The following is a 56,181-nucleotide window of genomic DNA, read 5'->3' as shown; positions in this document are numbered from 1 at the left end:
CTCGTCGTACCGGTCGCCGGAATCGGCTGCGCCGAGTCGTGCGCCAGCGCGGTGGCGATCACGCCGAGCACGAACAGGATTCCGACCACGGCGATCACCACGACGGACCAGCCCGCGTAGGCCTGGCTCTTCGTCGGGGCGCCCGGCTTCGGCTCGACTCGCGGCTTCGGTGTACGCGCAATGGTGGTGACCGGCTCCGGCGCGTGATCCTCGAAGCCCGCCTCGAGGAGTTCGTCGCGGGCCGGGGCGATCTCCGCCAGCCCGAGCGCGCCGCACGCGCCGACCACCCGGTCCGCGGTCCAGTCGCGCGGCCCCGCGGAGAATCCCTCCAGGTAGATGCGCAACTCGGTCGCGTCGGTGACGTTCCCGACCACCACGTCCAAGCCCGGGCGCAGATTCGTGCGCGCCGGACGCACCACGGCGCCGCGGAACGGGACGAGCACCACGGCGCCGCTGATGTGCCCCGGGTCCTGCAGCGCCCGCTGGAGCATGTGCTTGACCGCGTAGATACCGTGTTCCACGCGCTCGGCGGGGCTCCCGGATTCCGGGTCGTCCAATTCCACCGGCGCGTCGCTGATCTTCCACGGCCCTTCGGCCGGTGTGCTCAGAATGCCGCTCTGCCTGCGCTGGAACCCGTGTACCTCCAGCACGGTCAGCCCCCGCGGTGTCCACACCACCGCGTCGACGCGCCGGTTGTCCGCTTCGAGATCGATCACGGCGAGACCGGTGGTCGGATACGACCGCAGGCACGCGACGAATTCCCGCTCGGCGCCGGAAAGCTCCGCTCCGGGCCTGATCCTCACCAGCATCTGTTCCCCTGCCGACCTATTGTCCACACCTGACGCCGCGCATACCCACTGCGGCCGCGGTGACCCGCACCGGTACTGATGATGACGGGGTACCCGGCCGAAAACCACTCCGAAAGCGAAAGAATGGTGCCCGCTGCGCGGGATACTGCCGAGTAGGCTCTTTCTCGGTCGGCACCGACGCCGGCCGCACAGACCACGCGGAGGTGGCAACCAGCATGGTTTCGGCGCTGCAACCACGCATCTCACCCGGACGGCTGCGGGAACTCGGCCCACTCAACTGGGTTGTCTGGCAGGTGCTTTCCCGCGCCGCGGGCACCGGCGACGCCCACTTGTTCAGCACACTCGGCCGCACCCGCGGACTGTTCCGCGGCTGGCTGCACTACTCGGGCAAACTCATGCCGGGCGGGCGGCTGCCGCGCCATGAGTCGGAGCTGGTGATCATCCGGGTCGCGCATCTGCGCGGCTGCGACTACGAGATGGATCATCACATCCGGCTCGGTCGCCGCGCGGGGGTGACGGCCGACATTCTCGAACGGCTGCGCACGGGTCCCGAAGCAGCGGGCTGGTCGGACAAGCACCGCGCATTGCTGGCCGCTGTGGATCAGCTGGTCGAGACGCGCGACCTCGACGAGAACACCTGGGCGGAGCTGGCGAAGCACTACGACGAGCGCAGCCTCATCGAAATCGTCTTGCTGATCAACCAATACGACGGGCTGGCCACGACCATCACCGCCTTGCGCATCCAGCGCGACGGCGTCTAGGCCTCCGGCCCCTCGATCCGGCCCGCCAATCCGGCCAATACCAGCGTCATCCCGAACTCGTAGGCATGGTCGGCGCTGTAGGCGGCGTCGTACGCCCGGCCCGCGGCCGTGCCGACGCGGGCGGCGAGCGGGTAGCGCTCCGCGTCGAACACCCGCGCCAGCACGGGCGCGGCCCGTTCCCACCACTGCCCGTCGGACATGGCGCTGTCCGCCGCCGCCCGCGCACTGTCGATGGCGATGCGGGCGACGGAGGTGACGAAGCCGAGCAGGTATGTCAGGGCGGCGTCCATGGCGATGTCGTCGAGTCCGAGGTCGGCGAAAGCACCCAGCTCGTGGTCGTACTTGGCGGCGAGGCCCGGCCCGAGTGGCGGCCGGGTGGTCGGCAGATACGCCACCCACGGATGACGGGCCAGCATGGCGCGGTTCTCGGCCGCGATCCGGACGACCCGCTCCCGCCAGGGCAGACCGGTGAGGTCCGCGCGCTCCATCCGCGCGTACACCGTGTCCAGCATCAGGTCGATCAACTCGGCCTTGCCCGGTACATAGGTGTAGGTGGCCATGGGGGTCAGGCCGAGCCGGTTGGCGACCGCACGCATCGTGAGCGCCCCGATCCCCTCGACGTCGGCGATCTCGATCGCGGCGGCGACGACCGCCTCGACGCTGCTGCGCTGCTTCGGGCCCCGGCCGGTGCCTGATTCCGGCGGAATCCGCCAGAGCAGTTCCAGCGTGCGCACCGGGTCACCCGCGCTGCTGCGTTCCTTCGGCTGTCCCACCGACACCTCCTCGACCAACTCGAACCACCGATGGTATCGGTGTGACTCAGCTCATGATGCGAGTCGCTCAAAAATAGTCTACAAAGTACAGTGTACTTAGTACAGATTTAGAACGCCGAGGAGGGCTTATGAAAATCACCGCTTCCGTCATCTCACTCAACGTCCCCGACCCGGCCGCCTCGGCGAAGTTCCTCATCGACCACCTCGGCTTCGAGGAGAAGATGTCGGCCGACGGGTTCGTCTCACTGGACCGTGGCGACGCCGGCCTGAACGTCGTCTACCTGCGCACCGGACTGGCGAGTTTCAAGCCGAAGAGCAAGGCGGGCAGTGCGGGCGAGGGATTGCTCGTCGCCTTCGTCGTCGACGACATCGACGCCGAGTACGCCCGGCTGCAAGACGAGGGGGTGCCGATCGTGACGCCCATCGAAACCGAGGAGTGGGGTGAGCGGTACTTCCAGATGAGCGATCCGAACGGGATCATCATCCAGCTGGTGCAGTGGGTGTAGGACTCGGGCTTCGCTCGAACCGATAACCGGGCCGGATGTGGCGGTATGGAAACAGGCCGCCACATCCGGCCCGTCGACTTGCCCGACGCGCGGCCGATCAGTATCAGCGCAGCGCCGCCCGGAAGACTTCGACCGCCGGGGTCGCCGGTCGGCCGAGCAGTTTCTCCAGGTCGCCGGAGCGCACGTCGAGGATGCCGGTGGCGATGCCCGCGTCGGCGTCGGCGAGCGCCTCGGCATAGACCTCCGGCAATCCGGCCCGGCTCAGCGCGGCGGCGTAATCCGCCTCCGGCAGGTTCTCGTAGCGCACCGGCTTGCCCGCCGCTTCCGAAATCGCCTGCGCCAGTTCGGCGTAGGTGAGGCTCGCACCGCCGCCGAGTTCGTACACCCGGCCCGCGTGACCGTCGGTGGTGAGCACCAGGGCGGCTGCGGCGGCGTAGTCGGCGCGAGCCGCGCCCGCCACACGCCCCTCGCCCGCGGCGCCGTGCAGCACGCCCGATTCCACCGCGTGCGCCAGACCGCCCACGTAGTTCTCCCAGTACCAGCCGTTGCGCAGCAGGACGTGCGGCACGGCCGATTCGGCGAGCACCGCCTCGGTGCCCTTGTGCTCCTGCGCGAGGATCAACGGGTTGTCGGTCGCGCCCGGAATGCTGGTGTAGGCGAGCAGTTCCACGCCCGCGCGTTCGGCCGCGCGAATGACATTGGCGTGCTGCGCCACGCGCGCGCCGAACTCGTTGCCCGAGATGAGCAGCACGCGGTCGACGCCGTCGAGGGCACGCTCCAGCGCGGCCGGGTCGTCGTAGGCCGCCTGCCGGACCTGCACGCCGCGTTCGGCCAGGTCGGCCACCTTCCGCGGGTCACGCACGATCGCGACGGGCCTCGATCCCGCGCGCAACAACTCCTCCACCACGAGTCGGCCCAGTTGCCCGCCTGCTCCGGTTACGGCGATGGTCATGACTACCTCCCACATTCAGTACGGATCAACATGCACTAACTATTCGTAAGTACTATGCATTCCGCACCCGCTGCGGTCAAGTTGGGTACGATGGCGGTTATGACGACCCAGCACACCGGCTCGGCCGACGCCGACGACCCGACGCTGGAAGCCGACGTCTTCGCAAGGAACTGCACCTCACGGCCGGTCCTGCAAACCGTGGCCAGTCGCTGGGGCACCCTGGCGCTGGTCGCGTTGCGCGAAGGCCCGTACCGGTTCAGCGCCCTGCGGCGACGGGTCGACGGCGTGAGCGAACGCATGCTGTCGCAGACCCTGCAAGCGCTGGAGCGCGACGGCATGGTGCATCGCGAGGTCCAGGAGACGATTCCGCCGCGCGTCGAATACACCCTCACCGAACTGGGGGCCGAGGTGGCCGCACACCTGGAATCGCTGATCCAGGTGCTGGAGATCAACATGCCCCGCGTGCGCGAGGCACAGGCGGCCTACCACCGCGACTGACCCGGCGCGGCAGGGGAAGAGACCCGGCGCGCCGCGGGTTACACGGACATGGAACTCGCCGCCGCAGTCGATTTCGCACGCGACCACCGCAGGTCCGTGCTCACCACGATCCGCCGCAACGGGCGCCCGCAACTGTCCAATGTGCTGCACGTCGTCGGCGCCGACGGCCGCATTCGCATCTCCATCACCGCCGACCGCGCGAAATATCACAATCTCGTGCGTGATCCATGGGCGGCACTGCACGTCACCCGCGAGGACTTCTTCGCCTACGCCGTGCTCGAAGGGACGGTGCAGCTCACTCCGGTCGCCGCCGCGCCCGGCGATTCCACCGTCGACGCGCTCGTCGACTACTACCGCACCGCCAACGGCGAACACCCCGACTGGGACGAGTACCGCACCGCGATGGTCACCGACCGCCGCGCCTTGGTCCTGTTCAGCCCCACCCACGCCTACGGCATGCTCCCGGCCGCCGGTTAGCCGGTCGGCCGCGGTCCGCAGCGATCGTGCCCGAAACCACTATGTTTGCCGCGCAGCGGGCGCTTAGGCCGTCCGGACGTGGCCCCATTGCGTCTCGCGGTCGGCCGCTCCCCCGCCCGGTACGCTCTTGCCGCCGCGATGCCGTGGAGCAGAACTCGGAATCGGTCGCACAGCGACACCGGCGGCGAATCCGGTTGCGGGCTCGCCGGACGGCGGATGCACCGACGGTAGACCGCGTTGCGGTCGGGCACGTCGGCGCAGGTCGAGGGGACTGCATCGAATCGAGCCCGCGGCGTGGCCGACCCGATCACCTCGCCCGGAACCATCCTGTACCGCGATCCCACCGGCATCGTGCTTCGCCGATTCCGGTGGCGGCCGCTGCTACGCGACTCCGATCGACCGGTCGACCGGCTCGGCGCACCGGTCGAATCAGCGGGACATCAGGTCGGAGACGGTGACGAATTGATACCCAGCGGCGCGTAATTCGGCGACGATGCGGGGGATGGCGGCGATCGACGCCTCGGCGTTCCCGTACATGACGTGCAACAGGACGATCGAACCGGGACGGACCTTGCCGAGCGTCTCGGCGACGATGTCGTCCGCGGTGACGCCCGCCCGGCCCGAATCGGGCTCGACGTCCCACGTCACGGTGACCCGGTCGTGCTCGGCGAGATAGTGCGGCAGCGCCCACAACTTCTTGCCGTAGGGCGGCCGGAAGGTGATCGGGCCCGCGTAACCGGTTTTCGTGATCTCGGTGTCCGTGCGCTCCACTTCGTCCCGGACCGTACCGGGCGTGACGAAGACCATCCGCCGGTGCGAATAGGTGTGGTTGCCGATCTCGTGGCCCGCTGCGGCGATCGCCCTTCCGTGCTCCGGGTGCGCGGCGAGATCACGCCCGTTCAGGTAGAACGTGGCCGGAATTTGCGCGTCGGCAAGAACTCGCAGCACTTCGGGGGCACGATCGGACGGCCCGTCGTCCAAGGTCAGCGCGACCACCCGCGCGTCGGTGTCCACCCTGCTGACCACGTGACCGGCCAACTGGAAGGTGCGCGCGTTCATCAGATAGAAGGTGCCCGTCCCCAGCAGCACCACCACGACGAGCACCGGCACAATTCCGATCAGCCACCTGCGAAGCATGCTCGCTGTATAGCAGACCGCCGGCGCCGGCGCCGACTTCCGAAGTCCTTACCGGCGCGGAAACCCTTGCCCGAGAAGCGAAGATGCTCGCCGCTCGGGAGACGGCGCGGGCGATCCCGCTCAACGTCCGCCGAGGAATGCCTTCGCGGGGACGAACAACTCGTGGCCCGATTCGAATCGGATGTGCACGCCTTCCGGCCGCCAATCCGCCTCCCGCAGGACCGGACGCTCGACGTCGGTGATGGCGATCTCGACGAAATGCCCGTAGGTCAGATCGGGGAACCGGCCCGTGTACACCTCGTAGGTCTGGTGACGGCCGAGCAGCCAGCTGCGTGTCCGCACGATGCCCACGTAATGGGTGGCGGTGTCCTCGGGATACTCGACGTGCTCGGGCTGCGCTATGCGCTGCACCGCCTCGAACCGGTGGAGGCCGGTGTCCGCGAAGACGAACGCCAGCGTGGCACAGCCGAGCACGGCGCCGAGCAGCAAACGCGCGAATGGCCCGGTCCGGGGCATGACCGCCCGGGCCGGGCCGTTCGAGGACGACAACGCGGATCAGAAGTTGATCATGTGCCCGGCCAGGCCGTGGAAGGCTTCCTGGAGGGCCTCGCTGAGCGTCGGGTGGGTGTGCACGTTCCGGGTCAGCTCGTTGACCGTCAGATCCCACTTCTGCGCGAGGGTGAGCTCGGGCAGCAGCTCGGAGACGTCGGGGCCGATGAGGTGCCCGCCGAGCAGCTCGCCGTACTCGGCGTCGGCGACGAGCTTGACGAAACCGGTCGGGTCGCCGAGGCCGTGCGCCTTGCCGTTGGCGGTGAACGGGAAGGTCGCGACCTTCACGTCGTAGCCCTCGTCGCGGGCCTGCTGCTCGGTCAGTCCGAAGCTGGCGACCTGCGGCTGGCAGAAGGTGGCGCGCGGCATCATCCGGTAGTCCCCGAGGGTGACGGTCTCCGCACCCGCGATGGTCTCGGCCGCGACCACGCCCTGGGCCTCCGCGACGTGCGCGAGCTGCAGCTTGCCGGTGACGTCACCGATCGCGTAGATGTGCGGCACGTTGGTGCGCATGTAGTCGTCGATCCCGATCGCGCCGCGGTCGGTGACCACCACACCGGTGGTCTCCAGGCCATAGCCGTCGACGCGCGGCGCGAAGCCGACGGCTTGCAGCACCTTGTCGACGGTGACGGTCTCGACCGAGCCGGACTTGTTGTCCTTGATCGAGACGGTGACCTTGGCGCCGTCGTCCTCGATGGACTGCACGGCCGCACCGGTGGTGATGGTGATGCCGAGCTTCTTGTACTGCTTGGTGATCTCCTTGGAGACGTCCGCGTCCTCGTTCGGCAGCGCGCGGTCGAGGAACTCGACGATGCGCACGTCGACGCCGTAGTTCTTCAGGACGTAACCGAACTCCATGCCGATCGCGCCCGCGCCGACGATGAGGATCGAGCCGGGCAGGTCACGGGTGAGGATCTGCTCCTCGTAGGTGACCACGTTCGCGCTGAGCTGGGTGCCGGGCAGCAGCTTGGTGACGGTGCCCGCCGCGATGATCGCGTTGTCGAACGTGATCGCCTCGGTGCCGCCCTTGGACAGCTCGACCGAGAGCGAGTTCGGGCCGGTGAAGGTGCCCTTGCCGTCGAACTCGTCGATCTTGTTCTTCTTCATCAGGAAGTGGACGCCCTTGACCCGGCCGTCGGCGACCTTGCGGCTGCGGTCGAAGGCGACCCCGAAGTCGAAGTTCACCTCACCGGAGATGCCGAAGGTCTTCGCCTCCTTGGTGAAGATGTGGGCGAGTTCGGCGTTTCGCAGGAGCGCCTTGGACGGGATGCAGCCGACGTTCAGGCACACACCGCCCCAGTATTTCTGCTCGACGATCGCTGTTCGCAGGCCGAGTTGAGCGGCGCGGATCGCGGCGACGTATCCGCCGGGACCAGCACCGAGAACGACGACATCGTAGTGGGAAGTCACGAACCGAGCCTAACTCCGCCGCGGGATGTTCACCCACCCATCCCCCACCCTGGTGAGACGCGGGCCACACCCACTCGCAAACTTTCCGTCATCGGGAAGAACGCGGTCCTTCCGCGGGGCTAGCATGCCGCGTGAACAGCCCTGTCAACCCGATCCCGGCACCCGTTTCCGCCCGTGAGTGGCACATGGCTGCGGCAAAGCGCGAGTAGACCCCTCGGTGGTGTGCCACTCACGCGGGCTGTGCGGCGTGGTCGGGTCAGGTTCGCCAGACCTGGCCGGCGACGCGGCGGAAGTTCTCGCCGAATATCGACGCCCGGTCGGTGGCGGTGAAACCGCGATCGGCCAGCGCCTCGTCGAGGCCGGGCAGATGGGTTGCGCCGAGCAGGTCCTCTGGCGGAACCCAGTGCAGCGGGCCCCATTTGGTGTACGCATCGGAGAAAGCGTCCGGATTGCTCGCCATTTCGGCGTTGAAGTCCTCGGCGTCGAAGGAGTAGTCCGAGCCGATTCCGATGTGCTCGATGCCGACCAGTTCGGCGCCGTATTCGATGTGCCGCGCCATCGCCGCGATCCGTTCGGCACCTTCGTCGGCAGCGTTGCGGCCCAGAAAGATTCCGACGCCGTTGATTCCGATCACGCCGCCGGTCGCGGCGCAGGCCCGCGCCTGCTCGTCGGTGATGTTGCGCGGGTGGTCCCAGAGGGCGGCGAAATTGGAGTGGCTGTAGATCATCGGGACGACGCTCAACTCGGCCATTTCCAGCCCCGTGCGCCGGGAACAATGCGAGCCGTCGGCGAACATGCCGACTTCGTTGAGTGCATGCACGAGATCGCGGCCGTACCCGGTCAGTCCGATGTCCTCGGTGTCCAGGCATCCGCAGCCGGCGGCGTTGGCGTGGTTGTAGGTGGGTAGCAGCGACCGCACGCCGAGGTCGTAGAACCGCGCGACGTTGTCCAGGTCGCCACCCAGCGGGCCGGAGTCCTCCAGATCGAACGCGAGCGCGATGGCGCCGGGCTCCCCGATGTCATCGATGCCGCGCACCAGACGAAACCGGTCGTCCGCCGACGCATCCCGGCGGAATCGATCCAGCAACGCCATGGAGTCCGCGGTCGACTGCCGGGAGTAACCGACGTTCACCGACAAGTACGATCCGGCCGGGTAGCGCGCGAGGTCGCCGATGCGCGCGGCGGGTGAGAGCGGCAGACAGCAGTGCTGCTCCCAGAGAAACGGTGGCAACCTCGAACCTCCTGGTCGGATCGGACTCGCCGGCAGCGATCCTACTGTCCGCGCCGAGCGCGCAGCGGCGCCCAGCGAACAGCGGGCCGCCGGCACTCGGCCGCGGTGGTCGAGTTGCCCCGTAAGCCAACAAATTTCGCGGTGATCGGCGGTAACAGGGCGCCCACCTCGACCGATGCACGTAATACATCAATCCTCCCGTGCCCCGAAGGCGGTGCGACCATGCGTCGCTTGCTTCCCTTGTTCGTCTCCTTCCTGACAGTCGCCGGTCTCTGGATCGCGCCCGCCCCGGCCTCCGCCGCCCCGGCGTGCGCCTCCGGATGGGGTTCGATCCCCAAGGCGAGCCGAGCCCACACGCTCGCACCCCTGACCGGGGTCCGCGCCGGGCGCCACGACTGCTTCGACCGCCTGGTGTTCGACGTCGCGGGGTCCGTGCCGGGATACCACGTCGGCTACGTCGAACGGGTGACCATGGACGGCTCCGGCGCACCCGTCCCGCTGCGCGGCGACGCGTTCCTGAGCATCACCGTCAACGCCCCCGCCTACGACGACTCGTTCAGCCCCACCTACAACCCCGCCAACCGTGCCGAACTCACCGACGTGCGGGACTACCGGACCTTCCGTCAAGTGGCCTGGGCCGGCTCTTTCGAAGGCCAGACCACAGTGGGTCTCGGCACGCGCGCCCGGCTGCCGTTCAAGGCGTACACCCTCGACGGACCGGGCAGCGGATCACGCATCGTGGTCGACGTAGCGCACTCCTGGTAACCCCACGCCGGGCGGTCGGCCACAATGTGGGGATGAGCGGTGTTGAGAACGTGACCGACCCCTACCTCTGGCTGGAAGAAGTGACCGGCGAACGGCCCCTGGACTGGGCACGCGCGCACAACGCCGTCGTGCGCGCCCGGTTCGCCGACTCCGATCGCTTCCGTGCGCTGGAGCGGCGCATCCTCGACATGCTCGACACCGATACGAAGATCGCCTACCCGGCTCGCCGCGGCCCCTGGCTCTACAACTTCTGGCGGGACGCCGAGCACCCGCGCGGGCTCTGGCGGCGCACCACGTTCGCCGAGTACGCCGAGGAAGCCCCGGACTGGGACGTGTTGATCGACCTGGACGCGCTGGCCGGCGCCGAGGACGAGAACTGGGTGTGGGGCGGTGCCGCGGTGCTGCGCCCGGAACAGTCCCGGGCGCTGATCAGCCTGTCGCGCGGCGGTGCGGACGCGAAGGTGGTCCGCGAATTCGACATCGAGCGCCGGCGGTTCCTCGACCCGGCCGACGGCGGCTTCTTCCTGCCCGAGGCGAAATCGGAGATTCGCTGGATCGACATCGACTCGGTGTACGTGGGCACCGACTTCGGCCCCGGCTCGCTGACCGATTCGGGGTATCCGCGGATCGCGAAACGCTGGCGGCGCGGCACCGCGCTGGACGAGGCGACCACCGTTTTCGAGGGCGAGACCGGTGATGTCGCGGTCTCGGCGGGCTACGACCGCACACCGGGCTACGAACGCCACTACGTCGGCCGCGCCACCGACTTCTTCAACGAAGAGGTCTACCTGCTGACGGACGACGGCACGCTGCGGCACCTCGACATCCCGAGCGACGCCACCGAATCCTGGTACAAGGACTGGCTGCTGGTGCGGCTCAAGTCGCCGTGGGAGGTGGGCGGTGCGAGCTACCCCGCGGGTGCGCTGCTGGCCACCGACTTCGAGAAGTTCCTGGCCGGCGGTCGGGACTTCGAAGTGATCTTCACCCCGGACGCGCACACCTCGCTGCACGGCTACGGCTGGACCGAGAACCACCTGCTGCTGGTCACGCTCGAGGACGTGCAGACCAAGCTCTACGTGTTGACCCCCGGGACGGATGGCTGGCGCCGCGAGCCACTCGCCGACACCCCGCCGATGGCCACCACCAGCGTGCTGAATCTCGACCCGCTGGAGGGCGGCGACGAGTTCATGTTGAGCACCAGCGGATTCACCAGTCCGGCCATGCTGCTGGCCAGTGCGGTCGGCGGGCGCACCGAGCGGCTCAAGCAGGAGCCCGGATTCTTCGACGCCGACGAGGTGGAGACCGAGCAGTTCTTCGCCACGTCCGACGACGGCACGCAGGTGCCGTACTTCGTGATCCGCCATCGCGACCGCAAGGATGTGCCGGGTCCGACGGTGATGTCCGGTTACGGCGGTTTCGAGGTCTCGCGCACCCCGGGCTACAGCGGCGCGTCGGGCATGGGCTGGTTGGAGCGCGGCGGAACCTGGGTGATGACCAACATCCGCGGCGGCGGCGAGTACGGGCCGCAGTGGCACACTTCGGTGCAGAAAGCCAACCGGCACAAGGTGTACGAGGACTTCTCCTCGATCGCGAAAGATCTCGTCGGACGCGGTATCACCACCGCAGGCCAGCTCGGCGCGGTCGGCGGCAGCAACGGCGGACTGCTCATGGGCGTGATGCTGACCCGCTACCCCGAATTGTTCGGCGCGATCGTCTGCCAGGTGCCGCTGCTGGACATGAAGCGCTACCACCTGTTACTCGCGGGCGCCTCGTGGATGGCCGAGTACGGCGACCCCGACAAGCCGGAGGAGTGGGAGTACATCAGCAAGTACTCGCCATACCAGAACGTTCGCGCCGATCGCGCGTACCCGCCGATCCTGCTCACCACCTCGACCAGGGACGACCGGGTACATCCCGGCCACGCCCGCAAGATGGCCGCGGTGCTCGAGGAGCAGGGCCACGAGTTCTGGTACCACGAGAACATCGAAGGCGGTCACGGCGGGGCAGCCGACAACAAGCAGTCGGCTTTCCAGGCGGCGCTGATCTACGAGTTCTTCACCCGGATGCTGATCGAGCGACACGCCTGATCAGCGGTCGCGCAACCACTTCTCGATCTGGTCGACGGTACTGGCGCACTGCCGGATCCAGCCGTTGTGGCCCAGCGGCTCCGGCTGGCGCCAGCGCGTCACCTCGGCGTTGGGCAGCTTCTCCAGCAGGTGCTCGGCGGAGCTGGGTGGGGTGAGGTCGTCGCCGGTCATCGTGATGGACAGCACCGGAAGCCGTAGCCGCGCGATGCGCTCCTCGTAGTCGATGTCCGCGCCGACCGGGACGAACCGGCCGGTGCGCGCCAGCCGGGCCCAGTCGGAGATCAGCACTTTGGACTGGCGGCCGAAACCCATCGAGACCCGGTCGCCGGGCCAGAAACCCGCCAAGTTGGCCGTCAGCGAGATCGCCGCGGTGCCGACCAGCATCCCCGGGCCCGAAAGCCCACGGTAGCCACGGTAATACGGGGTGCCGGACGCGACCAGGATGAGGCCGCCGAGCCTGCCGCGAATACGCGCGGCATACATGACGCCGAGCTGGCCGCCCATGCTGTGCCCGAGCAGGTACGGCGTGCTGTCCGGGAACTGCTCGCGCACCACTTCGAAGATCGCCGGGAAGTCCACCGAGACCAGCTCGTGGTAGCCGAAGGTGCTGGCGGAGTTCGGCTTCGGCCTGCTGTCGCCGTTGCCGCGCAGCTCGCCGATGGCCACGTCGAACCCGCGCGCCGCCAGTCCCGAGGCGAACAGTTCGTAATAACCCCCCGGGACACCGAGTCCGGGCACGATCACCAGCACCGGACGCGGCGCGTCCGGAGTGACCTGGTGCCGGTGCGCGCCCCCGGCGGGGATCAACCGCACCGGAACCGTGGTGCCGTCCGGCATCTGGATCGGAACTGTCTGCATCCCCGCACGCTACCGCGCTCGTCGCCCCCGATCCCGCAGGCCGGGACGCTATGCGCGCACCGCGCCGATGATCACCCTGCTCAGCACGCGGATCACGGCATCGAGCGGCGGACGCGGATCCGCACCGCTCCACGAGTCCACCACGTAGTTGACGGCGCCGATGATGGCGAGCATCCGCATCTCGTAGTCACCCGGGGGTATCTCGCCGTGCAGCGCGGCGTCTTCGGCGGCACCGGCCAGCAGCGAACCCCATTCCCGGCGCACCGCGAGACGGAACTTCTCCACCTTCGGGCCCGCGCCGACCACTTCGACCAAGGCGACGCGCGCCTTACGCGGATCGGATCCGATGGATTCGACGTAGGCGCGAACGGCGGCGTCGATGACCTCCAGCGACTTGGCGCCGGACTGAGCGTCCAACGCCTTTTTCACGGCGTCGCGCGACTCGCGGTCGATCTGCTCGTACAGCTCTAGGAGCAGTGACTCGCGACCGGTGAACTCCTCGTAGAACTGACGCGAGGAGAGTCCGGCGTCCTTACAGATGGCGCCGACCGAACTGTTGGCGTAGCCGTCTCGCGCGAAGACCGTCAGGCCTGACTCCAGAAAACGCGCACGCCGCTGACGCTGCCGGTCCTCCACGGGTTGCCCGGCATACATTCGACCCGTATTCGCATCCTGTGACATTGGGGCAGACAATACAGAAGGGCCCGAACTCATCGTCATCGATCGGGCCCTTCGTTACAACCGTCGGCAGACCGCGCGTTAGCCGAAAGTTGGCTGAACAGTTGCTACCTCATTGATCGGTCGCCGAGCCGAAGCCCGGCGACCATAGTAGTTTGCGCACAAGCACGCTCATCAGCGAATCGAGCATCCGGCAACTCCGATCTGTCCGTGAGACATTCCTTGTCACTGGCTATTTGCCGGAACTGACGATACCTAGCAACGTTGCGTTTGCGGGCAATTTTAGAGGGAAACTGTAGAATTTTTTGTTTCATTCCGATTCGTCGGTTACGGCGGGTTCGCCCGAATTTGTCGGCACGGCCAGCAATTGCGGCAGCGCGGCTACGGAATCGATGACGTGATCGGGCGCGCGGCCGGCCGTCGCACGCACGCCGGGACGGAATTTACCGGTGCGTACCAGAACTCCGGTCAACCCGGCGTCCTGCGCCGCGAGCACATCCGAATACAGATCGTCACCGATCATCAAAACCTCCGCGGGGTCGAGCCGCATGAGCGCCGCGGCGGTACGGAAACCAGGCGCGGCGGGCTTGCCGACCACCTCGATGCGCGCGTTCCCCGCCGCCTCCAGACCGGGCAGGTAGGCGCCCGCGTCGATGCGAACCCCTTCCGCCGTCGCCCAGGTCAGGCCGCTGTGCATGGCGACGACGGGCACACCGTCCAGCATCAGTTCCACCACTCGGCTCAACGCCGCGTGATCGAATTCCGGTCCCGCCCCGCCGATCACGACCACATCCGGATCATCGTCATCGAGGGTCAGACCGGCGAGGTCCGCCGCGATGTCGCCGTGGTTGAGCACCCAGACGGCGGCATCGGGGTAGCGTCCGCGCACGAATTCGGCGGTCAGCCGTGCGGCGGTGACGATCTCGGCCTGCTCGACCTCGATACCGGTATCGCACAGACGTTCCGCGATCTGGGCGCAGGTGCGCGAAGTGGTGTTGGTCAGGAAGGCGCGGCGCAGCCCGCTCTCGCGGATCCGGCGCACCGCGGCGGCGGCGCCCTCGATCTCCTGCCAGGAGGTCACCAGGACGCCGTCGATGTCGTAGAGCACGCCTCGGATCCGACCGCGGTCAGGCATGGCTTCAGCGTACGACCGGCCCGCCGGGCACGCCGACTCAGGATGATCCCATGCCGTAGGCGCCCGCTCTGCGAACTCGGGACGGCCGTCGCCACTGATCGAATAATCTTCATCGGTCGCTCCTACCGCTCGCCGTGGGCACTTTCGTGCTCGGCACCGACGGCTTCGTGCTCGGCGGCCTGCTCCCGCTGATCGCCGCCCAACGATTCACGACTGCGGACGGTTGCCATTTCGACACCGAGCAGACCGCCCGCTCAGCGGCGGCAAGCAGTTCCGGCCGACGTCGCGGCGCCCTTACCCACCGGAGCGGGTCCGCGCTTGCACAGCCGCGTGGGGCCTGCGCGCGGATACGCCAGCGGCGCGCTGAGCCGAGATCTGATGCCGATGGCCGACCTCATGCCCCGGTCGGCACGGGGTTGTCCAGCCCCGTCGCCCGCCGGTGACGCGGCGATGCCGATCTAAACCGGGAGCACCGGCAAGCATCCACCGAACCGGTCGAACAGGCGACCGACAGCAGGTTCGAGCAGACCCATCGCCGACCCGGGCTGCGCCGGTGGTGAGCTAAGCGGCCGGATCAGGGCGGATCGAGTCCAGCCGGTCCGCGCATCGAGTCAGCAACTCCTGCAGGGTGGCCCGTTCGTCGTCGGTGAACTCCTCGGCCAAGGCGCGTTCGACGCGGACCGCGCGGGCGTCCGCGTCACCCATCACCGCCGCGCCCTTCTCGGTCAGCGTGGTCTCCAGGACGTTCTTGTGCCACGGGTGCGGCGTGCGCTCGATGAGCCCGCGTTCCTGCAGATTGCCCAGCACAGTGTTCATCGAGGGCGGGGTGACGCCGCACAGCCGGGCCAGGGCGGCGGCGGAGATACCCGGGTTCTCCGCGAGGAACAGCAGCGCGGCGTACTGCGGCACGGTGACGCCCGCCGGCTTCAACGCGGCGTTCTTCGCCGTGTTGAGGGACTGCTCGGCCCGTTTGACATACGAGCCGATCCGTTCGGCGGCGGGCAAGGACGTCATAAGCGCATGGTATCCGCACGTTCCGTAGTTTGAACCTTGACTACTATTAGAGTTCTAATCTAGATTCATCTTCACTCTTAAATGTGAACCTGTTCAATAGAGCGAACTCTACGAGGTATATCCATGTCCTATGCCCTGTCGCGCCGCTTGCTGTCGAGCCTGGCCGCCGCAAGCGCCTGCATCACGCTCGTGGCCTGCGGCGCAGGCGATACGCCCAGCAGCCCTGTCCACACCGCCTACGAACTGCCGGGCGACCGGGTCTACCCGGAGGGCATCGCGGTCGACGCACGCACCGGCGACAGTTACGTCGGCTCGTACACCACCGGTGCCGTGTATCGCGCGACACCGAACGCCCGCCTCGCCGAGGTGTTCCTGCCCGCGGGCGCCAACAACCACAAAACCGCCAACGGCTTGAAAGTCGACGCGGCGGGGCGGCTATGGGTGACCGACTCCACCACCGGCGTCGCGGTGTACGACGTCGCGAGCCGCGCCCTGCTCGCCGACTTCGCCGTGCCCGGAGGCGATCCCCGCTTCGTGAACGATCTCGCCATCACCCCGGACGGCACGGCATACCTGACCGACAGCATGCGGGCAGTGGTCTATCGCGTCACTCCCGACCAACTGGCCGCCGCCAGAGCACAGGGCGGGCGCGGGGAACTGACGCCGCAGTTCGACCTGCGTTCCGTACTGCCGCCGATCGAGCCGGGCGGCTTCAGCCTCAACGGCATCGTCGCCGATCCGGCGGGCCGTTATCTGCTCACGGTCGACATGCCGCGCGGCGGCCTGTATCGCATCGCGTTGACGCCGGAAGCGAATCCGATCAGCAAGGTCACTTTGCGTGGCGGCGATCTTCGGCAGGGCGACGGACTCGAACTGCGCGAGGGCACCCTGTGGGCCGTCCACAACACGACCAACACGATCAGCCGCTGGACCGTCTCCGACGACGGCGCCACCGTGACGCTGGCACAGCAGCGCACCGACGAGGCACTGTCCATCCCGACGACCCTGGCCCGCGCCGGTGACCGGACCCTGATCGTCTCCTCCCAGTTCGACAAAGGCGGCCCGATGGGGCCCGGCCGCCCGAAGACGCCGTTCGCCGTCGTCACCCTCGACGGCATCTGACTCGCGAAAACGCCGGAAGCCGGCCCACCTCGCGGTGGACCGGCTTCCGGTTCGAACTGTGTTGCCGAGTGGCCGGACTCAGAAGTCCATGCCGCCCATGCCACCGGTCGGGTCGCCGGCGGGAGCGGCGCTCTTCTCCGGCTTGTCGGCGACAACGGCCTCCGTGGTCAGGAACAGGGCCGCGATCGACGCCGCGTTCTGCAGCGCCGAACGAGTGACCTTGACCGGGTCGGCGACGCCGGCGGCCAGCAGGTCCTCGTACTCGCCCGAGTCGGCGTTCAGGCCGTGACCCGCGGGCAGGTTCGACACCTTCTCGGCGACCACGCCGGGCTCGAGGCCCGCGTTGAACGCGATCTGCTTCAGCGGAGCCGACAGCGCGACCCGCACGATGTTCGCGCCGGTGGCCTCGTCACCGGACAGCTTCAGCTCCTCAAGCGCCGGAGCCGACTGCAGCAGAGCCACGCCACCACCGGCGACGATGCCCTCCTCGACGGCCGCCTTCGCGTTGCGAACGGCGTCCTCGATGCGGTGCTTGCGCTCCTTGAGCTCCACCTCGGTGGCCGCGCCCGCCTTGATCACCGCGACACCGCCGGCCAGCTTGGCCAGACGCTCCTGCAGCTTCTCCCGGTCGTAGTCCGAGTCGGAGTTCTCGATCTCGCTGCGGATCTGCTGGACCCGGCCCTTGATGGCCTCCGGGTCGCCCGCGCCCTCGACGATGGTGGTCTCGTCCTTGGTGACGACGACCTTGCGCGCCTGGCCGAGCAGCTCGAGGCCCGCGTTCTCCAGCGAGAGGCCGACCTCTTCGGTGATGACCTCGCCACCGGTCAGGATGCCGATGTCGGCCAGCTGCGCCTTGCGGCGATCGCCGAAGCCAGGAGCCTTGACGGCGACGGACTTGAAGGTGCCGCGGATCTTGTTCACGACCAGGGTCGACAGGGCCTCGCCCTCGACGTCCTCGGCGATGATCAGCAGCGGCTTACCGGCCTGGATGACCTTCTCCAGCAGCGGCAGCAGGTCCTTGACGGTGGACACCTTCGAGCCGACCAGCAGGATGTACGGGTCCTCCAGGACCGCTTCCTGACGCTCCGGGTCGGTGACGAAGTAGCCGGAGATGTAGCCCTTGTCGAAGCGCATACCCTCGGTGAGCTCCAGCTGGAGGCCGAAGGTGTTGCTCTCCTCGACGGTGATGACGCCTTCCTTGCCGACCTTGTCCATGGCCTCGGCGATCAGCTCACCGATGGACGCGTCGCCGGCCGAGATACCGGCGGTGGCGGCGATCTGCTCCTTGGTCTCGACCTCCTTGGCGGTGTCGAGCAGCTTGGCGGTGACGGCCTCGACGGCCTTCTCGATGCCGCGCTTCAGGCCCAGCGGGTTCGCGCCGGCCGCGACGTTGCGCAGACCCTCGCGCACCAGCGCCTGGGCGAGCACGGTCGCGGTGGTGGTGCCGTCGCCCGCGACGTCGTCGGTCTTCTTGGCGACTTCCTTGACCAGCTCGGCGCCGATCTTCTCGTACGGGTCCTCCAGCTCGATCTCCTTGGCGATGGACACACCATCGTTGGTGATCGTGGGGGCGCCCCACTTCTTCTCCAGGACAACGTTGCGACCCTTGGGGCCCAGCGTCACCTTGACCGCGTCGGCGAGGCTGTTCAAACCCCGCTCGAGGCCGCGGCGGGCCTCTTCGTCATACGCAATTGTCTTGGCCATGGCGTTGTTGAGATCCTCCATGTGGATGGCTGACACACAGGACGACCGCTGGTCGGATCGTCCCAGTTACGCTGGCCAGGTTCGGTGCCCGCGACGGACGACCGAGGGTGTCTACGGAACCCGGTCTCACCGTCCCGACCTGGCACTCACCGATAGAGAGTGCCAAAAGCATTTTTAGCACTCGAGGGTGGCGAGTGCAAGGTCCGCGCGGGTTCTAGTGGCGGTCGTCGACGCGGAACAGCAGCGCGATGATGGCGTCATTGCGGCGTTCCTCCGGCGTGCGGGGCTCGCCGTCCTCGTTGACGAGTTCGGCGTCGCGCAGCAGCAGCTCCGCCTCGACCCGCATGATGGCGCGAATGAACGGAGGGGCGACGTCGGGCGGCAGGTCGCCGTTCACCACAGTGCCGCCGTCCGGCTGGGACTCGGTGGACACATACGGAAGAGCGCGCAGTAGATCTGCGCGCCGTTCCCCCGCTACCAGGTCGGAATCCATTTCATCCGCCATTGCTATAGCTTAGCCGCCAGCGGTTCACATCTCCGGACGGACGATTCGCGCCGCCCCGGACGGTCACCGGAAGCGCAGGTCAAGGGATCACTGTGAAGTCATCCCGGAACTCACCGCCGCGCCCGCCCGCCCGCGGCGGCGTAGATTCCGAGAGGATCATGATCGACCTCAGCCCGGAAGGGGACGCGGGTGCCCGACCTGCCGTTCGATTCGCTGTACCGGCACGGCTTCGCGCGGGTGGCGGTCGCGGTCCCCCGGGTACGGGTGGCCGACCCCGCCTACAACGTGGAGCAGACCGTGGAGCTGGCCGCGCGGGCCGCGGCGGCCGGTGCCGTGCTGACGGTGTTCCCCGAGCTGGGGCTGTCCTCGTACACCGCCGACGACCTGTTCCACCAGGACGCGCTGGACGCCGCGGTCGAGGCGGCGCTGGCCCGGCTCGTCGCGGCGAGCACGGACATCGACACGGTGCTCGTGGTCGGCGCGCCGGTGCGCGCCCACCACCGGCTGTTCAACTGCGCGATCGCGATCTGCCGTGGCATCGTGCTCGGCGTCGCGCCGAAGAGCTACCTGCCGAACTATCGGGAGTTCTACGAGAAGCGTCAGTTCGCGGCGGCGCGGGAGGTCCTGGAGGATCACGTCACCGTCGCCGGGCACCGGGCGCCGTTCGGATCCGATCTGCTGTTTCGCGCGAGCAATCTGGACGACTTCGTCTTCCACCTGGAGATCTGCGAGGACGGGTGGGTTCCGTTGCCGCCCAGCGGCTTCGCCGCACTGGCCGGGGCGACCGTGCTGATCAACCTGTCCGCGAGCAATATCGTGATCGGCAAGGCCGACTACCGGCGATCGCTGTGCACTTCGCATTCGGCGCGCTATCTCGCGGCGTATCTGTACTCCGCGGCCGGGACCGGTGAGTCGACCACCGACCTCGCCTGGGATGGGCAGGCGCTGATCTGCGAGAACGGCGACCTCCTCGCGGAGGGCGAACGGTTCTGCGATCATCCCCAGCTGGTCACCGCCGACCTGGACCTGCGCCGCCTCGCCGCGGATCGTCTGCGCACCACCAGCTTCGCCGACAACGTGCACGACCACCGCGACCGGCTGGCCGCGCTGCGACGCATCGACGTGCGGCTGCCGATCCCCGAGGACCCGGTTGCTCTGGAGCGCGAGATCGAGCGCTTCCCTTACGTTCCCGCCGACCCGGCCCGGCGCAACGAGCGCTGCGCCGAGGTGTACCACATCCAGGTCGAGGGCCTGAGCACGCGATTGCGCGCCACCGGCACACAGCGCGTGGTGATCGGGGTGTCCGGCGGCTTGGACTCCACCCAGGCGCTGATCGTCGCCGCCAAGACGATGGACCGGCTCGGCCTGCCGCGGGCGAACGTGCTGGCCTACACCATGCCCGGTTTCGCGACCAGCACCAAGACCAAGACCGACGCGCACCGGCTGATGGCTGCCCTCGGCGTCACGGCGCGCGAGATCGATATCCGCCCCTCGGCCACCCAGATGCTGCGCGACCTCGGCCATCCGGCTGCCGACGGCGCGCCGCAGTACGACATCACCTACGAGAACGTGCAGGCGGGTGAGCGGACCTCACACCTGTTCCGCCTGGCCAATATGCACGGCGCGCTCGTGGTCGGCACCGGTGATCTCAGCGAACTGGCGCTGGGCTGGTGCACCTTCGGCGTCGGGGACCATATGGCGCACTACAGCGTCAACGCGTCGGTGCCCAAGACACTGATCAAGTATCTGATCGCCTGGGAGGTGGACACCGAGCAGCTCGGCCGCGAAGCGGGCGAGGTGCTGTCGTCGATTCTGCGCACCGAGATCTCCCCCGAGCTGATCCCGAACGCCGACTCCTCCGCGCCGGGCCAGAGTTCGCAGGCCACGGTCGGCCCGTACGAACTGCAGGACTTCCACCTCTACTATCTGTTGCGTTTCGGCTACCGGCCCAGCCGCGTCGCCTACCTGGCCAGGCATGCCTGGTCCGACGCCGCCACCGGCCGCTGGCCCGACCTGGTCCCCGACGACCAGCGCAACGCCTACGACCTCGCCACGATCAAGCACTGGCTGGGCGAGTTCCTGCTCCGCTTCGTGCAGACCAGCCAGTTCAAGCGCTCGACGCTGCCGAACGCGCCGAAGGTCGGCTCCGGCGGTTCGCTCTCGCCGCGTGGGGACTGGCGCGCGCCGAGCGACGCGTCCGCGGCGGCCTGGATGGAGGAGCTCGCCCGCAACGTGCCGGACGCCTGAGGCGTCGCAACGCTGCCTATGGTGGCTGCGTGAGTGAACAACCCGGCTGGGATGCGATCGACGACGCGTTGCGGCCGCTGTACGGCGATATCGAGCCCTTCCACTGGGCGTCCGACCACCCATGGTCTGTCGGCGGGTCCGACCCGCTCGACGGGATCAGCGCGTACCCCCGCACGGACCCGGTGCCGCACTGGCATTACATCAGCTACGGGATGACCGAGCTGCACGAGAAGGAGTGGGACGACCCGGCGGAGTCCGGCTGGGGCTTCGAATTCACCTTACGGTTGGCGCGCGGGCCCGAGGACACCGAACCACCCGCGTGGCCGACGAATTTCATGCAGAACCTGGCCCGTTACGTCTTCCAGTCCGGCAAGTGGTTCGAACCGGGACACACCATCAAGACGAACGGCCCGATCGCGGCCGACCACGCCGACTGCACCAATCACGCCGTCTGCTTCGCGACCGATCCCGAACTGGGCGCCGTGGACAGCCCGAACGGCCGCGTGCGGTTCCTGCAGATCGTCGGGCTGACCATGCCCGAATACCGTGCGGCGCAAGGCGGACGCGCACTGCCCCTGCTCGCCGAGCTGGCACCGCGACTACCCCTGTACGTCACCGACATCCACCGCGAACCGCTGGTCACCGAGCCGGAGCCGCAGGCCCGCTGGCCCCGGTGGGGTGGCGGCCTGGCCGGGCGCGGGTGATCAGGCCGTTGAGGACGTCACGGATGCGGTGACCGGCAGCCGACCGCCGGACCACGCCGGACATCGATAAGGCCACCGCGAGGGCGAGTGCGAACCGCGCACGGAACTTCCCGCCACTCATAAGGATCAGGATTTCTCGGACGTGATGGACGCCAGCAATTCGCCCAGATGCGTTTCCGCCGCGGCCTTGTCGACGCCGAGATCGCTGAGCAGACCGGCGCCGTTCTCCTGCTCGAGCAGGGCGAGCAGGATGTGCTCGGTGCCGATGTAGTTGTGCCCCAGCCGGAGTGCCTCACGGAAGGTGAGCTCGAGGACTTTCTTGGCCTCCGCGCCGAACGGCACTAGGGCGGGGACATCGCCCTCCCCCGGCGGCAGGGACGCGGAGGCGGCGGCGGAGATCACGTCGACGGCGACGCCTTGGTGCACGAGTTCGTGCACCGCGAGGCCCTGCGGTTCGGTGAGCAGCCCCAGCACCACGTGCCCGACCGAGATCTCGCGGTTGCCCGCGGCGCGAGCCGCCTCCTGCGCCGCCATCACGACCGCGCGCGCCCGTGGAGTGAAGCGCGCGAAGCCCGCGTTCGGATCCATGGCCGCCGCCGCGCCCGGCTCGGGCACTTTGGGCACGAACCGCTTCTGCGCGGCCTGTTTGGTGACGCCCATGCTGGCGCCGATGTCGGTCCACGAGGCACCGGAGCGCCTGGCTTGATCCACGAAATGGCCGATCAGGTGATCGGCCACTTCGTCGAGGTGATTCGCCACGACCACGGCATCGGACAGTTGCTCGAGCACATTGTCGGGACGGGCTTTCTTGATGCCGTCGATCAGGTCGTCGAGGCGGATGTGTGAAGTCATGCGTCAACCATAAGTTGACGATGCCTCGTCGTCAACCGTTAGTTGACGATGCCCATCAGGGTCGCGCCGACCAAGCCGCGCCGCGCACGATGCGCTCCTTGACCCACGCCGCCGTCCGCCCGGTCAGCACCATCCGGGCCGGTGCGTCGTCGGCGTGCACGGCCTGCACCACTCCGTCCCGGCGGCCCAGGCTGAGGCAATGGAGCACGTAGCGGAACCGGAGTTCGTCCGGCTCGCGACCACGCATCCGCGCGACGACGGCATCGGCCGCGTGTTTGCCTGCGGGCAGCGCCGTGGCGCACGCCATGCGCAGATCTCGCCCGCCCGGCCCCGCGATGACGGCGGCGTCGCCCGCGGCGACGATGTCCGGGTGCGACACCGAACGCAGGGTGGCGTCGGTGCGCACCCTGCCGTCGGAATCGACCGCCAGACCGGAGCGGGCGGCCAGGCCGGGCACCAGGAAACCCGTGGTCCACACTGTCGCGGCGGCCTCGACCAGCGAACCGTCGGCCAGGCGGGGCCCCTCGGACGTCACTTCGATCACCTTGGCGCCGGAGATGATCTCGACGCCGAGGCGTTCCAGCGTCCGCCTGATGTGCGCCTGCGCCCGCGCCGAAAGCCAGGCGCCGGGCTCCTCCGACCCGAGCAGCAGCACCCTGGCCCCCGGCTGCGATTCGGCGAGTTCCGCTGCCAGTTCGATGCCGGTCGCCCCGGCCCCGACGATAGCCACCGGCCCGCTGAGGGCGGACAGGTCGTGCACATCCTCCTGCGTCGCCACGGAGTACGCGTGTTCGGCGACGCCGGGGACGCTCTCGACGTCGGCGATGCTGCCGAGGGCGTAGACCAAGTCGTCGTACTCGAGGGCCGGCCCCTCATCGAGCAGCACGCGCTTGGCGACCGTGTCGATCTCCGTCGCGAGGGCGTGCACGAAATGGATTCCCTTGCTTTCCAGCGATTCCCGCAGATCCCACGCGGCGATCCGCTGTCCGGCCGCCCGCTGGTGCAGTCGCACTCGCTCGACGAACGACGCGTGGGCGTCCACCACGGTGATCCGGGCGTCGCGCGCCGTGCGAGCGAGCCTGCGGGCCGCCGCCAGCCCCGCGTACCCGGCGCCGAGGACGACGATTCGATGCTGTCCGGTCATGATGTGGCTCCTTTCGATCGGCCATCACCCTTCAGACCGGAAAGGCTCCCGATTGATGACAGACCGGCGCCGTGAAGCGCGTCACAGCGGGCGGTGACGCCGGTCCGACAGCGTGCCCACCGCATCATCCGACCCACCCGAGCCGGCGAAATAAGCCAGCTTGTCCGGGTTGATGATCAGCCGCAGCGCGGTGACCACGCCGTCGGCCGCATCGATCCCCAGCACGACCAGCGGCGCGCCGTCCACCCTCGCGACCGCGGCGGGCGCGCCGTTGACCTCTTCCACCAGCAGCTGCATCCCCGGCACCTCCCAGCGCACCAGGCCCGCGAGGTACCGAGCCACCTGGTTCGCGCCGTGGATCGGCCGCCGGGCCGCGTTGATCTTGCCGCCACCGTCGGCCGTGGCGATCACGTCGGCGGCGAGCATCTTCTCCAGCGCGGCGATGTCACCGCCGCGCGCCGCCTTCAGGAAGCGTTCGATCAGCTCGCGAGCATGGTCGGACGGAATGCCGAAGCGTGCCCGGTCTTCTCGCACGCGCTGGCCCGCCCGGCGGAAGATCTGCTGCGAGTTCGACTCGGTGACGTCGAGCATGTCGGCGATCTCGCGGTGCGCGTAGCCGAATGCCTCGCGCAGCACGAAGACGGCGCGCTCGACCGGGGTCAGCCGCTCCAGTGCGGTCAGCAGCGCGAGCGAGACCTGCTCGCGCTCTTCGACGGTCTCCAGCGGGCCGAGTTCGCCGCGCGCGGTCGGCACCGGCTCGGGCAGCCACGGCCCGACATAACTCTCCCGCCGGGCCCGTGCCGAAACCAGCCAGGTGCGGCAGAGATTCACCAGCGCGGTGGTCAACCACGCCTCAGCGGAGCGGATACCGGCTCGGTCGGCGCCGTCCCAGCGCAGATAGGTCTCCTGCACCGCGTCCTCGGCCTCACTCGCTGAGCCGAGCATCCGGTAGGCGAGCGCGAACAGGCGCGGTCGATGCCCCTCGAATTCCCGCAATCCGTCGGACTCCATCGCTGTCCCGCCTCCCCGCGTATTCAGGCCGTACCAGTCGGTGCCGCGAATTTCGCGCGCAGGTCCTGCGTTCGATGCCGCTCGGGTTTCGGGCGGACCCGACGAGTTACCCATGTGCTCACGAAATCGATTGTCACCCCGACTAGTCGGCGCCCAGCGGCGGATCCCCATTCTGACGTTGCTTCGCCCCCGGTCGGCGCAGGCGCAGACGTGCCGAGCCGCGGATCGCGGGCCGCGGGATGGCCGGACGCCGGATCGCGGGCAGCCGCCGGTTCGCCCGTCGTTGCGCACGCCGCTCGGCGGGTTTGTGCGTCCAGGTCTCCGGACGCGCTGCCACCCAGCGCTGGGAATGCCAGGCGAACGGGATATGTCCCAGGTACAGCACGACCAGCACCAGCAGCAGCACGATCGGATAGGTGACCAGCGCGGCCGCGGCCAGCGCGACCAGCACCAGGAGCCCGGCCGCGGCCTGCGGCGCCACCGACACCGACTTCATGGCCAGCGTCGGAATGGTGCTGACGCACAGCGCGGCGGCGAACACCGTCCACGCCGCGACCTCGTAGAAGCCGACCCACCAGCCGTCGCCGAACTGCACGTACAGCGCCACCGGGACCATCGCGATCAGCGCGCCCGCGGGGGCTGGCACACCGACGAAGTACTCCCGCGCCCAGTCCGGCCGGTTGTCGTCGTCCATCAGGGTGTTGAACCGGGCCAGGCGCAGCACGATGCTGACCGCGAACAGCAGCGCGACGATCCATCCCACGCTGTTGTCGCTGAGCAGGGTCACATACAGGACGAGCGCGGGAGCGACGCCGAAGGAGATGGCATCCGACAGCGAGTCCAGTTCGGCGCCCATCCTCGTGGTGGCGTCGAGCATCCTGGCCAGCCTGCCGTCGAGGGTGTCCAGCACCGCCGCCGCGCCGATCATGGCCAGCGCGATAGCGAGCTTGCCGTCGAGGCCGAACTTCACCGCGGACAGCCCGGAGCACAGCGCCAGAATGGTGACGATGCTGGGCAGCAGCCGGATGGACCGCCGCCTGCGCCGCTGGGTGGGTACCGCCGCTTCCATCACGCGTCGGCGGGTGAGCCGAGCACGGCGAGCACGGTCTCGCCGCCGATAGTGCGCTGGCCGGGCTGCACGAGTAGTTCGGTGCCCGCCGGGAAATAGGTGTCGACCCGCGAGCCGAAGCGGATCAGGCCATAGGTGTCCGCGATGGTCAGCACGTCGCCGACCTGGGCGTCGCAGACGATCCGGCGCGCGAGCAGCCCGGCGATCTGCACCACCACGACCTGGCTGCCCTCCGGCGTCTCCAGCACCATGCTGTTGCGCTCGTTCACCGAACTCGCCTCGGGTAGGTCCGCGGACCGGAACTGGCCGGGCTGGTGCAGCACCGTGCGCACGACGCCGGAGACGGGCGTGCGCTGCACGTGGACGTCCAGCACGGACAAGAAGATGCTCACCCGCGGCAGCGGCGCGTCACCGAGACCCAGCTCGGCCGGGGGAGCGGCGGTATCGACCAACGCGATCTCGCCGTCGGCGGGGGCGACCACGACACCCGGCCGGTTCGGCGGCACCCGATGCGGGTGACGGAAGAAGGTCGCGCAGGCCGCTGCGGCGAACAAGCCCGTGCGCCGCACCCACTTGCGCTTGCCGCCTACGACGGCAACCGCGAGAGGTGCGGCGACGAACGGGAGCCCGGCGGGATGCAACGGCGGGATCGCGTTGCGGACCAGGTCGACGACGTGGCCGACTCCGGTTTGTTCAGGCGTGCCGGGCGGGGTGGGACGGCGGGCCACAGGCTCCTCTTTCGTGCTCGATGCAAACGGTTTGCGCCTACTCGACGATAGGACGGGCGCAAGCGTCACACCTTACGGGAAAGGAGCCTGTGGCACGCGGGTCACGACCTGACCCGGGACCCCATGACCAGCCGAACCAGGAACAGCAGGATGACCGCGCCACCGAGGCAGGTGAAGAAGCTGAACCAGAGGCCGCCGCCCTCGACGTCGACTCCGAGCAACTTCAGCAGGAAGCCACCGAGCAGACCGCCGATTATGCCGACGACGATATTGAGCAGAATGCCCTGCTGGGCGTCCGTCTTCATGAACTTGCTGGCGATCCATCCGGCAAGACCGCCGATGATGATCCAGCCGATAATCCCGAGACCGAGCATGGTGTCCTCGCATCCTAGTAGGGCCACGCCTCGTACAGCAGTGGCGTGCGAGGACGAGATACCCACCGATTGTCGGAATACGCGCGGCAAATGAGCGACTTTCAAGCTAATATGAGGAAGCCTCATGTCTATCCCGCTGATGGGCAGTGGCTGATGAGGGACCGATTTCGATGCTTCGGGGAACCCCCGGCGGCGCCGCCGCAGGTACATAGGAGACGCAGATGGCTGCTCGAATCGCCCAGACCACCGGGGCAGAGCACACGGCGATCCTCGGGCTCGGCGTTTACCGCCCTGCTCGAGTGGTCACCAACGACGAGGTGGCGGGTCCGATCAACTCGAGCGACGAGTGGATCCGGACCAGGTCGGGCATCAAGACCCGGCGGTTCGCCGACGAATCGGAGACGATTCAGAGCATGAGCGTCGCGGCCGCGCGCGGCGCGCTGGAATCGTCGGGCATCGCGGTGGACCAAGTCGATTGCGTGATAGTTGCTACATCCACCCATCTCTTGCTGACACCGGCCGCTGCCCCGCGCATCGCCACCGAACTCGGCATGAACGGCGCCGCCGCCTTCGACGTCTCGGCAGGCTGCGCGGGCTTCTGCCACTCGATCGCGCTGGCATCGGACCTGGTACGGGCAGGTACCTCCGCCCATGTCCTGGTGATCGGCGTGGAGAAACTGACGAACACGGTCGATCCGACCGATCGCTCCACCGCCTTCCTCTTCGCCGACGGCGCGGGCGCGGTGATCGTCGGCCCCTCCGACGAGCCGGGCATCGGCCCCACCGTCTGGGGCTCGGACGGCACCCAGCACCACGCCATCCGGCAGGACAAGGACTGGATGGAGTACTTCCACGAGATCGACGAGAAGGGCCTGGACGCGGTGCGGCCCTACCTGGCCATGGAGGGCACCGCGGTGTTCCGCTGGGCCGCGCACTCGCTGGAGAAGGTGTGCCGCGACGCCATCGACCGCGCCGGCCTGTCCCCCGAGGACCTGGACGCGATGATCCCGCACCAGGCCAACGGCCGGATCATCGAGATCATGGCCCGGGTGCTGAAGCTGCCGGAGCACTGCGCGCTGGCCAACGACATCGAGGATGCGGGCAACACCTCGGCCGCCTCGATCCCGCTGGCCATGGAGGCACTGCTGCGCCAGGGCGAGTCGAAGCCGGGTGACACGGCGCTGCTCATCGCGTTCGGCGCGGGCCTGTCCTACGCGGCTCAGGTCGTGAACTTGCCCCAGTGGAAGTGAGCCGCTGCTCGCGAGCACTCGCCGCGGTGCTGATCACGACTGCCCGTGACACCGCCGCGGCGAGCGCCGCGTAACGCGTGGCCTGCCCTCAGGCGCCGGCCTCGACCGCCGACTTGATCTTGCCCAGCGTCTCGTTCATGCCGCGCACCAGCACTTCCTCGAAGGAAGCCTCGCCACCGAGCGCGGCCTCGATCGCCTTGCGCGAGAACCACGTGGTGCCGTTGGGCACGTCCCGCCGCTCGATCAGGCGAGTGCCGGACTCGGTCGGTTCCAGGGTGTAGCTCCACACCGTCCGGTTCTCGGTGACCCGGAAGGCGAAGGCACGGTGAGGCTCGAATCGCACGATCCGCGAGGTGGTCGGCCAGAACTTCTTGCCGTCGCGATTGAAGTTGAGCGTCCAGGCGCCCGCCTTCGGCGAGCCGAGCGTCATCATGCGCACGCACTGCGGGCTGAACTCCGGCATCCGCTTCAGATCGGACACCACCGCCCACACCCGCTCCGGGGGTGCGGAGATGTCGATGCTGGCTTCGAGGTTTTCGGGCAACGCTGCCTCCGGGATACGAGCGACGGACCGACGGCCATCCGTCCGACCGCGGTGGGACTGGTCGCGCACATTTTAAACGGGCGGACAGTTGCGTCACATTTCCGCTACTCATGCCCCGTCCGCTGTAATGAACAGCGCACAATCGCAGATACACGAAGCACAGACACTGCCTCCAACATTTCGGCGTACCAACGTGAGGTGATCGGCCGTGAGACTGCGCTCCCTGCTGCATCGGCAACCGGCGGAACAGGTTCCGCTGCTTCCCGCTGTCGAACCCGAAGACGGGCGAAGAGCACGCGGCACCTCGGCCTCCCCGCGTAGCGTTCGCGCGGCCGCCGGAGAGGAACGCTTGGAGCGTCTGCTCACGCCGAGTGAACTCGATCTCGTCTTGCGTCATCGGCTCTGAGCCCTGCGCGAACGCCCACGACAGACCGGGCCGAGAGGCTCCATACTCGTCAGGTGACTTCACCCGCTGCTACGAAACCGGCCATCCTGAGCGTCGACGACGACCCGGGGGTTTCCCGGGCGGTCGTCCGCGACCTGCGCCGCCGCTACGGCGCCGATTACCGGATTCTGCGCGCGGAATCGGGGGCCCAGGCGCTCGACGCGCTGCGCGAGATGAAGCTGCGCGGGCAACCCGTCGCGGTGCTGATCGCCGACTACCGGATGCCGGGCATGGACGGCATCGAATTCTTGGAGCGGGCGATGGACCTGCACCCGTACGCGCGCCGCGTGCTGCTGACCGCCTATGCCGACACCAACGCCGCGATCGACGCGATCAACGTCGTCGACCTCGATCATTACCTGCTCAAGCCGTGGGATCCGCCGGAGGAGAAGCTCTACCCGGTGCTGGACGGCCTGCTGGACGCCTGGCGCAGCAGCGAGCACCGGCCCGTCACCGAGACCAAGGTGGTCGGCAATCGCTGGTCGCCGCGGTCGTCGCAGGTCCGGGAATTCCTCGCTCGCAACCAACTGCCCTACCGGTGGTACCTGGCCGACGAGCCCGAGGGCGCGCGACTGCTGGAAGCGGCGGGGGCCGACCCCGAGCGCTGTCCGGTGGTGATCACCTCGGCGGGCGAGGCGCTCGTGCAACCCTCCGACAGCGAACTGGCCCAGAACGTGGGTCTGACCGTCGATCCGGCGGGCGAGTTCTACGACCTGATCGTGGTCGGCGGCGGTCCCGCCGGTCTCGGCGCGGCGGTCTACGGCGCGTCCGAGGGTCTGCGCACCGTGCTCGTGGAGCGGACCGCCACCGGCGGGCAGGCGGGGCAGAGTTCGCGCATCGAGAACTATCTGGGTTTCCCCGACGGCCTGTCCGGCGCGCAACTGGCCGACCGGGCCCGGCGGCAGGCGGCGAAGTTCGGCGCCGAGGTGATCACCACGCGCGAGGTGGTCGGGCTGGAGGTGAACGGGTCCGCGCGCACCGTGCGGTTCGCCGACGGCGGGCGCCTGTGCGCGCACACCGTGATCATCGCGACCGGTGTCGACTACCGCCGCCACCCGGCGTCGGGCGTCGACGATTTCACCGGGCGCGGCGTCTACTACGGATCGGCGATGACCGAGGCGTCCGAGTGCGCCGATCACGAGGTCTACATCGTGGGCGGCGCGAACTCCGCGGGCCAGGCCGCGGTGTTCCTGTCCCGCAACGCGCGCACCGTGCACCTGGTGGTCCGGGCGGATTCACTGGAACAGTCCATGTCGCACTATCTCGTCCAGCAGATCGCGCAGATCGCGAACATCGAGGTGCACACCGACACCGAAGTGATCGCCGCCGACGGTACCGAACATCTGCAGCAGATCGTGCTGCGCAACAACAAGACCGGCGCCGAGGAGAAAGCCGACGCGGAACGGCTGTTCCTGTTCATCGGCGCCGCGCCGCAGACCGATTGGCTCGACGGCGTGATCCTCCGCGACAGCGCCGGGTACGTGCTGGCCGGGCCGGACCTGATGGTGGACGGCGCACGCCCCGCGGGCTGGGAACTATCCCGGCCACCGCATCATCTCGAGACGAGCGTGCCCGGCGTCTTCGTGGCGGGCGACGTGCACGCCGAATCGGCCAAGCGCGTCGCCTCCGCCGTCGGCGAAGGCGCCATGGCCGTCATGCTCGTGCACCGCTATCTCGCGTAACCAGGAGGCCGCAGATGACTTCGAACCAGACCGCCGACCGCAGCAGCCGGTCGGTGTGCGACCCCGCCGAGCTGCGCGGCTTGTTCCTGTTCGAGAAGCTGACCGACGAGCAGCTGGAATGGCTGTGCGCCGATGGGCGGATCGAGACCATCGAACCGGGCCTCGTTTTCCGCGAAGGCGAGCCGGCCACCTGCCTGTACGTGCTGATGGACGGCGAGCTGGTGCTCACCAAGCAGTCCGGCGGCGCGGAGATCGAGCTGGTCCGCACCGAGCACCGCGGTTCCTACGCGGGTGCCTGGACGTCCTACATCGGCGAAAAGGTGGAACAGACCTACAGCGGGACCATGCAGGTGACGCGACCGTCGCGGTTCTACGTGCTGGACGCCGAGGTTTTCTCCCGGATGATGCACGAGTGGTTCCCGATGGCCGTGCACCTGCTCGAGGGCGTGTTCTTCGGCAACCGCAACACCAACGCGCGCATCGGCGAGCGGGAACGGCTGCTGGCGCTCGGTTCGCTGTCGGCGGGCCTGACCCACGAGCTGAACAACCCGGCCGCCGCCGCGGTGCGCGCGACCTCGGGCCTGCGCGAGCGGGTCGCGGGCATGCGGCACAAGCTGGCGATGATGGCCGACGGCAAGTTCGATCCATCCTCCCTGGGCGCCTTGGTGCGCCTGCAGGAGGAGGCGGCGGCCCAAGTCGCGAAGGCGCCGGAACTCACGCCGATGGAGGCCGCCGACCGCGAGGACCTGCTCGGCGAATGGCTCGAGGAGCACGGGATCGCCGACGGCTGGAACCTCGCGCCGAACTTCGTGCAGGCCGGATTCGACACCGACTGGCTGGAGCGGGTGGCCGCCACCCTGGAGGGCTCTCCGGAGCAGGTGTTCCAAGGGGCGATCCGCTGGCTGAACTACACCATCGAGACCGAGCTGCTGATGAACGAGATCGCCGACTCGACGACGCGCATCTCCTCGCTGGTCGGCGCCGCGAAACAGTATTCGCAAATGGACCGGGCGCCGTTCCAGGTGGTCGACATCCACGACTTGCTGGACAGCACGCTGGTGATGCTCAGCCGCAAGCTCGGCGACGGCGTGCGCGTGGTCAAGGAGTATGACCGGGCACTGCCGCAGGTGCCGTGCTACGCCGCCGAACTCAACCAGGTGTGGACCAACCTGATCGACAACGCCGTGTACGCGATGAACGGCGACGGTACGCTGACCATCCGCACCAGGCACGAGAACGACTGCGCGGTCGTGGAGATCGGCGACACCGGATCGGGCATCGCGCCGGAGGCCCGCAACCGGATCTTCGAACCGTTCTTCACCACCAAGCCCATGGGCGAGGGCACCGGCCTCGGGCTGGACATCTCGTTTCGCATCGTGGTCAACAAGCACAACGGCGACATCCGGGTGGACTCCGAGCCGGGCGACACCAGATTCACCGTCTGGCTGCCGCTGAGCCGTCCCGAACAAGAGCCTGTCCCCGCAACCGACACGGAAGGGCAGTCATGACCGAGCAATTCGCGGGCATCGACCCCGCGGCACCCCCCAGCGGCCCTGGTTGCCAGGAGTGCGAGCAGACCTCCGGCTGGTGGGTGCATCTGCGCCGCTGCGCCCAGTGCGGGCACATCGGGTGCTGTGACACCTCGCCCGCACAGCACGCCTCCGCGCACGCCGAGAGCACCGGCCACCCGTTCATCCAGAGTTTCGAGCCGGGCGAGGACTGGTTCTACAACTTCGCGACCGAACAGATGTACAGCGGCGGACCGGAATTGGCGCCACCGCGCAGTCACCCGGCGGATCAGGGCGTGCCGGGCCCGCGCGGACGGGTTCCCGCGGATTGGCAGGCACACCTCCACTGACCTCGCCGCAACCGGTACGCTGCTGCGAACGCCGGGGCCTCCGGCGCCACGATCCACCCGGGAAAGCACGGTATGAAACGAACTTCCGCCATCGTCCTGATCGCCGGGACGGTGGGTTTCCTGCTGGCAGGCTGCGGCGGAGGGGACGAATCCACCGACGCGAACGGATTGCGCAAGGGCGCCGCGAGCACGTCCACGTCCGCCTCGGCCACGCGCACCACGACCGCTCCCGGCACCACGACACCGAGCGCCCCGCCGGATACCGACGCACCGGTCACGACGAAGCAGCGCGACTCCTCGCTCGGTCCCGCGTCCAGCACCACCTGCGGTGAGTTCCGCCGACTCGACACCGACCAGGAGAAAGCGCTGATCGAGCAGATCCTGGCGGAAAACCCCGGCGGCCCGTTCGACGGCAGCCCGAACGTCGCGCTCGGCACCGCCAAGTTGGTCTGCCTGGCACCCAGCGTCGCCGACTCCTCGGTCGCGGTCGCGGCCGGGATCGTGAAGAAGTAACCGGCAGACGAACCGTGACCGATCGCGGGCCACGCGGCAGAATGGCACAGTGGCAGAACTGGCACTCACCGCCCGCCTGAATCCCTCGGCCGCCGACGCCCGGCGGGGGGTGGTCCGGCTACATCCGGAGGCGCTGGCCGCGCTGGGGTTGCGCGAGTGGGACGGAATCTTGCTGGTCGGCTCCCGGCGCACGGCCGCGGTGGTCGGCGTCGCCCGCCAGGGAACACCCGCCGGAGTCGCCCTGCTCGACGACGTCACGCTGTCCAACGCAGGGCTGCGCGAGGATGCGACCGTGGTGGTCTCCCCCGCGACCGTCTACGGCGCGAAACAGATCACGGTGAGCGGCTCGGTGCACGCCACCCGCACGATTCCGGCCGCGACACTGCGGCAGGCGCTGCTCGGGAAGGTCGTCACGGTCGGTGACGCGGTCTCCCTGTTGCCGCGCGACCTCGGCCCCGACATCAGCTCCGTGGCGGCCACCCAAGCGCTGTCGCGTACCTTCGGCATCGCCTGGACCACGGAGTTGCTCACCGTCACCGCCACCGATCCGCGCGGTCCGGTCAGCGTTCAGCCGAATACCGCGGTGACCTGGGGTGCCGGTGCGATCGCCGGATGGGACGCCCCGGCTTCGGCCGGAACCCCGCTCCCGGTGGACGAGGCATCCCGCGGCGTGGGTGAAGTGGTCGCTCCCGGTGCGGTGGCGGCAGGCGACGGCACACCGAGCATCTCGGTCGAAGACCTGGCGGGCGCGCGCACCCAAGCCGCGAAGCTCGACGAGTGGCTCAGCCTCGCCTTGGACGAGCCCGAGCTGTTGCGCACGCTGGGCGCACGACCGCACCTCGGCGTGCTGATCACCGGCCCGGCCGGCGTCGGCAAGACCACACTGGCCCGTGCGGTCGCGGCGCCGCGGCGCATCGTCGAACTGGACGGCCCCACCATCGGCGCGGCCGAGAGCGGCGCGCGGCTGCGCGAGGTCGCCGAGGCGGTGGCCGACATCGGCTGCGGCAAGGGCGGCGTCCTGCTGATCACCGACATCGACGCGCTGCTGCCCGCCGACGCCGAGCCGGTCGCCACGCTCATCCTGGACCAGTTGCGCGCCGCGATCGCCGAACCCTGCGTCGCGTTCCTCGCGACCACGGCCCACCCCGCCGGAATCGACCCGCGACTGCGAGCACCGGACCTGTGCGACCGCGAACTCGCGCTGCCGCTGCCCAACGCCGCCGTACGCAAGGCGCTGCTGGAGCATCTGCTGCGCCGGGTGCCGACCGCGGAACTGAAGCTCGACGAGATCGCGGCGCGTACACCCGGATTCGTGGTCTCGGATCTGGCGGCGCTGTGCCGGGAGGCGGCGCTGCGCGCGGCGTCGCGGGCCAGGGAGCACGGCAATCCACAGCTCACCCAACCCGACCTGCTCGGCGCGCTGGAGGTCATCCGGCCGCTGTCGCGCTCGGGTATGGAGGAACTCGCCATCGGCAGCCTGCACCTCGACGATGTCGGCGACATGGTGGAAACCAAGCAGGCGCTCACCGAGGCGGTGCTGTGGCCGCTGCGGCACCCCGACTCCTTCGCCCGCCTCGGCATCGAGCCACCGCGCGGGGTGCTGCTCTACGGTCCGCCCGGCTGCGGCAAGACCTTCCTGGTGCGCGCACTGGCCGGCACCGGTCAGCTCAGCGTGCACGCGGTCAAGGGTGCCGAACTGCTGGACCGGTGGGTCGGCTCGTCGGAGCGCGCGGTGCGCGAATTGTTCCAACGCGCGCGCGATTCCGCGCCGTCGCTGATCTTCCTGGACGAAGTGGACGCGCTGGCCCCGCGCCGCGGGCAGAGTACCGATTCGGGCGTCGGCGACCGGGTGGTCGCGGCGCTGCTGACCGAACTCGACGGCGTGGAACCGCTGCGCGACGTGGTGGTGGTGGGCGCGACCAACCGGCCGGAGCTGATCGATCCGGCGCTGCTGCGCCCCGGCAGGCTCGAACGGCTGGTCTTCGTACCGCCGCCGGACGCCGACGCCCGGCGGGAGATCCTGCGCACCGCGGGCCGCGCGGTGCCGCTGGCCGCCGACGTCGACCTCGACGCGCTCGCGCGGGAACTGGAAGGTTACTCCGCCGCCGACTGCGCGGCGCTGCTGCGCGAGTCCGCGCTCACGGCGATGCGCCGGGACGTGCACGCCGCCGATGTCACCGGCGCCGACGTGCTGGCCGCCCAGACGGTGGTGCGGCCCTCACTGGACCCGTCGCAGATCGACACGTTGCGCCGGTACGCGGACAGCCGAGGGTAGGCAGCGAGCAGATAGCGCCCACAGACAATCTCCGGTAATCGGCCTGAGCCGCAGTTTTCATATCCGAGACATTTTCGAGCGAATATCCGGCAATCACAAGATCGTGCGAGCACCACGGGTATGTTCGACAACCGTGCGCAGGGTCGGGGACATTGTCGACGCGACCACGGCCTTCACGGGAGCCGCGGTCGCGGGTGTCACGCTGTTCCTGCCGGTCACCGTCAGCACCCGGGGCCAGTCCACGTCGTACCGGATCGCCGGTCTGCTCAACAGCGTGCCGCGCAGCGCGGCGCTGGGGGTGATCGTCGCCGTGGCGGTCGCCGTGCTGGTCGCCACCACCAAGCGCCCGTTGACCGGGTGGGCCACGGCGACCGCCGCCGCGCTGGCACAACTGATCAATCACTTCGCCGGAAGCCACGTCGCCACGGCCGAGATGCTGACCACGCAGAACTACATCGACTCGATCTGCGCCGCGGTGCTGCTCGGCGGGCTGGGCGCCGTGGCGCTGCGCAGACCGCTGCCCGGCGCCGCGTTCGCGGTGGGCGGCGTCGGGTTCTTCGGCTTCGGCGATCTCGCGGACCTGCTCGACGTCAACGCGGATCCCTACTCGGTGCTGGAGACTCCGACGCGCTGGATGATCGGCGTGGCGCTGGCTGCGCTGGTGATCAGCACCTTGCACAACTGGAAGCGCACCGAGGAGCCGAAGACGCCGCGGATGGCGGTCGCCCTGCCGGTGACGCCGATCCTCGCCGCCATGGTGCTCGCGCTGGTGGTGCTGGCCGGCACCGAATGGCTGGGCCGCCAGTACAGCAAACTGCCCGCCGAGAGTCACGCGATCGAAATCGGGATCGTCGTCGCCGCGACGATCGTCAGCGCCACCGCCGCGGCCATGCTGCTGCCCGGCCGCGACGGCACCGGCGTGTACCTGGCCGTGAGCCTCACCGCGGCGGTCGACGCCGTGGGCTACGCGGTCCGGCCCGGCTGGACCTCCGCGGTGCTCATCGCGTTGACCGCGGCCGGGCTCTTCGTCGGTGCGAGGATGCCCTCCGCCGCTCTCGCCATCCTGCTGCTCAGCGGCATCACCGTATTCGCCCTCGCCACCTCGACGGCCGCAGGCACCGTCGCCTTCGCCGCGATCAGTGGGTTCATCGCGTTGACCGCGGGTTACTGCTGCGGGACGGCGCGACCGCACTACGCGCCCAGCGGGGTGCTCGCGATCGCCGCGCTGTACCTTCCCTCGGCGGTATCGGTGATGCCGGACCGTGCCAAGGACTGGCGCGAGGACGTCGCCGTACACGATGCGACGCCGGGGCGCACCGCGCTCGCCATTGTCATCGGCAGCGCGATCGGGCTGGTCATGCTGCGGAAACTGCGGCCGCGCAGCAAGCCGCAACCGAAAGGGCAACCGGAAAGCGAATCGTTAGCGGATATATAGCCTCGCTTCCGCCGGATGGCGGACGCCATACTCACCCCTGCCACCGAAGACGCAGGCTTTACGTAGGCTTGTCCCGAACACCCCGCCGCCCCGACTCGACGGAGTGAAGTTTGCTCGCGATCCTGCTCGTGCACGCCGCAGCCGCCCTGGCGGCTCCGCTGGCGGTGCGGGCACTGGGGCGCAATGCTTTCTATCTGCTGGCATCGGTCCCGCTCGGCGGCTTGGGCTGGGTGATCGCCAATTGGTCCGCACCGCAGCGAGTCCGGCTCACCTGGGCGCCGAGCATCGGCCTGAACATCGATCTGCGTTTCGACACGCTCGCGGCCGTCCTGTGCGCGCTCGTGCTGGGCATCGGAGCGCTGGTGCTGGTGTACTGCGCCAGATACTTCGAGAACGACGAAGCACGGCTCGGGGTGTTCGCCGCCGAGCTGGTCGCGTTCGCCGGTGCCATGTTCGGGCTGGTCACCAGCGACAACATGGTGCTGCTCTACGTGTTCTGGGAAGCGACCACGGTGCTGTCGTTCCTGCTGATCGGCCACAACGCCGAGCAGGCGGCCAGCAGACGGGCCGCGATCCAGGCGCTGCTGGTGACCGGGGCGGGCGGCTTGGCGATGCTGGTCGGCATCGTCGTGCTCGGCACCGCGAACGGCAGCTACCTGCTGTCGGATCTGCTGTCCGGCGCACATCCCCCGAGCGGGATAGCGGTCGACGTGGCGGTGGCGCTGCTACTGGTGGGCGCGCTCACCAAATCCGCGGTGGTGCCCCTGCATTTCTGGCTACCCGGCGCGATGGCGGCGCCGACGCCGGTCAGCGCGTACCTGCACGCCGCGGCGATGGTGAAGGCCGGTGTGTACTTGGTCGCCCGGCTCGCACCGGCGTTCGCGCAGAACCCGGTATGGCATCCACTGGTGCTCACCCTCGGTCTGGCGTCGATGTTGCTGGCCGGGCTGCGCGCACTCCAGGTCTCGGATCTGAAACTGGTGCTCGCCTTCGGCACGGTGAGCCAGCTGGGCTTCCTGATCGTGCTGGTCGGCCTCGGCACGCCCGGCGCAGCGCTGGCCGGAGTGACACTGATCGTCGCGCACGCGCTGTTCAAGGCATGCCTGTTCCTGGTGGTCGGAATCATCGATCACGGTGCGGGGACGCGCGATCTACGCCGGTTGTCCGGTCTCGGCCGCCGAGCCCCGGTGCTGTGCGCCACCGCGGTCCTCGCGGCGCTCAGCATGGCGGGCATCCCACCGCTGCTCGGCTTCGTCGGTAAGGAGAGCGCGCTGAGCGCCGTGTTCGACGCGGACGTGCTCGCCGCGCCTGCCCGCGGTGTGGTGTTCGCCGGTGTGGTGCTGGGCTCGATGCTGACCGTCGGCTACAGCATCAGGTTCGTTTGGGGCGCTTTCGCAGAAAAGGGTGTCGAGCCGGAACCCGCTCCCGGCACCGAACCTTCGGCCCACCATCCGAGCGGAATGGTTATTGCCGGGCCGGTATCCGAGGATCGTCTCCGCTGGCACCCGCCGGGCGCCCTCTTCCTGGCCGCACCGGTGATCCTCGCCGCCGCGAGCCTCGTCGCGGGCCTCGCGCCGTCCTGGCTGGACGCACGGCTGCGCCCCTACGCCGAAACGCTTGCCGGACCCCCGCTTTCCCATCTTGCACTGTGGCACGGCTTCACTCCCGCGCTGGCGTCGACGCTGCTGATCGTCGCGGTCGGTGTCGTGCTGTACCGGCTGCGCGACCGCATCCCCGAATCGGCGCACCCGCGCCTCGGCAACGCCGACCGCGCCTACGACGCCACGCTGCGCGCGATGGACACCCTCTCGCTGCGGATGACCGGCGCCGTGCAGCGCGGGTCGCTGCCGCTGAGCCAGGCGACGATCCTGGTCACCTTGATCGTCCTGCCGACCGTCCTGCTCGCCCTCGGCACCCGCACCGGCGTCACGCTGCGCCTGTGGGATTCGCCGCTGCAAGCGGCCATCTGCCTGGTCATGGCGGTGACCGCGCTCGCCGCGACAGTGCTGCGCAACCGATTGGCGAGCGTGCTGGTGGTGGGCGTGACCGGATACGGCAGTGGCGTGATCTTCGCGCTGCACGGGGCGCCCGACCTCGCGCTGACCCAATTCCTGGTGGAGACGCTGACGCTGGTGATCTTCGTCCTCGTCCTGCGCGCCTTCCCCGCGCGGATCGAGGCCCGCCGCAGGACCGCGTTCAAGATCCGCAGGGCGATTCTGGCCGCGGGAACTGGGACGGTGGTCGCGGTCCTGGCCGGCTTCGCCGTCGCGGCCCGCACCGCCGAACCCATCTGGACCGGGATCCCCGAGGCCGCCTACGCGTTCGGCGGCGGAAAGAACGCCGTGAACGTTCTGCTCGTCGACCTGCGGGCGTGGGACACCCTCGGCGAGATCTCGGTGCTCGTCGTCGCCGCCACCGGCGTCGCCTCCTTGGTGTTCCGCAGCAGGCGTTTCGGCAGCGCCCCGCGCGCGGCGGACTCCCCCGACTACGACCCGGAGCTGGTGAGCTGGCTACCCGCGGGCCGGTTGGTCGATCGGGCGGAACGGTCGATGGTCCTGCAGATCACCACGCGGCTGGTGTTCCCCACCATCATGGTGCTGTCGGTCTATTTCTTCTTCTCCGGCCACAACGCCCCCGGCGGCGGGTTCGCGGGCGGGCTCACCGCCGGGCTCGCGCTGACCCTGCGGTACCTCGCGGGCGGCCGCTACGAATTGGGCGAGGCGCTCCCGGTCGACGCGGGCCATGTTCTCGGCGCGGGCCTCACCTTGGCCGCGGGCACCGCGGTCTCGTCGCTGTTGCTCGGCGCGCCGCCGCTGTCCTCGGCGATCATCGAGGTTTCGCTGCCGGTGCTCGGCCACGTCAAGGTGGTCACCGCGCTGCTGTTCGACCTCGGCGTCTATCTCATCGTGGTCGGCCTGGTGCTGGACGTGCTGCGCAGCCTCGGCGCGCGGCTCGACAGCGAATTGGCCGACGCCGAGACCCCGGCGGCGAAGGGCGGCGCATGACGGCGAATCTGACCCTGCTGATCGTGATCGGCATCCTGGTCGCGTGCGGGGTGTATCTGATCCTGGAACGCGCCGTGTCGAAGATGCTGCTCGGGCTGATCCTGTTCGGCAACGCGGTGAATCTGCTGATCCTCACCGCGGGCGGCGGCGACGGCGAACCGCCCATCCACGGCGCGGCCGACACCGAGGAGATGGCCGACCCGCTCGCCCAGGCGATGGTGCTCACCTCCATCGTGATCACCATGGGCATCGCGGCATTCGTGCTCGCCCTCGCCTACCGCGCCTACATGCTCACCACCAGCGACGACGTCGCCAACGACCAGGAAGACGAGGATGTCGCCCGGCGGCGTGCCCGAGAGGACCCGGAGACATGAGCCTCTCGCCCGGCCTGCTGCCGATCCTCACGCCACTGCCGGTGCTCGTTCCGCTGCTCGGCGCCGCCGCCACGCTCGTGTTCGGCCGCAGGCCCCGCATCCAGAGCGTGGTCATCGTCGGCGCGCTCACCGCCGTCGTGGTGATCTGCGGGCTGCTGCTGTATCTGGCCGACCGGGACGGCACCACCGCGTTGCAGGTCGGCAACTGGGCGGCGCCGATCGGCATCACGCTGGTGGTGGACCGGCTCTCCGCGGCGATGCTGGTCGTCTCGTCCATCGTGCTGCTGTCGGTCGCCCTCTACGGCGCGGGCCAGAACATCCGCGACGGCGACGCACGGCAGCCCACCTCCATCTACCGGCCCACCTATCTGGTGCTGACCGCCGGTGTCTCGGCCGCCTTCCTGGCCGGTGACCTGTTCAACCTCTTCGTGGGCTTCGAGATCCTGCTCGCGGCATCGTTCGTGTTGCTGACGGTGGGCGCGACCACCGAGCGCATCCGCGCGGGCGTGGCCTACGTGATGGTGTCGATGGTCTCGTCGCTGATCTTCCTCACCGGTATCGGGCTGACCTACGCGGCCACCGGAACACTGAATCTCGCCCAGCTCGCGGTCCGGTTCGGCGCCGTGCCGGACGGCACCCGCACGGCGATCTTCGCGGTGCTACTGGTGGCGTTCGGCATCAAGGCGGCGGTCTTCCCGCTGTCGAACTGGCTACCCGACTCCTACCCGACCGCCCCCGCGCCGGTCACCGCCGTGTTCGCCGGCCTGCTCACCAAAGTCGGTGTGTACGCGATCATCCGAACCCACTCGCTGTTGTTCCCCGACGGCGGCTTCGACTCGGTGCTGCTGGTGTGCGGCCTGCTCACCATGCTCGTGGGCATCCTCGGCGCCATCGCGCAGAGCGACATCCGCCGTCTGCTGTCGTTCACCCTGGTCAGCCACATCGGATACATGGTGTTCGGGGTCGGCCTTGCCACCGCGTCCGGGCTGGCGGGCTCGGTGTTCTACGTGGCGCACCACATTCTGGTGCAGACGGCGCTGTTCCTGGTGGCCGGCCTGATCGAGCGGCAAGCCGGATCGACCTCGCTGCGCAGGTTGGGCGGGCTCGCCGCGGCCAGCCCGCTGCTGGCGGTGCTGTTCCTGATCCCGGCGCTGAATCTCGGCGGGATTCCGCCGTTTTCCGGGTTCATCGGCAAGGTCGCGCTCTTGCAGGCGGGCGCCGAGCGCGGCAGCGTGCTGGCCTGGGTGCTGGTCGGGGGCGCCGTACTCACCAGCCTGCTCACGCTCTATACCGTGGCCCGCGTGTGGAGCAAGGCGTTCTGGCGACCCCGCGCGGACGCGCCGGAGGGCCATCTCACCGCGGCGAAGCCGCCGACGCTGATCGAGGATGCGACCGACGTGCACTACGACGAGCGCACCGATCCCGGCCGGATGCCGCCGCTGATGGTGTTGTCCACCGCGGCGCTCGTGGCGGTCGGGTTGTGCCTGACCGTGCTGGCCGGTCCGATCCTCACGATCGCCGACCGGGCCGCGGTCGACCTGCGCGATCCCGGCGTGTACATCGGTGCGGTGCTGGGTGATCCGCGAGGCCCGCGATGAGCGTCGAGCAGACCGGGCGCGGCCGGCGGCGCGAGACGATCGTCCGGATCGGCGTACTCGTGTGGCTCACCATGGTCTGGCTCGCCCTGTGGGGCGATCTCAGCGTCGCGAACCTGCTGGGCGGGCTGGTGGTCGCCGCGCTGATCATGGTGGCGCTGCCGCTGCCGCGCGTGCCCGTGTCCGGTCGGCTGAACCCGCTTCCGATGATTGCCTTGGTCGTGGTGAGCGCGTATTACGCGCTGGAATCGAGTCTCCAAGTCGCCTGGTTCGCGATCCGCCCGGCTCCCATGCCGGTGTCCGGCGTGCTGCGCGTGTACGCCCGCACGAGATCGGATCTGGTGCTGGTGCTGTGGACCGATGTGCTCAACCTGATCCCGGGCACGATGGTGCTGGAGATCGACCGCAGGCGCTGCGTCGTCTACGTCCACGTCCTCGACGTCGGCAGCGACGCCGCCGTGGACAAGTTCCACCGGACCACCCGGCGGCTGGAACGGCTGCTGATCGAAGCGTTCGAACGTCCGACCGGCTGGCCGCGCTTCCGGCCCGCCGCGCTCCCGGAGGTGCCATCGTGACCGTCGTCGCCGTACTCGCCGCCGTCATCCTGACCGCGGCCGCGCTGCTCACCACCTACCGTGTCGTCCTGGGGCCGAGCACGCTGGACCGGGTCGTCGGCATCGACTCGCTGATGGCCATCGCCGCCTCCGGTCTCGCCGTGTGGGCGGCCTACAGCGCCGACACCACCGTGGTACCCGCCATCGTCGCGCTAGCGCTGGTCGGATTCCTCGGCTCGGCCGCGGTGTCCCGATTCCGGGTGCGGGACGACAAATGAACCTCTGGCACGCGCTGGCCGGCACCCTGATCTTGTTCGGCTCGACACTGGCGCTGACCGCGGCGATCGGGATCGTGCGCTTCCCCGACACGCTGACCCGGATGCACGCCGCCACCAAACCCCAGGTCATCGGGCTGATCCTCGTGCTCGCGGGTGCCGCGATCCAGCTGCGCGGGCACGGCAACGTCTGGACACTGGTGCTGGTCGGGCTGTTCACCCTGCTCACGGCCCCGGTGATCGCCCACCTCATCGGCCGCACCGCATACCGCGAGCAGCGCCACCGTGACGGGCTGTTGCGCGTCAACGCCTTGCGCGAGGACGACGTGGAATAGCCCCGCTCAGCGCCTGGCGTTTCACCCCGCGCCGGCCAGGTCGGGCAGCTCGGCCGGACTCCCGCTCAGCGCGTGGCGGGTTCGACCTCTCGTTCCGCCCGCAGCGGCTGACGCACCGTCGCGAACCACGTCGCGTGGAACGCCGCCGCCAGTCCGGCCAGCAGCCCGAGCACCACCGTGCCCGCGAGCACCGGGTACTCGGCCATCGGCACCGCGAGGTAGCGGTAGGACAGCAGCAGCGCGGCCAGCACGACCACACCGGAGCCGACCAGCCGGACCCGGAACCATCCCCAGCCGCGCTCCGGCTCGCGCAGCGCCGATTCGACGGTGAGGCACAGCACCGCGCCCGCGACCAGGTCGACGCCGTAGTGGTAGCCGAAACCGAGGGTCGCGGTGAGCGTGGCCAGCAGCCAGAACGCGCCGCCCCAGCGCAGCCAGCCCGGGGCGAACTCGCCGTCGCTGTCGCGGCGGGTGTGCAGGAACACCGACAGTGCCCAAGCCGTGTGCATCGAGGGCATGCAGTTGCGCGGAATCGCCGCGTCGAACGGCAGCGGCAGCGGATTCCGGTCGATCGGCGGCACCACACCCGGCCAGTAGTTGCCCAGTTGCAGTCCGTTGCCGTCCGGTCCGAACGCGAACATCGGCCCGACCACCGGGAAGAGCACATATACCAAGGGGCCGATCAAGCCGAGCACCAGGAAGGTCCGCACCAGATAGTGCGACGGCCAGCGGCCCGACGACACCACCCCGCGCAGCTGCCACACCGCCACGACGATGGCTGCCACGGGCAACTCGATGTAGACCCAGTGCAGCACCGCGTAGACCACCGGCCCGAGTGCGTCGACCGCCCGGCCGAGCACCCAGGACGGATCGCCCAGCGCGTGGTCGGCCAGGATCACGTATTCGTCGAGCACCGTCGGCCTGCCGATCACGGTGACGTGCAGCCAGACGTCGCCGACCTTGGTGGCCAGGATGAGCAGCGCGCCGAGTGCGGCCGCATGCAGCGCGTCCCGCCGTTCGGCGCCCGACCAGCGCAGCCAGGCCAACAGCGCGAGGCCGGTCAGCACGATGACCGGTCCGTTGCCGATCGCGAACGGCTCCCCCGCCAGCAATCGGGCGCCCGCCCACACCACGTCGACGGCGACGGCGACGCCCAGCGCGACCAGCCTGCGGCGGGCCGAAACGCCCACCAGCGCAAGGACCAGCCCGGCCCAGGGCACCGACATGGACTTAGGGGTGCCGATGTAGTCCCGCGCCACGCTCTCCAGCGGGCCGTCGAACCCTTGCCAGACAGCGATGACCTGCAACACGATCAGTAGGACGGGCACCGCGGCCACCCCCGCGGCGACCCGGACCCGGGTCCGCGGTACGGGACGGCGCGATACCGCGCTTCCTACTTCGGCACCCGGGTCTTCGACTAGCATCCGACCATAGTAAACGGGGCGTGAACGCCATCCCCCTGGCCAGCTGAACGGCAGCCGACCTATCCGCGCTAGGAGGTTACTGTTTCAGTTCCTCGACCAGCGCGTCCACCACCGCGATCAGATCGCCCTGCGACGCCGCGGCGACGCGGCGCTGCCGCTGATAGGAGGCGCCGCGCTTGGGGATCTCGGCGACCATCGCCAGCTCGTCCGCACAGCCGAGTCGCGCCGCCGTCGGCTCCAGCCGGTTCAGCAGATCGTCCAGGTCGTCGGTCACCAAGCGTTCGTTGCTGTCGGAATCGGTGATGATGATCGCGTCCAGCCCGTAACGGGCGGCCCGCCACTTGTTCTCCTGCACATGCCACGGCGGCAGAGTGGGCAGGTCCTCGCCGTTCTCGACGCGGCGATCCAGGTCGACGATCAGGCAATGGATGAGCGCGGCCAGCGCCGCGAGCTCGGCGCGCGTGGAGATGCCGTCACAGACCCGCACCTCGATGGTGCCCCATTTGGGGGCCGGGCGGATGTCCCAGTGCATGCCGCCCAGCTGGGTGAACACACCGGTCTTGACCTCGTCGTGCACGAAATGCTCGAACTGGGTCCAGTTCTCGAACTGGAACGGCAGGCCCGCGGTCGGCAGCTGCTGGAACATCAGCGTCCGGTTACTGGCGTAGCCGGTGTCCGATCCGGACCACATCGGCGAGCCCGCCGACAGCGCGAGCAGATGCGGATACGACAGCAGTAACGAGTTGAGGATCGGAAAGACCTTGTCGCGGTGCGAGACTCCGACGTGCACGTGCACGCCCCAGATCATCATCTGGCGGCCCCACCACTGCGTGCGCTCGATCAGCTCGTCGTAGTGCTCCGACCGGGTCAGCTGCTGGGCCGACCACTGCGCGAACGGATGGGTGCCCGCGCAGAACAGGTCGACGCCGAGCGGGTCGGCGGCGCGCCGCACCGTGTTCATGGTGCCGGTCAGGTCCTCCACCGCCGCGCCCACGGTCTCGTGCACGCCGGTGACGAACTCGACGGTATTACGCAGCAACTCCTTGGTCACCTGCGGTGTGCCGTCGTGGGCACGCAGCTCACCGAGTGAATCGAACACCGCGGCGGCGGTATTCGACAGATCGCGGGTCACCTTGTCCACCAAGGCGATCTCCCATTCGACCCCGATCGTGGGCCGGGGCGAACCTTCGAAGGGAACGTGCTCGATTCCTGCCCCGGCCATATACCACCGCGCTACTGGATCACGCCACAGGCGACACGGCCGCCCGCGTCGCCCGTCGCTAGGGTCGTCTCGTCCGGACCCGCGACGCCATCGGCGCGGTTGTAACGGTTGGGGATGTTGCCGAAGTTGTCGGCGTCGGCGTGGATGATCAGGGCCTTGCCCTTCACGTCGTCCAGGGTCACCGCGTCGGTGGTGGTGACCAGCTTGGCGACGCCGTCGCCACGCACTTCCAGCGAGCTCAGATCGCCGCTGGCCGGGTGCGCGTTGGCGCTGCCGACCTGCAGATGACCACCGGCCGACAAGAAATCGCCCGCCGGGCCACCGGTCGGCGCGACCGAGTTCGGCTCGCACTTGCCCACCTGGTGCACGTGCAGGCCGTGGAAGCCGGGGCGCAGCCCGTGGGCCTCGACGGTGACTTGCAGATGGTTGCCGTCCTCGGTGAAGTTCGCGGTGCCGACCGAGGCGCCCGAGGGGTCTTTCAACTGGACGTTCACCCCCTGCGCGGCGTTCGGCGAGCCGTGCTCGGTGCTCGACTGCCCGGCCGGAGCCGCGGACCCGGTCCACACCGGCGGGGGGGTTCCCTGGACGTCACTCGACTCCTGGCTGTTCGAGCAGGCGGCGAGGCCGAACACCGCGACCGCGAGCACCGGGGTCACAGTCCGCCAGGACGGGCGTCGAGTTGTGGACGGGGCCATCGGGGAACTCCTTTACGAGTACCGAGTTTACGAGTAAAGCTGGGTGGACACGTTCGTTACCGGACAAGATGATGCCACGCCGCCGTGCCGAGGCACCGACAGGGCGGCGCGCCCTCACCGAGCATTCGCCGGTCCGAGCGTGCGAACAGCGGCCACACGGGTCAGTTACCCGTGACGATCACCGTTACACCCGGTCCGCTGTCCCCGATTCCGTCCGACTTCGGCGCCACCGCCGCACCGAGCTCGTCCGCGACGGCCTGCGCCGCCTCCTTGTCGCCGGGCGAGTTGCCGTAGTACACAGTGGTTTTCGCGATACTCGTGCCGGGGTAGTTGCCGGTTTCCGCGATCGTCCACCCGCTCGCCGAGAGCTGGCCCGCCGTCTTGGCGGCGAGTCCGGGCACCATGCTGTTGTTCAGCACACGCACCGCGACCGAACGGGCCGCGGCAGAGGTGGTCGCGGCGGCGGTCGTGGTCGGCGTGACCGTCGCCACCGCGCTGGACGAGGACGCGGCCGAGGTCGGCGCCTTCGGCGTGGTCGTGCTCGCCGGGATCTGGGGCGCGGCCGTCGCGCTGGAGGTGGGCGATTCGCTGGTCCCCGAGGCGTCGGTGTCGGCGTCGGAACTCGACAACGACATCGCGCCCAGACCGGCGAAGACGATGGCCAACGCGATCAGCACCATCGCCAGGGCGCGCAACGGTGGCCCACCGGAGGTGGGATTCGGGTAGCTCACCCTCGCGAGCCTAGTCGCACCGGGCGGGTCCGGGTCCGCATCGCCGGGTCAGACCTGGAATCCCAGCCGTCGCGCCGCGCGCGCCTTCTGCCTGCTCGCGCGCAGCCTGCGCAGCCGCTTGACCAGCATCGGGTCGGCGGCCAGCGCCTCTTGCCGGTCGACCACCGCGTTCAGCACCTGGTAGTACCGGGTCGGCGACATGGCGAACAGCTCGCGGATCGCCTCCTCCTTGGCCCCCGCGTACTTCCACCACTGTCGTTCGAACGCGAGGATGTCGAGTTCGCGACGGCTCAGCCCGGCGCCGTCCGCCTGCTCGGCCGGAGCCTGCCCCGTCGTGACTTCTTCGCTCGCGGAAGGGCCGTCCTGGCTCTCGGAAAGATTCCGTGCCGCTGCGCCGTCCATCTCGCTCCCTCGCCGAGTAACCACCAGACGAAAATGGTGCTTGTACGTCGCGGAACATTCAACCACGCACCTGGGGAATCGCCCGGGCCGCGACGCGGCGTGTTTCCTACCTGCCGGTAGATCCGGTCTCCGGTTCGGCACCCGAGGCGCTGTGACGTTGCACCCACGGCAATAATTGGCCCATGGCAATCCTCCCGATCGTGATCGTCGGCGACCCGGTTCTGCACAACCCGACCGAACGGGTCACCCAATCGCCGGAGGAATTGGCTCCGCTCATCGCGGACATGTACGAGACGCTCGACGCGGCGCACGGCGTCGGTCTCGCGGCCAATCAGGTCGGCGTTCCGCTGCGCCTGTTCGTCTACGACTGCCCCGACCTCGGCGCGGACGGCACCGCCACCCGGCGCCGCGGCGTCGTGATCAACCCGGTGCTGGAGACCTCACAGATCCCGGAGACCATGCCCGACCCGGACGACGACGAGGAGGGCTGTCTATCGGTGCCCGGCGAACAGTTCCCCACCGGCCGCGCCGACTGGGCGAAGGTTTCCGGCACCGACGAGCACGGCGAGCCGGTCGAGGTGGAGGGCAAGGGCTTCTTCGCCCGCATGCTCCAGCACGAGGTCGGGCACCTGGACGGCTTCCTCTATGTGGACGTGCTGGTCGGCCGCAACGCACGGGCCGCCAAGAAGGCGATCAAACGCAACGGCTGGGGCACACCCGGTTCGAGCTGGCTGCCGGGCACCGATCCCGACCCGTTCGGGCATGACGACTGACCCCGCCGCCGGCCTGTCCGATATTCCGCTCGGCCGCCGTGTGGTGTTGCGCTATCGGTTGCCCGCGGGTTATCCCCAACCGATGACCGACGTGATCGGCGAGCTCGTCTCCCTGGATCCGCCGACCGTTCGCGGCGCCGACGGTACGGTCGTCTCGGTGGCGCCGGAGCGTGTGGTAGCGCTGAAAGCCATCGGTCCCAGGCCGATTCGCACCAAGGAGATCCGCGCGCTGGAGGCTGCGGCCGCCTACGGCTGGCCGGGCGTCGAACACGCGTGGATCGACGGCTGGCTGGTCCGCGCGGGCCACGGATACACCGGGCGCGCGAATTCAGCTGTGCCGCTGGGCAGTTCCGAGGCGCCCGCCGCCGTGTCCGCGGAGACGCTGCACCGCATCGGCGAGTGGTACACCGCGCATGGCCTGCCCTTGCAGCTCGCGCTGCCCGATCGGCTGGCCCCCGTGCCGCCCGGCTGGCACAGCCGGCGAGAAACGCTCATGCTCGCCATCGATCTCGACAATTTCGTGCTGCCGCAGGGTCCTTCGATGGTGCGGATCGCGACCGCCCCCGACACCGACTGGCTGGAGGTGCATCGTCACGGCGGCGAGGTTCCCGCCGAACAGGCGATCTACGCTCCCGCACCGGATCCCGAGGTGCTGACCGCGGTTCTCGACGGCGAACTCGGCTTCGCCTCGCTCGGCCTGCCGCGCCCTATCGCGATCGGCCGCGGCGCGCTCACCACCGCCCCGGACGGGCGCCGCTGGGTCGGCCTCGCCTGCGTGGCCGTCGCCGCCGCGCACCGCAGGCACGGGCTCGGCTCGCTGGTCTGCGCCGAGCTGCTGCGCTGGGGCCACGATCGCGGTGCGACACACGCGTACCTCCAGGTCGAGGCGGCCAACGAGGCGGCCCGCGGGATGTATCGCGATTTGGGCTTCGTCGAACACCACGCCTACCGCTACGCCGCGCCGCAACCCCTCGCCGGGGCCGGCGACCTGCGGTAGAACAGACCTGTCACCCCGCAAGGAAGGCCACCGTGCGTCTCGCCACCTGGAATGTCAACTCGATCCGTTCCCGGCTCGACCGTGTCGCGGACTGGCTCGACCGCCAGGACATCGATGTGCTGGCCCTCCAAGAGACAAAGTGCCGGGACGACCAGTTCCCGTTCGAGCGCTTCGACGAGCTGGGGTACGAGGTTGCCCACCTGGGCATCAACCAGTGGAACGGAGTGGCGATCGCCTCTCGGGTCGGCCTCGCCGACGTCGAGTTCGCCTTCCCCGAGCAACCCGGCTTCGACAAGGACGCGGGCGAGTCGCTGATCAGCACGCCGGTCGTCGAGTCCCGCGCGATCGGGGCCACCTGCGGTGGCGTGCGGGTGTGGAGCCTGTACGTGCCCAACGGCCGCACCTTGACCGATCCGCACTACGCATACAAGCTGGAATGGCTTACCGCGCTACGGGACAACGGCGCGCGCTGGCTGGCCGAGGACCCGCGGGCCAAGATCGCGCTGGTGGGTGACTGGAACATCGCGCCGACCGACGACGATGTCTGGTCCGTGGAGTACTTCGCCGACAAGACGCACACGTCGCAACCGGAGCGCGACGCCTTCCAGGCTGTCGTGGACGCCGGGTACACGGACGTCATGCGCCCGTTCGCGCCGGGGCCGGGCGTCTACACCTACTGGGACTACACCCAGCTGCGCTTCCCGCGTAAAGAGGGAATGCGCATCGATTTCGTCCTCGCCTCCCCCGCGCTCGCCGCCACCGTGACGGACGCGATGGTCGATCGCGAGGCACGAAAGGGCAAGGGCGCCAGCGACCACGCTCCGGTGATCGCCGAGTTCGCCGACGGCCCAGGGGCCTCGTGACCCGCCCGGCGCAGCCGCCTTTCCCCCGCCGCAGCAGCGGGAACCGGGCAACCAGCGCCCGGCTGGGCGGCGTGAACAGCGACGGGCAACGGCAACGGGCGCAGCACCTCGGCCCGGAGCGCCGCCGCCCGCAAGTGCTCGACACCGCGCTGGCCATCGCCGTGGAGAACGGCATCGCCGCGGTCACCATGGCCGCGATAGCGGAGCGGATGAGCGTGACCCGGCCGGTGGTCTACGCCTGCTTCGCCGATCGGGTCGAGCTGATCGAGGCGCTGATCCAGCGCGAGGAGGGCTACCTGGTCAGCGGCGTGCTGGAGGTGGTGTCCCCGCGCGACGTGGACGCGGACGAAACCGTGTTCGTCGAGGGGTTCCGCGCGCTGCTGACGAAGGCCGCGAGCCGGCCCGACGCCTGGCGGCTGGTCTACGGCAACCCCGACCCCGCCGTGGCGAATTCGTTCGGTCGCGGCCGCGCGCTCGTCATCGAGCGCTGCGCCAAGCTCTTGCGTCCGACGCTGCGCGCCTGGGGCACCGTGGACGCCGAGCGCAAGCTGCCCGTGCTGGTGGAGCAGTGGGTGTCCGCGGGTGAGGGGGCGGTGCGCGCGCTGCTCGCGGACCAAGACGGCTGGACACCGGCGGATCTCGGCGCGTTCGTCGGGGCCTCGGTCTATCGCGCCCTGCGAAACGCCTGATCGACGATCCGGCCGCACTACGATGGTGATCAACTATCCGACCACCGGCTGGCGGAGGAACGGTCATGGCGTTCTATCGGCAAGTGGGTGCGGTACCGCCGAAGCGGCACACCCAGCATCGGGATGAGCAGGGCAGGCTCTACTACGAGGAGCTGATGGGCGAGGAGGGCTTCTCCGGCGACTCCTCGCTGCTCTACCACCGCGGCCTGCCGCCTGCACTGGTCGACTCGACGGTCTGGGAGTTGCCCGATCAGCGGACGACGCCGAATCACCCCCTGCGCCACCGTCACCTGCGGCTGCACAACCTGTTCCCCGGCGACACCCCGTCGGAAAGCGATCCGGTCACCGGGCGGCGGTTGCTGCTCGGCAACGCCGACGTGCGCATCTCCTACGTCGTCGCCAAGGGTGTATCGCCGTTGTACCGCAACGCGATCGGCGACGAACTGGTGTACGTGGAGTCCGGCGCGGCGGTGGTCGAAACCGTGTTCGGCGCGCTGCCCGTCCGGCAGGGCCACCAAGTGCTCATTCCGCGGGCCACGACGCATCGGTGGCGGCCCACCGGCCCGGAACCGCTGCGGGCGTACGTGATCGAGGCTTCCGGCCACATCACGCCGCCGAAGCGCTACCTGTCGAAGTTCGGTCAGCTGCTCGAGCACGCCCCGTACTGTGAGCGGGACCTGCACGGACCGGCCGAGACGATCACCGAGACCGGCACCGAGGTGGAAGTGCTGGTCAAGCACCGCGCCGGTGGGCGGGTGGTCGGAACCCGGATGGTCTATGCCACCCATCCGTTCGACGTGGTGGGCTGGGACGGCTGCCTGTATCCGTACGCGTTCGATATCGCCGACTTCGAACCGATCACCGGCCGTATCCATCAGCCGCCGCCCGTCCATCAGGCATTCGAGGGCGGCAACTTCGTCATCTGCAATTTCGTGCCGCGCAAAGTGGACTACCACCCGCTGTCGATCCCCGTGCCGTACTACCACTCGAACGTCGATTCCGACGAGGTCATGTTCTATTGCGGTGGCAACTACGAAGCGCGCAAGGGTTCCGGGATCACCCAGGGCTCGGTGTCGGTGCACCCCGGCGGCTACGCCCACGGCCCGCAACCCGGCGCCTACGAGAACAGCATCGGCATCGAGTACTTCGACGAGCTGGCCGTCATGGTGGACACCTTCCGTCCGCTGGAACTCGGTGAAGGCGCCCTGGCCTGCGAGGACCCGACCTACGCATGGACCTGGTCCGGGCGTGGCCCCGCGTGAGGACCAGGGTCGAGGTCTCCCCGGAGTCCCTGTTCGGTCCGGACAACCTGCCGTACGGGGTGTTCGCGCCGAGCGGAAGAAGCCCGCGGGTCGGTGTGCGGCTCGGTGAGCACGTCATCGATGTGCTCGCGCTTGTGGACGATCCGGTGTTCGCCGAACCGAGCCTGAACGCCTTCCTGGCCCAGGGGCCCGGACGCTGGCGCGCGGTCCGCGACCGGATTCGCGAGGCGGTCGAAGGCGAGCTGGACAGCGCGGCGGTACACCCCCTGTCCGATGTGAAACTACGGCTGCCCGTACGGATCGGCGACTACGTGGACTTCTACGCGAGCATCGATCACGCGACGAACCTCGGTCGCCTGTTCCGACCGGACGGTGACCCGCTGCTGCCGAACTGGCGCCACCTGCCGGTGGGCTATCACGGGCGGGCCGGGACCGTGGTGGTGTCCGGCACCGAGGTCGCGCGGCCGTGCGGGCAGCGCCGATCCGAATCCGGTGCGCCGGAGTTCGGCCCTTCGCGGCGGCTGGACATCGAGGCCGAACTCGGCTTCGTGATCGGTGTCGGCTCGCGGCTCGGCGTGCCGGTCGGCATCGACGAGTTCGCCGACCGGGTCTTCGGCGTCGCGCTGGTCAACGATTGGTCCGCACGCGACATCCAGGCCTGGGAGTATCAACCGCTCGGGCCATTCCTCGGCAAGTCGTTCGCGACCTCGCTCGCACCGTGGATCACCCCGCTGGCCGCCCTGGAGTCCGCGCGCATACCGCTGCCCGAACAGTCGCCCGCGCCACTGCCCTACCTGCGGGGGGACGAGGCTTGGGGCCTGGACATCGATCTCACCGTGGCGTGGAACGGTCACCCGGTCGCGCACCCGCCCTATGCCCGGATGTACTGGTCACCGGCGCAGATGCTCGCTCATCTCACCGCGAACGGCGCTTCCACCCGCACCGGTGATCTGTTCGCCTCCGGCACCATCTCCGGTCCAGAACCGGACCAGCGCGGGTCGTTCATCGAGTTGTCCTGTGGCGGCAGCCAACCGATCCTGGTGAACGATCGGCAACGCACCTTCCTCGAAGACGGCGACGAAGTGACGATCACGGCATCGGCTCCCGGTCCCCGCACCTCCCGCATCGGATTGGGCGAGGTCACCGGCCGCATCCGTCCCGCGCATTCGCGCTGAGCACCGGCCACCGAGCGGTGGCGCCTCGGTCTGTCGTCGGCCGTTCGGCACCGGTTGACCCGCCACCATCGGGTCGCGGCCGACGAGACGGCGGCACCGCCCGGTCGCCGCTGAAGGCTCTCCGCCGATCCGGGTGGAGCGCGCCGACGGATACGACGCCTGCGCCGGAAGTTCCCCGCCCATCCGGAGCGCAGCAGCAAACTTACAGCGCTTGAGCTCGCCCCCATCCGGGTACGCCGCGGCTACGGTTGCATCCGCCAGACAAGGAGCGAGGTCATGACCGATCGCCCGGACGTAGCGCACCGTCGGCCCGACGGCGTCGGCGACACCACCGTCGCCGCCACCGGCAAACTCTCGGAGGCCCTGGAGATCATCGAACGCGCCCGCGGTCACCTCTACGCCTTCCACCAGCTGACCGGCGGCGCCGACCTGGCGCTCGACGAGGCCGTGGAGCTGTTCCGCGAGGCGGGCCATACCCACATCGCCGACCGGATATCCACCGAGTTGATCGGTCGCAACGTGCTCGCCGGACGCTGGACGTTCCAGATCATCGAGGAATACGACGACGGCTACTACGGCCTGTTCCGCGACGTGGAACGGGCCGTCCGGGATGAACTGCTCGACGGTCGCCGCCACCTCTACGAAGCCGAGATGAAAGAAGCCCGCCGCACCCGCGGCGCGCCCGGCCATTCGGCGAGGCCGGAGTCGCAGGAAGACGGGTAACTCCGATCGAACATGCGGAGCACGACGAGGCCGGGAGCCTGCGTGGACCTGCGGCGCGCGGCCGCGGTTGTCCTGACGACGGTTACGGCTACGGATCCGGGCGGCGCGCACGAACACTGCTGCCGGTGCCTGGGAGTTCGCGCGGTCCCGGCGAATCGCCGGGCACGCGGCCGGGCGGTCCGGGTATGGTCGGGCGGGAAAATTTCACAACCAACGGGGGCTCGCACCAGCGGGCTGAGAGGACGGCTAGCCGAGAGGCGTCAGGGCCGTCGACCGTATGAACCTGACCGGGTAATGCCGGCGTAGGGAGGAAATAGATGGCACCCGCCGCTGCGTCCGACGGCGCATCCGCACCCGTCGACAATGTCACCACCGGCCCCATCGAGGGCAGCGTCAAGCACTATCTCGAGGTCGAAGACCTGCGCATACCGGTGCGCCGGATCAATCTGACCAATGGCGAGCACTTCGACGTCTACGACACGTCGGGCCCGTACACCGACGAGACGGCGACGATCGATCTCGAAGGCGGTCTACCGAAGCTGCGTGACACCTGGACCAGAACCGAGGGGACGGGCCCGCGCACCCAACTCGCCTGGGCCCGCGAGGGCATCGTCACACCCGAGATGCGCTTCATCGCCGCGCGCGAAGGCGTCGCACCGGAACTGGTGCGCGAGGAGGTGGCCGCGGGCCGCGCGGTCATCCCGGCCAACCACAAGCATCCGGAACTCGAGCCGACCATCATCGGCAAGAAGTTCCTGGTCAAGATCAATGCGAACATCGGCAACTCGGCCGTGTCCTCCTCGATCGCCGAGGAGGTGGAGAAGATGGTGTGGGCGACCCGCTGGGGCGCGGACACCATCATGGACCTGTCCACCGGCAAGAACATCCACGAGACCCGCGAGTGGATCCTGCGCAACTCCCCCGTCCCGGTCGGTACCGTGCCGATCTATCAGGCGCTGGAGAAGGTGAACGGCGACCCGACCGCGCTCACCTGGGAGATCTACCGCGACACCGTGATCGAGCAGTGCGAGCAGGGCGTGGACTACATGACCGTGCACGCGGGCGTGCTGCTGCGCTACATCCCGCTGACCGCCAAGCGGGTGACCGGCATCGTCTCGCGCGGCGGGTCGATCATGGCAGCCTGGTGCCTGGCGCATCACCGGGAATCGTTCCTGTACACGCACTTCGAGGAACTCTGCGAGATCCTGGCCCGCTACGACGTCACCTTCTCCCTCGGCGACGGCCTGCGGCCCGGCTCCATTGCCGACGCCAACGACGAGGCGCAATTCGCCGAGCTGCGCACCCTGGGCGAACTCACCAAGATCGCGAAATCGCATGGCGTGCAGGTGATGATCGAGGGCCCCGGTCACGTGCCGATGCACAAGATCGTGGAGAACGTCCGGCTCGAGGAAGAGTGGTGCGAGGAGGCGCCGTTCTACACGCTCGGCCCGCTCGCCACCGACATCGCACCGGCCTACGACCACATCACCTCGGCCATCGGAGCGGCCATCATCGCGCAGGCGGGCACCGCCATGCTCTGCTACGTCACGCCGAAGGAACACCTGGGCCTGCCCAACCGCGACGACGTGAAAGTCGGCGTGATCACCTACAAGATCGCCGCACACGCCGCCGACCTGGCCAAGGGGCACCCGCACGCCCAGCAGCGCGACGACGAACTGTCCAAGGCCCGTTTCGAATTCCGCTGGCGTGACCAGTTCGCCCTGTCCCTCGACCCGGACACCGCGCGCGAATACCACGACGAAACGCTGCCCGCCGAACCCGCCAAGACCGCCCACTTCTGCTCGATGTGCGGCCCGAAGTTCTGCTCGATGCGGATCTCGGCGGACGTGCGCGAATACGCCGAGCGCCACGGCCTGAACGAGGTCGAGGCGCTGGAAGCGGGCATGGCGGAGAAGTCCGCCGAGTTCGCAGGCAAAGGCAACGCCGTCTACCTGCCCGTCGTCTCGTAATGACCGCCCGCCGCC

Annotated in this window: 56 protein-coding genes and 1 riboswitch (1 of these 57 only partly in view); of the genes, 31 read left to right on the top strand and 25 right to left on the bottom strand. The window is 69.0% G+C overall.

Annotation, left to right across the window (positions count from 1 at the left end; translation table 11 throughout):
* Positions 1–809, bottom strand: the 5' portion of a protein-coding gene (locus tag ACFU5M_RS18490; protein ID WP_379050485.1) for an NERD domain-containing protein. Its footprint begins 64 nt before the window's first position; the window shows 809 of its 873 coding nt (coding positions 1–809); its start codon is at positions 807–809; its stop codon lies off the left edge, out of view.
* A 227-nt stretch (positions 810–1,036) separates the two neighbouring features.
* On the opposite strand from ACFU5M_RS18490, the gene ACFU5M_RS18485 reads away from it, so the two are divergent.
* Positions 1,037–1,570, top strand: a complete 534-nt coding sequence (locus ACFU5M_RS18485; protein WP_379050498.1) for a carboxymuconolactone decarboxylase family protein — start codon at positions 1,037–1,039, stop codon at positions 1,568–1,570.
* Here ACFU5M_RS18485 and ACFU5M_RS18480 read toward each other — a convergent pair.
* The gene (locus ACFU5M_RS18480; RefSeq protein WP_379050483.1) at positions 1,567–2,343 is read right to left on the bottom strand and encodes a TetR/AcrR family transcriptional regulator C-terminal domain-containing protein; all 777 of its coding nucleotides are present in this window, start codon (positions 2,341–2,343) and stop codon (positions 1,567–1,569) included. The two genes, ACFU5M_RS18485 and ACFU5M_RS18480, sit on opposite strands and share 4 nt — an antisense overlap.
* 128 nt (positions 2,344–2,471) lie before the next feature.
* On the opposite strand from ACFU5M_RS18480, the gene ACFU5M_RS18475 reads away from it, so the two are divergent.
* The gene (locus tag ACFU5M_RS18475; RefSeq protein ID WP_379050481.1) at positions 2,472–2,849 is read left to right on the top strand and encodes a VOC family protein; all 378 of its coding nucleotides are present in this window, start codon (positions 2,472–2,474) and stop codon (positions 2,847–2,849) included.
* 103 nt (positions 2,850–2,952) lie between these two features.
* Here ACFU5M_RS18475 and ACFU5M_RS18470 read toward each other — a convergent pair whose 3' ends face one another.
* Entirely contained in the window at positions 2,953–3,801 is an 849-nt protein-coding gene (locus ACFU5M_RS18470; protein WP_379050479.1) for an SDR family oxidoreductase, read from the bottom strand.
* A 99-nt stretch (positions 3,802–3,900) separates the two neighbouring features.
* On the opposite strand from ACFU5M_RS18470, the gene ACFU5M_RS18465 reads away from it, so the two are divergent.
* Entirely contained in the window at positions 3,901–4,299 is a 399-nt protein-coding gene (locus tag ACFU5M_RS18465) for a winged helix-turn-helix transcriptional regulator (protein WP_379050476.1), read from the top strand.
* A 48-nt stretch (positions 4,300–4,347) separates the two neighbouring features.
* Positions 4,348–4,776, top strand: a complete 429-nt coding sequence (locus ACFU5M_RS18460) for a PPOX class F420-dependent oxidoreductase (protein ID WP_379050474.1) — start codon at positions 4,348–4,350, stop codon at positions 4,774–4,776.
* 429 nt (positions 4,777–5,205) lie between these two features.
* On the opposite strand, the gene ACFU5M_RS18455 is transcribed toward ACFU5M_RS18460, so the two are convergent.
* The 4 genes from ACFU5M_RS18455 to ACFU5M_RS18440 all read right to left on the bottom strand — a co-directional run bounded on the left by ACFU5M_RS18455 (position 5,206) and on the right by ACFU5M_RS18440 (position 9,103).
* The gene (locus tag ACFU5M_RS18455; RefSeq protein ID WP_379050471.1) at positions 5,206–5,913 is read right to left on the bottom strand and encodes a polysaccharide deacetylase family protein; all 708 of its coding nucleotides are present in this window, start codon (positions 5,911–5,913) and stop codon (positions 5,206–5,208) included.
* A gap of 120 nt (positions 5,914–6,033) precedes the next feature.
* On the bottom strand, positions 6,034–6,462 hold the full coding sequence (locus ACFU5M_RS18450; RefSeq protein ID WP_379050468.1) for a hypothetical protein: 429 nt from the start codon (positions 6,460–6,462) through the stop codon (positions 6,034–6,036).
* 6 nt (positions 6,463–6,468) lie between these two features.
* Positions 6,469–7,872, bottom strand: coding sequence for a dihydrolipoyl dehydrogenase (gene lpdA, locus ACFU5M_RS18445; RefSeq protein ID WP_379050465.1), 1,404 nt, complete (start codon positions 7,870–7,872; stop codon positions 6,469–6,471).
* Positions 7,873–8,128: 256 nt separating this feature from the next.
* Positions 8,129–9,103 (bottom strand): dipeptidase, encoded by a 975-nt coding sequence (locus tag ACFU5M_RS18440; protein ID WP_379050462.1) that lies wholly within the window; start codon positions 9,101–9,103, stop codon positions 8,129–8,131.
* Positions 9,104–9,325: 222 nt separating this feature from the next.
* Here ACFU5M_RS18440 and ACFU5M_RS18435 point away from each other — a divergent pair, with 222 nt between their 5' ends.
* Complete coding sequence (locus ACFU5M_RS18435; protein WP_379050459.1) at positions 9,326–9,868, top strand: hypothetical protein; 543 nt, start codon at positions 9,326–9,328, stop codon at positions 9,866–9,868.
* A 32-nt stretch (positions 9,869–9,900) separates the two neighbouring features.
* Positions 9,901–11,955 (top strand): prolyl oligopeptidase family protein, encoded by a 2,055-nt coding sequence (locus tag ACFU5M_RS18430; RefSeq protein WP_379050456.1) that lies wholly within the window; start codon positions 9,901–9,903, stop codon positions 11,953–11,955.
* Here the strand turns inward: ACFU5M_RS18430 and ACFU5M_RS18425 are convergent, their stop codons facing one another.
* The 4 genes from ACFU5M_RS18425 to ACFU5M_RS18410 all read right to left on the bottom strand — a co-directional run bounded on the left by ACFU5M_RS18425 (position 11,956) and on the right by ACFU5M_RS18410 (position 15,640).
* On the bottom strand, positions 11,956–12,813 hold the full coding sequence (locus tag ACFU5M_RS18425; protein ID WP_379050454.1) for an alpha/beta fold hydrolase: 858 nt from the start codon (positions 12,811–12,813) through the stop codon (positions 11,956–11,958).
* A 48-nt stretch (positions 12,814–12,861) separates the two neighbouring features.
* Complete coding sequence (locus ACFU5M_RS18420; RefSeq protein WP_379050452.1) at positions 12,862–13,494, bottom strand: TetR/AcrR family transcriptional regulator; 633 nt, start codon at positions 13,492–13,494, stop codon at positions 12,862–12,864.
* A 307-nt stretch (positions 13,495–13,801) separates the two neighbouring features.
* A complete protein-coding gene (locus ACFU5M_RS18415) occupies positions 13,802–14,626 on the bottom strand; it encodes an HAD-IIA family hydrolase (protein WP_379050449.1) in 825 nt (274 codons plus the stop codon).
* 561 nt (positions 14,627–15,187) lie between these two features.
* Complete coding sequence (locus ACFU5M_RS18410) at positions 15,188–15,640, bottom strand: MarR family winged helix-turn-helix transcriptional regulator (RefSeq protein ID WP_379050447.1); 453 nt, start codon at positions 15,638–15,640, stop codon at positions 15,188–15,190.
* 123 nt (positions 15,641–15,763) lie between these two features.
* Between ACFU5M_RS18410 and ACFU5M_RS18405 the strand changes: the two genes are divergently transcribed.
* Complete coding sequence (locus ACFU5M_RS18405) at positions 15,764–16,762, top strand: SMP-30/gluconolactonase/LRE family protein (protein WP_379050445.1); 999 nt, start codon at positions 15,764–15,766, stop codon at positions 16,760–16,762.
* 78 nt (positions 16,763–16,840) lie between these two features.
* Here the strand turns inward: ACFU5M_RS18405 and groL are convergent, their stop codons facing one another.
* Both groL and ACFU5M_RS18395 read right to left on the bottom strand, forming a co-directional pair.
* Complete coding sequence (gene groL / locus ACFU5M_RS18400) at positions 16,841–18,466, bottom strand: chaperonin GroEL (RefSeq protein WP_379050443.1); 1,626 nt, start codon at positions 18,464–18,466, stop codon at positions 16,841–16,843.
* A 214-nt stretch (positions 18,467–18,680) separates the two neighbouring features.
* Positions 18,681–18,971 carry a hypothetical protein gene (locus ACFU5M_RS18395; protein WP_379050442.1) on the bottom strand — a complete coding sequence of 97 codons (291 nt, stop codon included), beginning with the start codon at positions 18,969–18,971 and terminating at the stop codon, positions 18,681–18,683.
* A gap of 189 nt (positions 18,972–19,160) precedes the next feature.
* On the opposite strand from ACFU5M_RS18395, the gene ACFU5M_RS18390 reads away from it, so the two are divergent.
* A complete protein-coding gene (locus ACFU5M_RS18390; protein WP_379050439.1) occupies positions 19,161–21,218 on the top strand; it encodes an NAD(+) synthase in 2,058 nt (685 codons plus the stop codon).
* Between the two features lie 29 nt (positions 21,219–21,247).
* Positions 21,248–21,922 carry a suppressor of fused domain protein gene (locus tag ACFU5M_RS18385; RefSeq protein WP_379050437.1) on the top strand — a complete coding sequence of 225 codons (675 nt, stop codon included), beginning with the start codon at positions 21,248–21,250 and terminating at the stop codon, positions 21,920–21,922.
* Between the two features lie 126 nt (positions 21,923–22,048).
* Here the strand turns inward: ACFU5M_RS18385 and ACFU5M_RS18380 are convergent, their stop codons facing one another.
* The 6 genes from ACFU5M_RS18380 to ACFU5M_RS18355 form a co-directional block, all read right to left on the bottom strand.
* Positions 22,049–22,774: a Clp protease N-terminal domain-containing protein gene (locus ACFU5M_RS18380; protein ID WP_379050435.1), complete on the bottom strand. Its 726-nt coding sequence runs from the start codon at positions 22,772–22,774 to the stop codon at positions 22,049–22,051.
* 55 nt (positions 22,775–22,829) lie between these two features.
* Positions 22,830–23,918, bottom strand: a complete 1,089-nt coding sequence (locus ACFU5M_RS18375) for an NAD(P)/FAD-dependent oxidoreductase (protein ID WP_379050432.1) — start codon at positions 23,916–23,918, stop codon at positions 22,830–22,832.
* An 81-nt stretch (positions 23,919–23,999) separates the two neighbouring features.
* The gene (locus ACFU5M_RS18370) at positions 24,000–24,929 is read right to left on the bottom strand and encodes an RNA polymerase sigma-70 factor (protein ID WP_379050429.1); all 930 of its coding nucleotides are present in this window, start codon (positions 24,927–24,929) and stop codon (positions 24,000–24,002) included.
* Between the two features lie 142 nt (positions 24,930–25,071).
* Positions 25,072–25,998 (bottom strand): CDP-alcohol phosphatidyltransferase family protein, encoded by a 927-nt coding sequence (locus tag ACFU5M_RS18365; protein ID WP_379050495.1) that lies wholly within the window; start codon positions 25,996–25,998, stop codon positions 25,072–25,074.
* Positions 25,998–26,726, bottom strand: coding sequence for a phosphatidylserine decarboxylase (locus tag ACFU5M_RS18360; RefSeq protein WP_379050427.1), 729 nt, complete (start codon positions 26,724–26,726; stop codon positions 25,998–26,000). Before ACFU5M_RS18360 ends, ACFU5M_RS18365 begins: the two co-directional genes overlap by 1 nt.
* 101 nt (positions 26,727–26,827) lie before the next feature.
* Positions 26,828–27,100, bottom strand: coding sequence for a GlsB/YeaQ/YmgE family stress response membrane protein (locus tag ACFU5M_RS18355; protein ID WP_379050493.1), 273 nt, complete (start codon positions 27,098–27,100; stop codon positions 26,828–26,830).
* A 221-nt stretch (positions 27,101–27,321) separates the two neighbouring features.
* On the opposite strand from ACFU5M_RS18355, the gene ACFU5M_RS18350 reads away from it, so the two are divergent.
* Positions 27,322–28,350, top strand: a complete 1,029-nt coding sequence (locus ACFU5M_RS18350) for a beta-ketoacyl-ACP synthase III (protein WP_379050424.1) — start codon at positions 27,322–27,324, stop codon at positions 28,348–28,350.
* A gap of 88 nt (positions 28,351–28,438) precedes the next feature.
* On the opposite strand, the gene ACFU5M_RS18345 is transcribed toward ACFU5M_RS18350, so the two are convergent.
* Complete coding sequence (locus ACFU5M_RS18345) at positions 28,439–28,894, bottom strand: SRPBCC family protein (protein ID WP_379050421.1); 456 nt, start codon at positions 28,892–28,894, stop codon at positions 28,439–28,441.
* A 208-nt stretch (positions 28,895–29,102) separates the two neighbouring features.
* On the opposite strand from ACFU5M_RS18345, the gene ACFU5M_RS18340 reads away from it, so the two are divergent.
* The 13 genes from ACFU5M_RS18340 to mnhG all read left to right on the top strand — a co-directional run bounded on the left by ACFU5M_RS18340 (position 29,103) and on the right by mnhG (position 43,240).
* Entirely contained in the window at positions 29,103–29,300 is a 198-nt protein-coding gene (locus ACFU5M_RS18340) for a hypothetical protein (RefSeq protein WP_379050418.1), read from the top strand.
* 53 nt (positions 29,301–29,353) lie between these two features.
* A complete protein-coding gene (locus ACFU5M_RS18335) occupies positions 29,354–31,021 on the top strand; it encodes an FAD-dependent oxidoreductase (protein WP_379050415.1) in 1,668 nt (555 codons plus the stop codon).
* A 14-nt stretch (positions 31,022–31,035) separates the two neighbouring features.
* On the top strand, positions 31,036–32,529 hold the full coding sequence (locus ACFU5M_RS18330) for an ATP-binding protein (RefSeq protein ID WP_379050412.1): 1,494 nt from the start codon (positions 31,036–31,038) through the stop codon (positions 32,527–32,529).
* A complete protein-coding gene (locus tag ACFU5M_RS18325) occupies positions 32,526–32,879 on the top strand; it encodes a UBP-type zinc finger domain-containing protein (RefSeq protein ID WP_379050410.1) in 354 nt (117 codons plus the stop codon). The genes ACFU5M_RS18330 and ACFU5M_RS18325 overlap by 4 nt, the downstream gene beginning before the upstream one ends.
* 72 nt (positions 32,880–32,951) lie before the next feature.
* On the top strand, positions 32,952–33,392 hold the full coding sequence (locus ACFU5M_RS18320) for a hypothetical protein (protein WP_379050408.1): 441 nt from the start codon (positions 32,952–32,954) through the stop codon (positions 33,390–33,392).
* Positions 33,393–33,441: 49 nt separating this feature from the next.
* Entirely contained in the window at positions 33,442–35,667 is a 2,226-nt protein-coding gene (locus tag ACFU5M_RS18315; protein WP_379050406.1) for an AAA family ATPase, read from the top strand.
* Positions 35,668–35,800: 133 nt separating this feature from the next.
* Positions 35,801–37,102: a hypothetical protein gene (locus tag ACFU5M_RS18310; protein WP_379050404.1), complete on the top strand. Its 1,302-nt coding sequence runs from the start codon at positions 35,801–35,803 to the stop codon at positions 37,100–37,102.
* A 110-nt stretch (positions 37,103–37,212) separates the two neighbouring features.
* Entirely contained in the window at positions 37,213–40,107 is a 2,895-nt protein-coding gene (locus ACFU5M_RS18305; RefSeq protein WP_379050401.1) for a Na+/H+ antiporter subunit A, read from the top strand.
* Positions 40,104–40,481 (top strand): Na(+)/H(+) antiporter subunit C, encoded by a 378-nt coding sequence (locus ACFU5M_RS18300; RefSeq protein ID WP_379050399.1) that lies wholly within the window; start codon positions 40,104–40,106, stop codon positions 40,479–40,481. Before ACFU5M_RS18305 ends, ACFU5M_RS18300 begins: the two co-directional genes overlap by 4 nt.
* Positions 40,478–42,079 (top strand): Na+/H+ antiporter subunit D, encoded by a 1,602-nt coding sequence (locus ACFU5M_RS18295; protein ID WP_379050396.1) that lies wholly within the window; start codon positions 40,478–40,480, stop codon positions 42,077–42,079. The genes ACFU5M_RS18300 and ACFU5M_RS18295 overlap by 4 nt, the downstream gene beginning before the upstream one ends.
* Positions 42,076–42,651 carry a Na+/H+ antiporter subunit E gene (locus tag ACFU5M_RS18290; protein WP_379050393.1) on the top strand — a complete coding sequence of 192 codons (576 nt, stop codon included), beginning with the start codon at positions 42,076–42,078 and terminating at the stop codon, positions 42,649–42,651. The genes ACFU5M_RS18295 and ACFU5M_RS18290 overlap by 4 nt, the downstream gene beginning before the upstream one ends.
* Positions 42,648–42,908, top strand: coding sequence for a monovalent cation/H+ antiporter complex subunit F (locus ACFU5M_RS18285; RefSeq protein ID WP_379050390.1), 261 nt, complete (start codon positions 42,648–42,650; stop codon positions 42,906–42,908). The genes ACFU5M_RS18290 and ACFU5M_RS18285 overlap by 4 nt, the downstream gene beginning before the upstream one ends.
* Positions 42,905–43,240, top strand: coding sequence for a monovalent cation/H(+) antiporter subunit G (gene mnhG, locus ACFU5M_RS18280; RefSeq protein ID WP_379050387.1), 336 nt, complete (start codon positions 42,905–42,907; stop codon positions 43,238–43,240). Before ACFU5M_RS18285 ends, mnhG begins: the two co-directional genes overlap by 4 nt.
* A gap of 65 nt (positions 43,241–43,305) precedes the next feature.
* Here the strand turns inward: mnhG and ACFU5M_RS18275 are convergent, their stop codons facing one another.
* From ACFU5M_RS18275 to ACFU5M_RS18255, 5 genes are all read right to left on the bottom strand, one after another.
* Complete coding sequence (locus ACFU5M_RS18275; RefSeq protein WP_379050385.1) at positions 43,306–44,664, bottom strand: DUF5933 domain-containing protein; 1,359 nt, start codon at positions 44,662–44,664, stop codon at positions 43,306–43,308.
* 76 nt (positions 44,665–44,740) lie between these two features.
* On the bottom strand, positions 44,741–45,886 hold the full coding sequence (locus ACFU5M_RS18270; RefSeq protein WP_379050382.1) for a glutamate--cysteine ligase: 1,146 nt from the start codon (positions 45,884–45,886) through the stop codon (positions 44,741–44,743).
* Between the two features lie 11 nt (positions 45,887–45,897).
* A complete protein-coding gene (locus tag ACFU5M_RS18265) occupies positions 45,898–46,581 on the bottom strand; it encodes a superoxide dismutase family protein (RefSeq protein WP_379050379.1) in 684 nt (227 codons plus the stop codon).
* Positions 46,582–46,742: 161 nt separating this feature from the next.
* Complete coding sequence (locus ACFU5M_RS18260; RefSeq protein ID WP_379050377.1) at positions 46,743–47,312, bottom strand: LytR C-terminal domain-containing protein; 570 nt, start codon at positions 47,310–47,312, stop codon at positions 46,743–46,745.
* 48 nt (positions 47,313–47,360) lie between these two features.
* A complete protein-coding gene (locus ACFU5M_RS18255) occupies positions 47,361–47,714 on the bottom strand; it encodes a DUF3263 domain-containing protein (RefSeq protein ID WP_379050374.1) in 354 nt (117 codons plus the stop codon).
* A gap of 182 nt (positions 47,715–47,896) precedes the next feature.
* Here ACFU5M_RS18255 and ACFU5M_RS18250 point away from each other — a divergent pair, with 182 nt between their 5' ends.
* From ACFU5M_RS18250 to thiC, 8 genes are all read left to right on the top strand, one after another.
* Entirely contained in the window at positions 47,897–48,487 is a 591-nt protein-coding gene (locus ACFU5M_RS18250; protein ID WP_379050373.1) for a peptide deformylase, read from the top strand.
* Positions 48,477–49,484, top strand: a complete 1,008-nt coding sequence (locus tag ACFU5M_RS18245) for a GNAT family N-acetyltransferase (RefSeq protein WP_379050370.1) — start codon at positions 48,477–48,479, stop codon at positions 49,482–49,484. Before ACFU5M_RS18250 ends, ACFU5M_RS18245 begins: the two co-directional genes overlap by 11 nt.
* 32 nt (positions 49,485–49,516) lie before the next feature.
* Positions 49,517–50,347 carry an exodeoxyribonuclease III gene (locus tag ACFU5M_RS18240; protein ID WP_379050368.1) on the top strand — a complete coding sequence of 277 codons (831 nt, stop codon included), beginning with the start codon at positions 49,517–49,519 and terminating at the stop codon, positions 50,345–50,347.
* A gap of 134 nt (positions 50,348–50,481) precedes the next feature.
* Positions 50,482–51,036 carry a TetR/AcrR family transcriptional regulator gene (locus ACFU5M_RS18235; RefSeq protein WP_379050490.1) on the top strand — a complete coding sequence of 185 codons (555 nt, stop codon included), beginning with the start codon at positions 50,482–50,484 and terminating at the stop codon, positions 51,034–51,036.
* A gap of 65 nt (positions 51,037–51,101) precedes the next feature.
* Entirely contained in the window at positions 51,102–52,298 is a 1,197-nt protein-coding gene (locus tag ACFU5M_RS18230) for a homogentisate 1,2-dioxygenase (RefSeq protein ID WP_379050366.1), read from the top strand.
* Positions 52,268–53,473, top strand: a complete 1,206-nt coding sequence (gene fahA, locus ACFU5M_RS18225; protein ID WP_379050363.1) for a fumarylacetoacetase — start codon at positions 52,268–52,270, stop codon at positions 53,471–53,473. The genes ACFU5M_RS18230 and fahA overlap by 31 nt, the downstream gene beginning before the upstream one ends.
* A gap of 276 nt (positions 53,474–53,749) precedes the next feature.
* Positions 53,750–54,196: a hypothetical protein gene (locus ACFU5M_RS18220; protein ID WP_379050361.1), complete on the top strand. Its 447-nt coding sequence runs from the start codon at positions 53,750–53,752 to the stop codon at positions 54,194–54,196.
* A 203-nt stretch (positions 54,197–54,399) separates the two neighbouring features.
* A riboswitch (TPP riboswitch) is annotated at positions 54,400–54,522 on the top strand.
* Positions 54,514–56,166 (top strand): phosphomethylpyrimidine synthase ThiC, encoded by a 1,653-nt coding sequence (gene thiC / locus ACFU5M_RS18215; RefSeq protein WP_379050359.1) that lies wholly within the window; start codon positions 54,514–54,516, stop codon positions 56,164–56,166. (Overlaps the previous riboswitch by 9 nt.)
* Positions 56,167–56,181 lie beyond the last annotated feature (15 nt).

Source organism: Nocardia sp. NPDC057455, from assembly GCF_042802775.1.
GTDB lineage: Bacteria > Actinomycetota > Actinomycetes > Mycobacteriales > Mycobacteriaceae > Nocardia.
The sequence above is the reverse complement of the archived record's forward strand: the minus strand, read 5'-3'. Positions and strand labels throughout refer to the sequence as shown.

What these genes read in the sequence shown, in the direction of transcription:
- ACFU5M_RS18475 (WP_379050481.1), top strand. Translation starts at nt 2,472, where the DNA reads ATGAAAATCACCGCTTCCGTCATCTCACTCAACGTCCCCGACCCGGCC.
- ACFU5M_RS18470 (WP_379050479.1), bottom strand. Translation starts at nt 3,801, where the DNA reads ATGACCATCGCCGTAACCGGAGCAGGCGGGCAACTGGGCCGACTCGTG.
- ACFU5M_RS18465 (WP_379050476.1), top strand. Translation starts at nt 3,901, where the DNA reads ATGACGACCCAGCACACCGGCTCGGCCGACGCCGACGACCCGACGCTG.
- ACFU5M_RS18460 (WP_379050474.1), top strand. Translation starts at nt 4,348, where the DNA reads ATGGAACTCGCCGCCGCAGTCGATTTCGCACGCGACCACCGCAGGTCC.
- ACFU5M_RS18455 (WP_379050471.1), bottom strand. Translation starts at nt 5,913, where the DNA reads ATGCTTCGCAGGTGGCTGATCGGAATTGTGCCGGTGCTCGTCGTGGTG.
- ACFU5M_RS18435 (WP_379050459.1), top strand. Translation starts at nt 9,326, where the DNA reads ATGCGTCGCTTGCTTCCCTTGTTCGTCTCCTTCCTGACAGTCGCCGGT.
- ACFU5M_RS18430 (WP_379050456.1), top strand. Translation starts at nt 9,901, where the DNA reads ATGAGCGGTGTTGAGAACGTGACCGACCCCTACCTCTGGCTGGAAGAA.
- ACFU5M_RS18425 (WP_379050454.1), bottom strand. Translation starts at nt 12,813, where the DNA reads ATGCAGACAGTTCCGATCCAGATGCCGGACGGCACCACGGTTCCGGTG.
- ACFU5M_RS18420 (WP_379050452.1), bottom strand. Translation starts at nt 13,494, where the DNA reads ATGTCACAGGATGCGAATACGGGTCGAATGTATGCCGGGCAACCCGTG.
- ACFU5M_RS18415 (WP_379050449.1), bottom strand. Translation starts at nt 14,626, where the DNA reads ATGCCTGACCGCGGTCGGATCCGAGGCGTGCTCTACGACATCGACGGC.
- ACFU5M_RS18410 (WP_379050447.1), bottom strand. Translation starts at nt 15,640, where the DNA reads ATGACGTCCTTGCCCGCCGCCGAACGGATCGGCTCGTATGTCAAACGG.
- ACFU5M_RS18405 (WP_379050445.1), top strand. Translation starts at nt 15,764, where the DNA reads ATGTCCTATGCCCTGTCGCGCCGCTTGCTGTCGAGCCTGGCCGCCGCA.
- groL (WP_379050443.1), bottom strand. Translation starts at nt 18,466, where the DNA reads ATGGCCAAGACAATTGCGTATGACGAAGAGGCCCGCCGCGGCCTCGAG.
- ACFU5M_RS18395 (WP_379050442.1), bottom strand. Translation starts at nt 18,971, where the DNA reads ATGGCGGATGAAATGGATTCCGACCTGGTAGCGGGGGAACGGCGCGCA.
- ACFU5M_RS18380 (WP_379050435.1), bottom strand. Translation starts at nt 22,774, where the DNA reads ATGACTTCACACATCCGCCTCGACGACCTGATCGACGGCATCAAGAAA.
- ACFU5M_RS18375 (WP_379050432.1), bottom strand. Translation starts at nt 23,918, where the DNA reads ATGACCGGACAGCATCGAATCGTCGTCCTCGGCGCCGGGTACGCGGGG.
- ACFU5M_RS18370 (WP_379050429.1), bottom strand. Translation starts at nt 24,929, where the DNA reads ATGGAGTCCGACGGATTGCGGGAATTCGAGGGGCATCGACCGCGCCTG.
- ACFU5M_RS18365 (WP_379050495.1), bottom strand. Translation starts at nt 25,998, where the DNA reads ATGGAAGCGGCGGTACCCACCCAGCGGCGCAGGCGGCGGTCCATCCGG.
- ACFU5M_RS18355 (WP_379050493.1), bottom strand. Translation starts at nt 27,100, where the DNA reads ATGCTCGGTCTCGGGATTATCGGCTGGATCATCATCGGCGGTCTTGCC.
- ACFU5M_RS18350 (WP_379050424.1), top strand. Translation starts at nt 27,322, where the DNA reads ATGGCTGCTCGAATCGCCCAGACCACCGGGGCAGAGCACACGGCGATC.
- ACFU5M_RS18330 (WP_379050412.1), top strand. Translation starts at nt 31,036, where the DNA reads ATGACTTCGAACCAGACCGCCGACCGCAGCAGCCGGTCGGTGTGCGAC.
- ACFU5M_RS18325 (WP_379050410.1), top strand. Translation starts at nt 32,526, where the DNA reads ATGACCGAGCAATTCGCGGGCATCGACCCCGCGGCACCCCCCAGCGGC.
- ACFU5M_RS18320 (WP_379050408.1), top strand. Translation starts at nt 32,952, where the DNA reads ATGAAACGAACTTCCGCCATCGTCCTGATCGCCGGGACGGTGGGTTTC.
- ACFU5M_RS18300 (WP_379050399.1), top strand. Translation starts at nt 40,104, where the DNA reads ATGACGGCGAATCTGACCCTGCTGATCGTGATCGGCATCCTGGTCGCG.
- ACFU5M_RS18295 (WP_379050396.1), top strand. Translation starts at nt 40,478, where the DNA reads ATGAGCCTCTCGCCCGGCCTGCTGCCGATCCTCACGCCACTGCCGGTG.
- ACFU5M_RS18290 (WP_379050393.1), top strand. Translation starts at nt 42,076, where the DNA reads ATGAGCGTCGAGCAGACCGGGCGCGGCCGGCGGCGCGAGACGATCGTC.
- mnhG (WP_379050387.1), top strand. Translation starts at nt 42,905, where the DNA reads ATGAACCTCTGGCACGCGCTGGCCGGCACCCTGATCTTGTTCGGCTCG.
- ACFU5M_RS18275 (WP_379050385.1), bottom strand. Translation starts at nt 44,664, where the DNA reads ATGCTAGTCGAAGACCCGGGTGCCGAAGTAGGAAGCGCGGTATCGCGC.
- ACFU5M_RS18270 (WP_379050382.1), bottom strand. Translation starts at nt 45,886, where the DNA reads ATGGCCGGGGCAGGAATCGAGCACGTTCCCTTCGAAGGTTCGCCCCGG.
- ACFU5M_RS18265 (WP_379050379.1), bottom strand. Translation starts at nt 46,581, where the DNA reads ATGGCCCCGTCCACAACTCGACGCCCGTCCTGGCGGACTGTGACCCCG.
- ACFU5M_RS18255 (WP_379050374.1), bottom strand. Translation starts at nt 47,714, where the DNA reads ATGGACGGCGCAGCGGCACGGAATCTTTCCGAGAGCCAGGACGGCCCT.
- ACFU5M_RS18250 (WP_379050373.1), top strand. Translation starts at nt 47,897, where the DNA reads ATGGCAATCCTCCCGATCGTGATCGTCGGCGACCCGGTTCTGCACAAC.
- ACFU5M_RS18245 (WP_379050370.1), top strand. Translation starts at nt 48,477, where the DNA reads ATGACGACTGACCCCGCCGCCGGCCTGTCCGATATTCCGCTCGGCCGC.
- ACFU5M_RS18230 (WP_379050366.1), top strand. Translation starts at nt 51,102, where the DNA reads ATGGCGTTCTATCGGCAAGTGGGTGCGGTACCGCCGAAGCGGCACACC.
- fahA (WP_379050363.1), top strand. Translation starts at nt 52,268, where the DNA reads ATGGACCTGGTCCGGGCGTGGCCCCGCGTGAGGACCAGGGTCGAGGTC.
- ACFU5M_RS18220 (WP_379050361.1), top strand. Translation starts at nt 53,750, where the DNA reads ATGACCGATCGCCCGGACGTAGCGCACCGTCGGCCCGACGGCGTCGGC.
- thiC (WP_379050359.1), top strand. Translation starts at nt 54,514, where the DNA reads ATGGCACCCGCCGCTGCGTCCGACGGCGCATCCGCACCCGTCGACAAT.